This window comes from Amycolatopsis sp. NPDC006131 (assembly GCF_040614175.1).
Lineage (GTDB): Bacteria > Actinomycetota > Actinomycetes > Mycobacteriales > Pseudonocardiaceae > Amycolatopsis_E > Amycolatopsis_E tucumanensis.
In genome coordinates, this window is sequence record NZ_JBEXTX010000068.1 from 1 (window position 1) to 45,606 (window position 45,606).

Here is a 45,606-nt window from a genome sequence, read left to right on the forward strand (position 1 = left end):
TCCGCGGCTGCCGGTCACCGCGCGGAACAAAGACCCGCGGGCCGGCTTCCCCAAGCCGGCCCGCCGTCGGAGACCGCCTGCCCTGTGGCCCCGACCGGCCGGGCATCGACCTCCCGCGGGCGCCATCCCCCGACGGAACCCGCTTTCCCCGCCGTGCGGTGCCCCGAGCACCCGCACGTGCTCCTCCAGTATGCGCCCGGGAAGACCGTTCCTGGCAAGGCGGAAGTCCTCAAAGTGAGGACTTTGTGCCCATTGCCGTCCACAGTGGATCTTCCCGGTTAGGCTCGGGGCCATGCGCGCGTTCGTGGTCACCGCTCCCGGCGAGGGCGGCGTGGTCGAGGTCGAGCCGCCGTCCGCCGCGCCGGGCGAGGTGGTCGTCGCCGTGGCGCGGGCCGGGATCTGCGGCACCGACGCGGAGTTCTTCGACGGCAGCATGCCCTACCTGCACGACGGGCACGCCCGGTATCCCATGCGGCTGGGGCACGAGTGGTGCGGCACGGTCGTGGAATCCGGCGACGGCGTCGACCCGGCCTGGATCGGCAGGCGGGTCACCGGGGACACGATGCTCGGATGCCGCGCCTGCCGCCGGTGCCGCGGCGGCCGCCAGCACCTGTGCGAGACCCGCACCGAGATCGGGATCCGCGGCGGGCGGCCGGGCGCGCTGGCCGAACGCCTCGCCGTGCCGGTGACCGCGCTGCACCCGCTGCCGGACGCGGTCGGGGCGGCCGCGGGGGCGATGGTCGAGCCGGGCGGCAACGCGCTGCGTGCGGTGCGTGGCGCGAATCCGCGCCCCGGGGACCGGGTGCTCGTCCTCGGCCCGGGCACGATCGGCCTGCTGTGCGCGATGTTCGCCCGCGCGGCCGGCGCGGAGGTGCACCTGCTGGGCGCCGCCGCCGCCTCATTGGAGTTCGCCCGCTCGCTTGGTTTCCGCGACGCCTGGTCCCCGGACCGCTTGCCGGGGCTGCCGTTCGACGCGGTGATCGACGCGTCCGGGGCGCCGGAGCTGCCTGCCAGGGCGGTGGAACTGGTCGAGCCGGGCGGCCGGGTCGTCTACATCGGCTTGGCCGGGCGGCCGAGCCTGCTCGACACGCGCCTGCTGGTGTTGAAGGACGTCACCGCGGTCGGCGTGCTCTCGGCCTCCCCCGGCCTGGCCGGGACGATCGAGCACTACGCCAGCGGCGCGGTCGACCCGGTGCCGCTGGTCGCCGCGACCGTCGGGCTCGGCGAAGTGGCCGCGGTGCTCGCCGGCGACCGGCCCGCGGGCGGCGCGCCGAAGATCCACGTCGATCCGCGCCGCTGACCTCAGGCGTGCGCGCCGACGGTGACCGGCCCGATGGTCAGCCGCGGCTCACGGCCGAGGACCTCCCCCAGCCGGGTCACCTGTTCGTCCAGCTCGCGCCGGTGCGCGGCGCTCAGCGGCGCGAACGGTTCGACGGTGAGGTGGACCGCGCGGCCGGAGCGGCGCTGGTGCCACACCCCGCCTGCCACGCCGTCGACGAGCAGCACCGGGAAGTTGCCCGCCTGCCCGCGGGCGAGGCACCGGTGCGCGGCCACGCCGGGGAAGAGCAGTTCCCGCGGGAAGCTGCCGACGACGTGGGCGTCGAAGAGTGGCAGCAGCCGCAGCGCGGGCGCCGTCCGCCTACCCGGCAGGGTGTCGTCGGCGTTCAACCACATGCGCTCGCCGTCGAGGTCGACCGGGCGCAGGCCGGCGCGGGCGAACAACGCCGACGCCCACTCCACCGGAGCGGACAGCCAGCGCGCGAAGTGCTGGGGCGTGGCCGGCCCGTAGGCGTGCAGGTAGCGGGCGAGCACGCCGGTCAGCGCGGGTTCCCTCTCTTCCGGCCGGAACCTGGGCAGCCACCGGCGCGGGCTGGTGTAGGTGACCTGCCGCCCGCGGTCGCGGCCGAAGCACAGCGCGCCCCGGTGCGCGGCCGTCGCCAGTGCCTGGCGCCAGCGCGGCCAGAACCCCTGGAACGCCGGCATGACGAGGTCACCCGCCCACGGGCCGACACGGTCGACGACCGCGCCGGTGAGTTCGTCGGCGGTCAGTTCGGCGTCGGCGAGCACGTCCGCGACGGCCCCGACGATGCGATCGGTCTGGTCGTCGGTGAGCCGCACCGCGGACGGCATGGTCGAACGCTGCGGGACCGCGGGCAGCGCACCGGTCCACCGGGCCAGATCCCGCGCCGGCAGCAAGTGCACAGTGCCGCGCGGGCCGAACGTGCGGATCAGCGTGTGGTCGGCGACCGCATCGCGAACGTCGTCCGCGGTGCCGCCGGTGCGCAGGGCGGCCGACACCTCCGCGGCGGTGCGGACCTGGGCGTGCGCGCCGCACATCGCGGCGACGGCGTCCGCCGGGCTCGCCGCGGGGCGGGACAGGAAGTGCCGGTCGAGGCGGCGGGCTTGGACGGCGGTCCACGAAACGCGGTCGGTCATGACGGGAACGCTAGGCGGCAAAGCGGTCAGAAACCGTCCTCGATGGCGTCGACCAGGCCCCAGTCCAGCGCCGTCACCGCGCTCAGCGGCCGCCCGGACAGCGCCGGCCACAGCGTGCGCCACCGGCCGATCCGGCGCGGCACGCTCACCGTGCCGCCCGTGCCGGGGATCAGGCCCATCGCGACCTCCGGCAGCCGGAACACGGTGTTCGCGTGCGCCACCACGCGGCCGGCGAACGCCGCCAGCTCGATGCCCGCGCCGACGCACGCGCCGTGCACGCGCACCTCCGCGCGCCCGGCGATCGCGTGCAGTGCCCGCGCGGCTCCGGCCCTGGTGCGGAGGAAGTGCGCGGTGACCAGGTCCGGGGTGGTGCCGAACTCGTCGAGATCGCCGCCCGAGCAGAACGCGGGACCGGCTCCGTCCAGCACGACCCGGCAGTCCTCCACCGCAGCGGCCCGCAAGGCGTCGACGAGCGCGTCCCGCAGCTCGCGGCCGTAGGCGTTGCGGCGGTCGGGCCGGTTGAGCGTCACGCGCAGCAGGTCGCCGTCGCGAGCCAGGAGCACCGGCGGTTCGGCGGCGGGCGGCGGCAGTGGCCGGTTTCCGCGCCCGCTCAGCCAGCGCGCGAACTCCGGCCCGCCGAGCAGCGTCGAGTAGGCGAACGACTCGACGTCCAGCGCGGCGGCGACGTCCAGGCGTCCGCTGGCCCGCAGCACCTGGCTCAGCACCAGCGCCGCCTGCGGGTTCGCCTCGGCCGCCTGCCGCAGCACCTCCGCGTCGCCCGCCGGGTCGTCGCTCGCCGCGAACTGGGGGCCGCTACCGCAGCCGTCGGCCGCGAACGTCAGGTCGAGGGCGTCGGCCAGCGCCCAGCGCTCGTCGTCGACCGGGCGGCAGGCGGCACCGACCAGGATCCGTTCGCACGTCCGCGCCGTCCGTGCGGCGGCTTCGACGACGTCGGCGGGCACGGGCTCGTCGAGGTCGACCACGACCAGCGGCCGCCGCACCTGACCGGCGTCGTCCAGGAGCGGGTCGTGCGCGGCGCCGTCGGCGAGAGCGGCGATCCCCACGGTCATGCCGAGCGGGCCCTCCGCCGCGGCCGTGCCGCGGGCCGCTTGTGCACGCCGACGGTCATCAGCGCGATGTCGACGTAGCGCTCGGCCAGCTCGTCCGGCGACAGCGGGCCGCCGTCCGGGTGGTACCAGCGGCCGATCGACTGGAGCATGCCCAGCAGCGCCCGCGCGGTCTCCGCGGGCCGCTTCGCGACGAACAGCCCCTCGGCCACCCCGTCGGAGACGATCCGCGTGACCAGGACCTCGATCTCCTTGCGCCGCGCGGCGTACCGCTTGCGGTTGGCCGGGGACAGGTGCCGCAGCTCGAAGTCCAGCGCGGCGAGCCGGGTGCGGTGCGCCATGTGCAGCACGATCGCCTCGACGGCGTTGACCAGCTGCAGGTCCGGCCGCTCGCCGGCCTCCTCGACGGCCTGCCGCACCCGCCAGTCGAGGTCGCTCGTGGCCTCCTCGACGAGCGCGGTGAACACGCCTTCCTTGTTCTCGTGGTGGTAGTACAGCGCGGGCACCGTCTGGCCGACCCGCCGCGCGATGTCCCGCACGGGGGTGCCGTGGAAGCCCTGCTCGTAGAAGGCTTCCAGGGCGGCCGCCAGGATCGGGGTCAGTTCGAGCGGTCCGTACTCCCGCCACGCGCCCGCGGGTCGCGTCATGTCCAGCCCATCGAAGAGGTCACCGGAAAACGATAACGGGACGCGGCGGCGGGCCGGGGCGCCGCCGCCGCGTGCCGGGTCAGCGCGGGGCCATGCGGATGGCGCCGTCGAGGCGGATCGTCTCGCCGTTGAGCATCGGGTTCTCCACGATGTGCCGGGCCAGCGCCGCGAACTCGGCAGGGTCGCCCAGCCGCGAGGGGTGCGGCACCTGAGCGCCCAGCGACGCGATCGCCTCCTCCGGCAGGGTCGCGAACAGCGGCGTGTGGAACAGCCCCGGCGCGATCGTCACGACGCGGATCTTCAGGCTCGCCAGGTCCCGCGCGATCGGCAGGGTCATCCCGACGATGCCGCCCTTGGACGCCGAGTAGGCGGCCTGCCCGATTTGCCCGTCGAACGCCGCCACGGAGGCGGTGTTGACGATGACGCCGCGTTCCTCGCCCACCGGCTCGGTCTTGGCGATCCGCTCCGCGGCCAGCCGGATCACGTTGAACGTGCCGACCAGGTTGACGTTGAGGACCTTGACGAACGCGTCCAGCGGGAAGGCGCCCTGCTTGCCCACGGTCTTGTGCGCGTTGCCGATGCCCGCGCAGTTGACCGCGATCCGCAGCGTGCCCAGCGCCTCCGCCGCGTCCAGCGCGGCGGAAACCTGGGCCTCGTCGGTCACGTCGGCCGCGGCGAACACCACCCCGTCGCCCAGTTCCTTGGCCACCGCCTCGCCCTGCGACGAGGGCAGGTCCACGATGACGACCTTCGCGCCCTTGCCGTGCAGCTCCTTGACCGTCGCCAGCCCGAGCCCCGACGCGCCACCGGTCACCAGCGCGACCGCGTTGCCGACCTCCATGTCGCAACACCCCTTCCGTTCGCCCGTCCCGGCCGCCGCCGGAACCTTGCTTAGCGCACGTTAAGGGAGATCGACCGCGCGGGGAAGGCCCGCGGGGCGGATGTCTTCAGCCGCGGGACTCCACGGCGAGCGCGATCAGGTCCGGCATCCAGTCCGCGCTCGCGCCGAGCAGCGCCTGCACCTCGGCGACCGCGGCGAGGCGGACCTCCACCACCTGCTCGCCGTCATCGGGATTGCCCGGCTCGCCGACGATCTCCACCTCGGCCGCGCACCACAGCCACGCCTTCTCCGGGTGCGGCTGGTGCGGCCGGTAGGGCTCGGGCCGGTCGCTGACGCAGTGGTGGGCGCCGATCCACCGCAGCTCGCCGGTCAGGCGGGCGCCGGCCTCCTCGGCCAGTTCGCGGGCGACGCACTCGCCGATGCTCTCCCCCGCCTCCCGCGTGCCGCCGGGCAGGAACCAGCCGTACCGCTCGTCGCGGCACACGACGATCCGGTCGCCGACGAAACCGGCGACGTGGATGTTGGTGACCAGCTCGTCGGCGGGCGCCGCGGTGGAGAACACCGCGTCCAGACCGCCCCACTCCCAGCGTTGCGGCGCGAACAGCAGCGGGCGGTCGATCTTCATGGACCGGATCGTACTGGCCCGCCGCGGACGGTCAGGCCAGGTTCTGCCGCTCGCCGCCGCCGAGGGGGTGTCCAGTGCGATCCGCGCGACGGGGGTGGCCAGGCCGGTGAGCTTCGCCGCCGAGCAGGGATCGACCGACTTCTGCCCGGGCTCGGAGGAGATCGTGGGCCGCGCCATCGCCGCGGGCCGCCGCGACGACCTCGTGCTCGCCATCAAGGCGGGCCCGCTGGAGCAGGTGGTAGCCCTCGCGCGGGGCGGCAGGCGCGACGACCCCCGCGGATGGTGAGGCCGTTGTTTATGGCCGCGCGGATCGTCCTGGCCCGCCGCGGCCGGTCAGGCCAGGTTCTGCCCGGCCCACTGGCTGCGGATGCGCCGCCAGGCCAGCGCGTAGGGCTCGGCCGGATCACCCGGCCGGACGATGCCGTTCGCGACGTCGGAGCGCGAGCGCGCGAGCTCCCGCTCGGCGAGCGAACGCGGTACGTGGAGCACTTCGACGATCTGCCAGAAGAGCTCGCCCGGCCCGGCTTCGGTCCCGTCCGCCATGCTCGCAGAATGGCGGCTCCCGCCTGCCTCCGCCACCGCAACGCCGGATTCCACGCGATCGGAACCCGGCCGGGTCACGAGACGGCCTCCTCCACGACCCCCTCGGCGGCCGACGTCACCTCGTCGGCCTGCAGTTCGGACCAGTCGAGCCCGATCGCGGCGACCACGTCGTCGAAAATGGGTGTCCGGTCGCTCATCGGGCGCCCGGAACAGGCTTGGCACACATACGTTCCCCTCCAGCGTCGTGCACAGCCACGGCGAGTCGGAAATTAACACGCGGCCAGCAGTGGCCGCCACGCGGAATCCCATGAACGGGGGACACCTTTCCGGGGGTGGGGACGGAGTTTGCCGTTGGCCCGCAGGGGGAATCCCCGCCGCGTGGATCATGCGCAGGCGCCGGTGATCGAAGCCATCCAGCGGTACCGCGAGCGCGGTCACCTGGGGTTCATCCCGCCCGGGCACAAACAGGGGCGCGGCATCGACCCGCGGCTGGCCGAGGTCGTGGGCCGGGACGTGTTCGCCTCGGACATCATCCTCATGAACGGCCTCGACGACCGCCGCATGTCCCAGGGCGTGCTGGCCAAAGCCGAGGAGCTGATGGCCGACGCGGTGGACGCCGAGGAAGCCTACTTCTCCACCTGCGGCAGCTCGCTGTCGGTGAAGAGCGCGATGCTCGCCGTCGCCGGGCCGGGCGACGAGCTGCTGGTGTCCCGCAACGCGCACAAGTCCGTGGTGGCCGGGCTGATCATCAGCGGCGTGCGCCCGGTGTGGGTGCACCCGCGGTGGGACGGGCGGTTCCATCTCGCGCACCCGCCGGGGCCGGAGGACGTGCGGGACGCCTTCGCCGCGCACCCGGGCGCCAAGGGGATGTTGCTGATCACGCCCACCGACTACGGCGGGTGCGCCGCGATCCGGGAAACCGCGCGGGTGTGCCACGACCACGACGTGCCGCTCATCGTGGACGAGGCGTGGGGCGCGCACTTCCCGTTCCACCCGGACCTGCCGTCGTGGGCGATGGACGCCGACGCCGACATGTGCGTCACCAGCGTGCACAAGATGGGCTGCGGCCTGGAGCAGGGCTCGGTGTTCCACCTGCGGGGCGAGCGGATCGACCCGCAGGCGCTGGCGTCACGGGCGGACCTGCTCGGCACGACGAGCCCCAGCGCGCTGATCTTCGCCGGGCTCGACGGCTGGCGGCGGCAGATGGTGCAGCACGGCGAGGAGCTGCTGGGGCGCGCGCTCGAACTGGCCGCGTCGGTGCGGGCGGAACTGGCCGCGATCCCCGGGATCCGCGTGATGGAGCGGGACGACCTGGTCGGGCCGCGGCTGGCCGACGACCACGACCCGCTCAAGATCGTGCTGGACCTCGTGGAGCTGGACCGGTCCGGCTACGACGCGAGCGAATGGCTGCGCGAGCAGCACCGGCTCGACATGGGACTGTCCGACCACCGGCGGATGGCCGCGCAGATCACGATCGCCGACGACGAGGAGACCACCGGACGGCTGCTCACCGCGATCCGCGACCTGGCGGAGCGCGCCGGCGAAATCCGACCCGCCAAACCGGTCGACCTGCCCGAGCCGGGCGAACTGGAGCTGGAGCAGGCGATGCTGCCGCGCGACGCGTTCTTCGGCCCCACCGAGGACGTGCCGCCGGAGGAGGCGATCGGGCGGGTGTGCGCGGAGGTGATCAGCCCGTACCCGCCGGGAGTGCCCGCGGTGGCGCCGGGCGAGGTCATCACCCGGCCCGTCGTGGACTACCTGCTGAGCGGCCTCGACGCCGGCATGTACCTGCCCGACCCCGCGGACCCGCAGCTGAAGACGTTCCGGGTCGTCCAACGCTGAGGCGCCTCAACAGAAACCGGCGTCGTGCGCCATGAGCGCGATCTGGGTCCGGTTGCCCGCGTCCAATTTGGACAGCACCCGGGTGATGTGTGCTTTGACGGTCGCCACGCTGAGGAACAGCTCGGCGGCGATCTCGGCGTTCGTCAGTCCACGACCGACGCCGAGGGCGACCTCGTGCTCGCGTGGGCTGAGCGCGGCGAAGGCGGCGCGGGCGCGTTCGTAGGACCCGGCTTCGACCGCGGCCCGGTCCATGAGCCGTCGCGTGATGCGCGGGGACAGGATCGGATCTCCCGCGGCCACGCGGCGCACGGCGTCGGCGATCTCCGCGGGCGGCGCGTCCTTGAGCAGGAACCCGCTCGCCCCGGCGCGGAGGGCGCGCAGCACGTTCTCGTCGGTGTCGAACGTGGTCAGCACGACGACTTCGGGCGGGTTCGGCCGCGCGCGCGTCCGGTGCGTGGCGAGGATCCCGTTCAGGCGCGGCATCCGGATGTCCATCAGCACGACGTCGGCGGGGTGCGCGTCAAGCGCGGCGGGCACTTCGTCGCCGTCACCGGCCTGCCCGACCACGGCGATGCCCGGCGCGCCGTCGAGCATCATCGTCAGGCCGGACCGCACCAGGGCGTCATCGTCGACGATCAGCACGCGGGTCACGCCGGCCACGGCAACTCCGCCGCCAGCCGGAACTCCCCCGCCACCGCACCGTGGTCCAGCCGCCCGCCGGCCAGCCGCACCCGCTCGGTCAGCCCCACCAGCCCGATCCCGCCACCCGGCCCGGGCGCGGCGCCGGACACCGGGTTGGACACCACGATCCGCAGCCGCGCGCCGGGCGCGCCACCGAGCTCGACGCGGACCGGGCTGCCGGGGGCGTGCTTGCGCGCGTTGGTCAGCGCCTCCTGCAGCACGCGGTAGGCCGTGCGGCCGGTCGTGCCGGGCACCGCGGCCGCGTCGAGCGTGTCCCGCACCTCGACCGGCGTGCCGACCGCGCGTGACTCCTCGACCAGCTCGGACAGCCCGGCCAGCGTCGGCAGCGGGCCGTCCGGGTCCTCGTCGGTGTCCCGCAGCAGCGCGATCACGTCCCGCAGCTCGTTCAGCGCCTGGTGCACCGTGGCCCGGATGACGCCGGCCGCCTGCGCGATCCGTTCCGGCGAGCTGTCCGGCCGGTACTCCAGCGCCCCGGCGTAGGTCGCCAGCAGCGACAGCCGGTGCGCGAGCACGTCGTGCATCTCGCGGGCGATGCGGGTGCGCTCGGCCGCGCGGGCCTCGGCGATGCGGCGGCCCTGCTCGGCCTCGGCGCGGCGGGCGCGTTCGGTGAGCGACAGGATGAGCTGGCGGCGGGCTTCGGCGAGCGCGCCGCCGCCGACGAGCGCGGCGTGCCCGAGGACCACGAGCACGACCCACCACTCGTAGGGCAGGCCGGGCGTCGGCCGCCACAGTCCGCGCACGAGGTGGCCGGCGACACCGGCCGTGGCGACCCCCACCGCCACGGCCAGCGGACCGCGCCGCGCGATCTGCACGACGCCGATGCTCGCCGGCGGCGTCGCGGTCGGGACGAACGCGGTCAGCACCATGAGCACCACCGCGGAGGGCACCGGCCACCGGAACAGCAGCGGCACCAGCACGCAGCCGAGGACGCCGACGACGAGATCCGCGACGAGCGGCGCGCCCCGGACACCCGAGACGATCTCCCCCGCCGCCGTCGCCGCGAATCCCGCCGCGGCGGCGACGGTCAGCGCCGTCCTCCCCCGCTCGCAGAGCAACTCGCCGTGCACGTGGAGGAGCGTACGGGTGCGGGAGCCGGGACGACCAGCGACCAAAGTCGACATCGGTCGACACCGTCGGCCGACGCGCGGCTGGTGGATCTCCGCCAGACTGGCGGCCATGACGGCTTCCAGCACGATCGAGATCCCCGCCGCGGGCGCCTACCGCATCGACGCCACCGGCTCACGACTGTCCTTCACCACGCGGCACTTCTTCGGCCTCGGCCCGGTGCGCGGGACGTTCCGGCTGCGCGAGGGGCGGGTGACGGTCGCCGATCCGGTGACCGAGTCCGGGGTGGTGGCCACCATCGACGCGGCGAGCATCGACACCGGCAACGCCACCCGCGACCGCACGGTGCGGTCCGGGCAGTACCTGGAGACCGACCGGCACCCCGACATCGTGTTCGCGTCGACGGCGGTCGAGCGGGACGGCCTGGGCTGGGTCCTGCGCGGCACGCTGACGGTGCGTGGCACGAGCGGCCCACTGGACGTGCACGTCGACTCGGCGGTCACCGAGGGCCCGCGGCTGCGGGTGCGGGCGCACAGCCGGGTGGATCGCTACGCGTTCGGCGTGACGGCGATGAAGGGCATGACCGGGCGCCACCTCGACCTGGAGCTGGAACTGGTCGCCGAGCGGGCTTGATCCGCACCCGAGCGTCAACCACCTGGCGCCGCGCTGGCCGAGCCGAGCGATTTCTCCGACAGCGGCAGCCATTCCGGCATCCGCAGCGGCGCGGGCTGCTCCGTGCACACCATCACCGGCCCGCGCCGCGACTCCACCTCCAGCGTTCCGTCCGACCGCAGCCGCACCGTCACCACCGCCGCCTCCGGCTCGCCGGGGCCGCCCGTGTGCCGCGAGTGGTCCTTGGTCCGCAGGTAGAACGCGCCCAGCCCGAACGCGGCGAACACGAGCAGCCACAGCGGCCCGAGCATCAGGTACCCGAACGACGCCGAGGCGGTGAACGTGGCCGCGACCCCGCTCTGCATCGGCCCGTACGTGGGCAGGAACCGCAGCACCGCCTGGTCCTTGCCCGGGTTGATCACCGGGTTCTGCACCATCACGTCGACCAGGCTGACCATGATGATCACGAACATCCCGGCCAGCTCGGTCGGCACCGCCACCCCGAGCGCCACCCCGAGCCCGCCGTAGGTGAGCCCCGCCGACAGCAGGCTCAGGAACAGCATCCCGCCGGATCGCGGATCGCAGTAGAACCCCATCACGATGCTCGCGTAACCGGACACCACGGTCGCGACCAGCACCAGCCCCGCCAGTTTCGCCAGCAGCAGCACCGGCCGCGGGAACCCGGCCAGCACCAGCCGCTGGTCGAACTCCCGCGCCCGCCGCACCGACGCGAACAACATGAACCCGATGATCAGCGTGAGCGCGTTCAGCGCGCCGGAGATCAGGGCGAGCTCGCTCGCGTCGACAGTGATCGGCGCGGGCGCGATCCGCGACTGGTACTCGATCGGCCGCGACGGGATCACCGTGCGCACGATCGCCAGCCAGCACGGGATGAAGAACACCACCAGCAGCAGCGCCAGCCGGTTCCGCGCGTGCTGCGCGACCTCGAACGCGATCGCCTTGAGCAGCGCGGCGTGCCAGGTCGTCGAGTCCGCGATCCCGGCCTGCCAGCGCCGTGCCCGGTCCACCAGCTCACCGACGGTCATGACGCGGCCTCGAGTTCGGCGCCGGCCATCGCGTCGGTGGGCTCGACCTGGCCGCGGGTCAGCCGCAGCAGCCGGTCGAACCGTTCGGTGTCGTGCGCCAGGTGCGAAATGACGAGCACCGACCGGCCCTGCGCGCGCAGCTGGTCGGTCAGCGTCCAGAACGTCAGGTAGTTCTCCCAGTCGAACCCCTGGTAGGGCTCGTCCATCAGCACCACGTCCGGGTCGTGCATCAGCGCCAGCGTCAGGTTGAGCTTCTGCCGCGTGCCACCGGAGAGCACCCCGGCGCGGACGTGCCGGAACGGGGTGAGCCCGAGCCGTTCGGCGACCGACTCGGCCACCGTCAGGTCCTCCAGGTGGTAGGCGCTCTGGAAGTACCGCAGGTGCTGGCCCACGGTCAGCTCGTCGTTCACGACGATCCGCTGCGGGCAGTAGCCGAGCCTGCCGCGGTGCACCACTTCGCCGCGGTCGGCGCGCAACACTCCGGCGAGGATGCGCAGCAGGGTGGACTTGCCCGCCCCGTTTTCGCCGAGGACGCCGAGCAGCTCGCCGGGCCGCAGCCCGAACTCGACGCCCCGCAGCACGTGGCGCGCCCCGAAAGACTTGTGCAGGTTCACCGCCTGCAACACGTAGTCCGATTTGGACACCGGATCTCCCTTCCCGGTCAGCGGGTGCGGCGGGTGGCCTGGCGCACGAGCTCCGCGCAGGCGCGGCGGGCCGTCGCGGGCAGGTCCGCCGCCTCCAGCGCCGCGAGCGCCTCGCGCGCCCTGGCCTCGATCAGCTCGCCGACCGCGTCCTCGGCACCGGTGTCGGAGATGACGGCCCGCAGCCGCGCCGCGCCGTCGGCGTCCAGTTCCGGATCGCCGTGCAGCCGCCGGATCACCTCGCGCTGCCCCGGCCGGGCGCGCCGCCAGGTCAGCGCCATCAGCACGGTCTGCTTGCCCTCGCGCAGGTCGTCGAGCACGGACTTGCCGGTGGTGCCGGGTTCGCCGAACACGCCGAGCAGGTCGTCGCGCAGCTGGAACGCCTCGCCGAGCGGGCGGCCGTAGGCGGTGCACCAGCGCAGCAGATCGGGGCCGCCCCCGGCGAGCGCGGCCCCGATCTGCAACGGCCGTTCCACGGTGTATCCGGCGGTTTTCAGGCGCAGCGCGCGCCAGGCGCGGTCGAGCACGTCCTCGGTCCACTCGCCACCGAGGTCGAGGTACTGGCCGACCATGACCTCGCTGCGCATCGCGTGCAGCACCGGCGCGGCCCGCCGCAGGTCGTCCTCGTCCAGGCCCGCGGTCAGCAGCATTTCGTCGGCCCAGGCCAGGCACAGATCGCCGAGCAGGATCGCGGCGTTCACCCCGAAGCGCGCGGCCGCATCGGGGTCGTCGCCGTGGTACCGCGCGGCGAGCCGGCGGTGCATCGAGGGGCGGCCGCGGCGCAGGTCGGAGCCGTCCATGACGTCGTCGTGGATGAGCGCGAAGGAGTGGAACAGCTCCAGCGCCGCGCCGACCCGCGCGACCGCTGCGCCGGCCGGGTCACCGCCCGCGGCGAGCCATCCGCAGTGGCAGAACAGGGGGCGCAGCCGCTTGCCGTCGCGGACGAACTCGCGCAGCAGGTCGACCAGCGGCGGCAGGCAGCGGTCGGCCGGATCGCGGGACTGCGCGTCGAGGAACTCGCCGAGGACGGCGTCGACCTCCTCCCGAGCCCGGCCGAAGTCCGGTTCCGCCGGGGCGCGCGGTCGCGGGGGTGCGGTCACATCGGCGAGCCGAGTCGACATGAATTCTCCTCGATTGCTGGGGAAAGACGCGGTCGGAGAAGTAGCACCGGAGCGGACGGGTGAAACGGCGAATTCGCCGCACCACACTTCCGGGAGCCGGGGCCGACCTTGTGAGCGAGCATTCGGGTTTCCTCATCGCGGACGGTGAACAACCCAGCGGCGCAGCGAACCCGTTGCGGCGCAACGGAAACAAAAACTCGTTCGAATGAAGCTGCGCCGCGGGCTTGAAACCGGACCCGCGCTTCGGGCACCGTTGAGTTGTCCGGCGATCACCGGAAACCCGAAATCCTTTGTCTGCCAGCATTTTCCGCTGCGCTCGCACCGCCGCCCGAAATGGGCGGAACAGGAGGAACCGCATGACCGTCCCCATCCGCACCGGGAAAGTGGTGCCGCTGTTCGCCGCGCCCGGCGCCGATGTGCTGGTGCCACACGAGATCCGCTGGCGTGACGGCACCGAACCGTGCCCGGCCGCTCCCCTGCTCGCCGGGGGACTGCGGCGCCGCGGGCTGCGGGTCGCCGACGGGGTCGTCCTCGCCGGATCGGGCCCGCCACCGGGGATCCCGCCCGGCGGCCGAGCGGCCTTGGCCCCGGACTGGGCAGGCGCGCCTGCCGGTCCGCCGGGGCCTGCCCTCGGAGTGGGACACCTCAACACCGGGAACCTCCGCCCGGGACACGGCGAGGCCATCCGTGCGGAGCTGGCCGCGGCGGCCCAGGCGATGCGGCCGCGCGTGGTGCTGCTGGCCGCGCCGCGCTCGTTCTGCGCGGGTGTCGAACGGGCGATCCGCACCGTGGAGCGGGCGCTGGCCGAGCACGGCCCGCCGGTCTACGTGCGCAAGCAGATCGTGCACAACACCCACGTGATCGACGATCTGGCCGCGCGCGGCGCGGTGTTCGTCGACGAACTGGACGAGGTGCCACGCGGGCAGCTGGTGATCTTCTCCGCGCACGGGGTGCCGCCGTCGGTGCGCGCGCACGCCCGGGAGCGAGCGCTGCGGGTCGTCGACGCGACCTGCCCGCTGGTGTCGAAGGTGCACGCCGAGGCGCGGCGCTTCGCGGGGCGCGGTGACACGGTGGTGCTGATCGGGCGCCACGACCACGAGGAGATCGTCGGCACCGCGGGCGAGGCGCGGGAGTCGACGGTGGTCGTGGAGACCGCGGGCGACGTGGCGGGGCTGCGGGTGCCGGATCCGTCGCGGGTGTCCTACCTGACGCAGACGACGCTGGCGGTCGACGAGACGGCCGAGGTGGTCGACACGCTGCGGGAGCGGTTCCCGGCGCTGCGCGGGCCGCGGTCGGACGACATCTGCTACGCCGCGACCAACCGTCAGGCCGCGGTGCGAGCGGTGCTGGACGAGGCGGACCTGCTGCTGGTCGCGGGCTCGGCGAACTCGGCCAACTCGCGGCACCTGGTGGAGCTGGCCCACCGCCAGGGGAAGCCGGCGCACCTGGTCGACCGGTGCGAGGACATCCGGTTCGCCTGGCTGCGCACCGCCGCCACGGTCGCCGTGACGGCGGGCGCCTCGGCGCCGCCCGAGCTGGTGGACCGGCTGGTCGCGGCGCTGGGCGGCCTCGGCCCGGTGACGGTCGAGGAGCGGGTCACGGCGGTGGAGACCGTGCGGTTCGGCGAACCGGCGGTACCGTCGTGACCACCGTCGAGCTGCGGCCGTTCTTCTGCCCGGTCGAGTCGCGGATCCACCCCGACGTCGAGCTGATCGAGGAACGCGCCATCGCCTGGCTGGACCGGGTCCGCTTCTACCGCGACGAGACCGAGCGGATGCGCGTGGTGGGCACGAACAGCGCCGAGTTCTACGCCCGCTTCGCCCCGGACGGGATCACGGAGAACGTGGAGGCCGCGGCGCGCTGGGTGTACTGGGGTTTCGCGTTCGACGACGCCCGGTGCGACTCGGGTGAGTACGCGCACTCGCCGCACGAGTTCCTGGTGATGGCCGGGCAGGTGCAGCGCGCGCTGGAGACCCCGTGGCACGCGCCACCGGACGGCGATCCGCTGGTCCTGGCACTGCAGGACATCGGGCGCACGTTCGCGGCGTGCGCGACGCCTGTGCAGGTGCGCCGTTTCGCCGACGCCCACCGCGCCTGGCTGTTCGGGGTGGCGTGGCAGATCGCCTGCCAGGGCCGCGGGCGCATGCCGGACCTGGCCGAGTACACCGCGATCCGGCTGAACAGCGCGGGCGGGCCGCCGACGCTGGCGATGCTCGAAATCGCCGCGGGGCAGGAGGTTCCGGCCGCGGAAATGGATTCACCTGCGGTGCGGGCGCTCACCGAGATGACGATCCTCGTCGCCTCGTGGGACAACGACCTGCACTCCTACCGGAAGGAGGAAGAGGAGGACCAGACCGGCATCAACCTGATCAACGTGCTGCGCGCGCGGCACGGGCTCGGCGCGGAGGAAGCCGTGGCGCGGGCCTACGCGCTGCGGGACCGCGTGATGAGCCGGTTCCAGCTGCTGCGGTCGGAGGTCGCGGCCCGGCCGGTCAGTGGTGCGCTGCGGACCTACCTGGACGGGCTGGGCCACGCGATCCGCGGCAACACCGACTGGGCGCTGCGGGTGCCGCGCTACCACGGTTACACCGGCCCGGGCGAGGACCCGCGCTGGGCCGACGCGCCGTCGGACCCGTGCGCAGACCCCGTGCCCATCCCCGCCATCGCCTGGTGGTGGGACTCGCTGTGAACACACTCGTGGAGGAGTCATGAAGCGAAACGTCATCCGGAGCCTGATCGCCGTCGCCACCCTCGGCTCGGCGCTGGCGCTCACGCAGGCGCCCGCGTCCGCCCAGGAGACCGACTCGGCGCCAGCGCTCACGCAGGCGCCCGCATCCGCCCAGGAGACCGACTCGGCGCCGGTGCCCACGCAGGCGCCCGCATCCGCCCAGGAGACCGGCTGGGCGCCGGTGCAGGACCTGGGCAGCGCCTACTTCTGCCAGGCCGCGGGCATCGCCGGGCAGACCTTCGGCCGCTGGCAACCCGGCGACTGGCGATGCGTCGGCCCGGTCCTGTGGGTCCGCAACGACCCCCTCCTCGCCGGCGGCGCCCCAGCGTGAGCCTCGGCGCGGCGGGGCCGGTGAGGCGGGCTCGGTCGGCGGCCGGACCTGATCGCGCGAGGCCGGGCCTGATCAGGGTCACGCCCCATGCCAAGCCACGCCACGCCACGCCACGCCAAGCCAAGCCAAGCCAAGCCAAGCCAAGCCAAGCCAAGCCAAGGAGGATCCCACACCGACCAATCCGGACAAACCCCTTGCGGCCCGCCGCCCTCGGCGGCTCCGCCGCACGACGGGACACCACCTCGGCGGATCCGCCCCACGACCGCCAACCACCTCGGCGGGTCCACCACGACGGGCCACCACTTCGGCGGGTCCACCCGCTGTGGGGGCCACCCCCGGCGGCTCCGCCCTACGACGGGCCTCCGCCTTCGACGGGTCCACCCCACCACGGGCCTCCGCCTTCGACGGGGTCTGCGCCACGACCGGCCGCCACCCGCGGTAGGTCCCGCGGTGGAGGCCACCCTCTGTGAGTCCGCGCCACGACGGGCGGCCACCCGCGGTGGGTCCGCCCCATGACGGTCCGGTTCCGGGCCGCGACAAGGCCGGTGGGCGCCGTGTCCCCATCTGCGGCGTCCACCGGCCGCCGGTGTCAGCGCGGCTCGACCGCGAAGATCTCCAGGTCCCGGGGCGTGCCCTTCGCGCGGAACCAGCGTTTGCGGCGCACCTCGAAGCGCTCCGGGTCGAGCGCCTCCCGCACCGGGGCCGAGATCAGGACCTGCCCGCCGCCCGCGGCGTCCGCCACCCGCGCGGCCACGTTGACGTCCACGCCCAGGTAGTCGTGCCCCACCTTGCGCGGCGTCCCGGCGTGCAGGCCCGCCCGCAGGCTCGGCCGGTGCCCGGAGATCTCCAGCTCGGCGACCCGCGCGCACGCCCCGACCGCCGCCTCGACCCCGGCTTCCGGCTCGGCGAAGACCGCCATCAGGCCGTCGCCGAGGCGTTTCACCACACGGCCACCGCGGCGGGTGATCTCGGGCTCGCTCACGCGCCCGACCTCGCGCAGCAGGCGGAGCGCGGCGTCGTCCCCGGCTTCGAGCGCCCACGTCGAGAAGCCCACAAGGTCGGTGAACAGGATCGTGATATCCGCGGTCTCGGTGGCGCGCCGGGAGTCGGTGAACGCCTGCCACACCTGGACCGCGGTCAGGCCCAGCTCGCGGAGCACGCTCGGCTCCGGGTTGTCGGCCAGGGCGCGCGCCAGCCGGTGCGATGGGAGCCGACCGGCGGTGGACAGCGGGTCGCCCATCTCGCTGTCGCCGGGCGCGAGCCGCCGCACGAACCGCGCGGTGCGGAGCAGGCTCTCCCGCCGATCGACCTCGCGCAACGCCTGGCCCAGCCTGCTGCGGCGGCCACCGGGGGCCTCGTCGGTCACCGGCCCAGAATAGAGCCCGACGATCATCCCCCGCGACGCGTCAGCCATCACCCCCGCTGCCTGCCGTGGCGGCCACCAGGCCCCGGCCACCCGGCGGCCAGGACAGCGGCCCGCGATCACCCCCGCGACACGTCACCGATCACCGCCACCACCTGCCGTGGCGGCCACCAGGGCCCGCCGGCCGGCCATCATCCCCCGCAACACGTCAGCCATCACCCCCACCACCTGCTACGGCCAGCCACCACGGCCTCGCCCGTGACCAGGCGACCAGGACAGCGACCCGCGATCCCACCACTCACCCAGCGGCCCACGATCACCCCCGCGACGCGTCAGCGGTCACCCTCCCCACCTGCTACGGCGAACCACCACGGCCTCGCCCGTGACCAGGCGACCAGGACAGCGACCCGCGATCCCACCACTCACCCAGCGGCCCACGATCACCCCCGCGACGCGTCAGCGGTCACCCTCCCCACCTGCTACGGCGAACCACCACGGCCTCGCCCGTGACCAGGCGGCCAGGACAGCGACCCGCGATCCCACCACTCACCCAGCGGTCCACGATCACCCCGTGACGCGTCAGCGGTCACCCTCGCCGCGGGCGGCGAGCGCCTCTCCCAGCTCGTCGGCGTGCCGCAGCGTCCGGACCAGGAACGGGACGGTCAACGCGACCACCGAGCGGTCCGCGCCGCGCGCCTTGGCCGCCTCCCGGACCTCGCCGGCGATGCCGGTCAGCGTCGCCACGGCCTGCAGCGTCAACCCGACCAGCAGCCCGAGCCGGTCCGGCCGCACCCCGAACCGCCGCAGCGGGCCCAGCCCGCGCTCGATCGCGGTCACCAGGTCGTCGACGCGGGTCGTGACCGTCACCAGGTTCGCGGCGGCCAGCGCGGCGACGATCCGCAGGCACACCACGACCGCCGGCTCCAGCCCGAGCAGCCACCACTGCAACGCGAACACCACCGCGACGAGCAGCCCCAGCGACCGCAACAACCCCCAGCACCGCCGCCAGGACACCCGCGCCACGGCGTAACCGGCCACCGCGACCGCGCACAGCACCCCGAGCCACACGGGCGACCGCAACACGAAGATCACCACGGCGAGCGCCAGCAGCACCAGGAACTTCACCCCCGCCGGGGTGCGGTGCAGGACGCTCGTCCCCGGCTCGTACCAGGCGTTCACGCGGTCAGCTTCCGGTACCAGGCCAGCGCCGGCCCGGGCGCGTCGTCCGCCACGACCCGGCCCGCGTCCAGCACCACGACCCGGTCGAAACCACCGAGCAGCTCCAGGTCGTGCGTCACCAGGACCACCTGCTGCGGCAGCCCGGCCAGGGTCTCGGCGAACCGGCGCTTGTTGCGCAGGTCCAGCAGCGTCGTCGGCTCGTCGCAGACCAGGATGTCCGGCTCGAGCACCAGCATCGCGCACAGCGCCAGCAACTGCTTCTGCCCGCCGGACAGCTGGTGCGCCGGGTGGTCCACGTAGTCGCCGAGACCGTAGCGCGCCAGGACCTCCGCGGCCCGCGCCGCGCGCTCCGGTTTGGACAGCCCACTGCGGCGCAGCGAGAACGCGACGTCCTCACCGGCGGTGGGCATCACGATCTGGCTGTCCGGGTTGGTGAACAAGAACCCGACCCGCTTGCGCACCGCCCGGCCCTCGCGCACCGGGTCCAGCCCGTCGACCAGCACGCGGCCTTCCGTGGGGGCCACCAGTCCGTTGATCGTGCGCGCCAGCGTGGACTTGCCGGAACCGTTGGCGCCCACGAAAGCCACCCGCCGCTCCGGGATGCGCAAGTCCACATCGGACAGCACGACCCGCGAGCCGTACGCGTGCCCGACGCCCTCGAACTCGATCATCCCGTCTCCCACCTCGTCGCCACACCCACACCGCCGCCGGCGGACAGCGCGGCCAGCCCGCACGTCCCGGCCCGCCGCCGCACCAGTGTGCCGAACAGCCGCACGACCAGCACGGCGCCCGACGCTCCCCACGGGTGACCCAGCGCGATGGCCCCGCCGTCCGGGCTCACGACCTCCTCGTCGATCCCCGCCGCGTTCAGGCACGCCAGTGCCTGCCCGGCGAACGCCTCGTTGAACTCGACCACGTCCGGCCGCCGGTCCAGCACGCGCCGCATGGCGGGCACCGCGCCGAGGCCGAGCCGGTTCGGGTCCACCGCCGAGGTCGCAGACGCGGCCAGCCGCAGCCCCGGCACCCCCAGCCGCCGCTGCACCCGCTCGCTCACGATCAGCACCGCCGCCGCGCCGTCGTTGATCCCGCACGAGTTCGCCGCCGTCGCGGTGCCGTCCGGGGTGAACGCGGGCCGGAACCGGGCCAGCCGAGCCTCGGTGAAGCCGTCGCGCGGCCGCTCGTCACGCACGACCCCGGCCACCGGCACGATCTCGGCGTCGAACCGGCCCGTCCGCTGCGCCGCGACCGCGCGGGCGTGGCTGCGCGCGGCGAAGGCGTCCTGCCGCTGCCGCGAGATTCCGGCCTCCGCGGCGACCAGGTCGGCCGCCGGACCCATGTCCGGATCGCCGATCTCCGCCGGCGCGAACGGCGCCCGCGTGTAGAACTCGCCCGGCTCGCTGCTCCCGTCCACCCGCCAGGCGCGGAACGGCGCGGTCGACGCGCTCTCCACCCCGCCCGCGAGGAACACTTCCCCCTCGCCGGCGCGGATCATCGCCGCCGCGAGGGTGATGGCGGCCAGACCGCTCGCGCACTGCCGGTCGACGGTCACCCCGGGCACCGCGAGGCCCGCCCGCAACGCGGCGACCCGCGCGGGGTTCCCGCCCGGCCCGAACACGTTCCCCAGCACCACGTCATCCACAGTGGACAGACCGGCGTCGTCGAGGGCGGCGCGCAGCACGGGCGCGGCGAGCTGGTCCACCGGCACCCCGCGCAGGGCGCCGAAGGCGTTGCCGATGGCAGTCCGCCGCGCGGCGATCACGACGGGGGTGGTCACGGCAGCTCCCCGGACAGAGTCCCAAGCTGCGCGGCGGCAAGCGCGCCAGCACGGCACGCGGCGATCACGACAGACAGGGTCATACCAGTGGCTCCGCGGCAAGGCCCCGCTCGCGACCCGCGGCGAGGGGCACGCCGGCGTGGCGCGCGGCAATTGGGCCGGGGGTGGTCCGGCAGCTGACCGTGAGCACGGCCCCGCCAACGACCCGCGCGGCAACGAGCACACCAGCACGGCACGCGGCCATCAGAACAGTCACCTCAACGGCTCCACGGGCAGCGTCCCATCCGCCAGCCGCGCGGCGACCGACGCTCGGGCCGGCTTGCCGGACGGCGTGCGGGGCAGCGATTCGACCATCAGCCACCGCCGCGGGCGGTTCGCGGGTGACAGCCGGTTCCGGGCGACCGCTCGCAGCTCGCGCAGCCGGGGCGAGCCCTCCACCACCGCGGTCACCAGTTCGCCCAGGCGGGGGTGCGGGGTGCCGGTGACCAGCACGTCCACCACCCCGGGCGCGGTCCGCAGCACGGCCTCGACCTCCTCGGCCGGCACGAGCCGTCCGCCGCTGGACACCGTGGCTCCCGATCGGCCCCGCACGATCAGCGCGCCGGACGCGTCGAACTCGACCAGGTCGCCCACCGTCGTCCAGTCGCCCGCCGCACGCAGGTCGCCGTCGCGGAGCTGGCCGGCGCAGGCCAGCCGCGACCGCACCCACAGCACCCCGTCGCGCACGTCCAGCTCCACCCCGGGCACCGGCCGCAGTCCCCCGCCGCCGCGCCGGATCGCGATCAGCGAGTGCTCCGCCGAGCCGTAGTACTCGATCAGCTCGGCCTCCGGCAGCACCCGCGCGAAGCGGTCGCGCAGTTCATCGCCGACGTGCGCCCCGCCGCACACCACCGTCCGCAACGCGCACCGCCCGCCGCGCCGCTCCAGCACCGCGAGCAGCGCGGACAGCATCGCCGGCACCAGGTGCACGGTGGCGGCCTCCGTCCGGGCCGCGGCCTCGGCGTCCCAGCGCGGCAGGGTGACCACCGGCCGCCCGCACCACCGCGCGTGCAGCGCGCCGAACAGGAACAACGACGAGCTCAGCGGCCCCGGGATCAGCACCGGCCCGGGCAGCGGGCCGAGCGCGGCGAAGCTGCGCAGCCACGAATCACGGGTGCGCACCAGTACCTTCGGGCTGCCGCTGCTGCCCGAGGTCGTCGGCAGGTAGAAGAACGTCTCCCCATCACCCGCCTGCTCGACCGGTTCGGCAGGCGGCGGAGCCGGTGCGGTGACCACCAGGTCCGGGCGGGCGTCGGCGAGCACGGCGGCCCGCTCGTCCGGGGTCCAGGCCGGCTCGATCACCAGGGACGCGGCACCCAGCAGGTCCGCGCCGAGGAACCACGGGAGCACGTCGGGCACGTCGAGGGCGACCCGCGAGCCTTCGCCGATCCCACGCCCGGCGAGCCACCGGGCCGCGCCGTACGCCCGGCCGTCCGGGTCCATCACTCGCTCCGCGACGCCGATCCCACGAGCTTGCCGGGCAGCGCGCGGTGCACGACGGCGCCGATCAGGGCGACCGCGACGACCTTGGCCGCGTCGCCGGGCAGGAACACCAGCGACTGCACGGCGGCGGCGCCCAGGTCGCCGGTGTAGATGCCGAGGTAGGTGATGCCGAAGACGTAGTCGATGACCACACCGGCCGCGGCGGCGAGCAGCAGCACCGGCACGTTGGGGCGCTTCAGCCGCGCCACGATCAGGCCCACCACCAGCGCCGAGAAGATCCAGCCGATCAGGAACCCGCCGCTGGGCCCGATGAACGGCGCGATCCCGCCGCGGCCGCCGGACAGCAGCGGCAGGCCGATCGCGGTGAGCGCCAGGAACAACACGACCGACGCGGTGCCGCGGCGCGCCCCCAGCACGCAGCCGGCCAGCAGCGGGCCGGCGTTCTGGAGCACGATCGGCACGCCGGAGCCGCCGACGTAGAGGCCGGGGAAGAGCCCGAGCACGGCGATGAACGCGGCGAAGACGACGGTGCGGGCGAGGTCACCTGCGGGAAGGGCGGGGCGGGACACGCGGGAACGGTAACCCGTGCCCCGCCGCGGCGGGAAAGACGCAGGTCACATTCAGCTGTGATCCATGCGGTGGAACACGATCTCCCGCACGAACAACAGCACCGCGGCGGCCACCGGGATGGCGACCAGCGCGCCGACGATGCCGAGCAGCACCCCGCCCAGCACCACCGCGACGACCGTGACCAGCGCGGGCACGTCGACGAACCGGCCGATGATCTTCGGGGTCAGCAGGTAGTCCTCGACGAACCGGTAGACGATGAAGAACCCGACCGTGGCCAGGCACACCGGCCAGGACACGGTCAGCGCGGCCAGGCTCACCACGACCCCGGCGATGATCGCGCCGATCACCGGGATCAGGTCGAGCACCGCGAGCAGCAGCGCCAGCAGCACCGGGTACGGGATGCCGAAGATCGTGAACCAGATGAACCCCAGCACGCCGGCGATGATCGAGATGACCACGTTGCCCAGCACGTAGGAGCCGACCTTGGCGAAGATCTCGTCGCCGATGAGGATCGCGCGCGGACGCCGGGTGTGCGGGACGAAGCGGTAGATCGTGGCGCGCAGCCGCGGGAAGTCGGCGAGGAAGTAGATCGTCAGGACCAGCACGATCAGCGTGTCGGTGAGCGTGCCCAGCACCGCGCGGCCGCTGCCGAGCAGCCCGTTGACCAGGGCCGGGTTCGGGTCGCTGAACGTGCTCTGCAGTCGTTGTTGCAGGTCGAACCGCGCGCTGACCTGGCCGAGCCACGAGCTGCGGTCGCCGAGCCGCGCCAGGTACTCCGGCGCCTGGTCGATGAACCGGACGGCCTGGTCGACCAGCGGCGGGATGAGCGCGGCGAAGAACCCGGCGGCCAGGCCCAGCCCGCCGACCACGATCACCGTGACCGCGAGCGCCCGTGGCAGGCCGCGCCGGACGAGCCAGGACGCGAGCGGTTCCAGGCCGATCGCGGCGAACAGGGCCACGCCGATGAGCACGAGCGTGCCGCTGGCGATGAACAGGAACCAGACGGCGCCCGCCGTGACGGCCGCTCCGGCGGCCGCGGCCATGCCCATGAAGAACGGCGAGCGCTTGTTCATCGGTTTGCCGGGCGGGCCCAGCGGGCGGTCCTCGCTGCTGATGCGCTCGGCCACGGCTTCGGCGTCGGCGACCGGGCCGGTGATGGCGTCACGAGGCTGGCCGACCAGTTCGTCTGGCCCCTCCGCATCCGCAGGTGACGCCGCCACGCTGGGCGAGTAACCCGGGACGGGGGTGGTGAAACAGGGCTGGCTTCGACGGGCATTGACATCTAACATGTCAGTTGTGGAACGAGTGCGGCGGACGTTGCTGCGGGAAACCGCGCACCAGGTCATCCGGAACGCGATCGTGCGTGGCGATCTCGCGCCGGGCAGCGTGGTGCGCGACGCCGACCTGGCCGAGGAGCTGGGCCTGTCCCGGGCGCCGGTGCGTGACGCGCTGGCCCGGCTGGCCGACGAGGGCCTGATCGAGACCAAGCCGCAGAGCCACACGCGGGTCACGCCCCTGCTGTCGCGGGACGTCCGCGACGCGGCGGCGGTGGTGCGGGCGATGCACGAGCTGGCCGCGCGCACGGCGGTCCCGCGGCTGAGCGACGCGGACTGCGACGCGATGGCGGCGGCCAACGACCGCTTCGCCGCCGCGGCCCGCGCCGGGGACGTCGACGGGGCCCTGCGCGCGGACGACGAACTGCACGACGTGCTGGTGCGCGCCTGCGGCAACCGGGCCGTCGCCGCGACGATCGACCGCTACACGCCGCTGATCCGCCGCCTGGAGCGAATCCGGTTCGGCGAGGGCGCCGGGCACCAGTCCGCGGAGCTGCACGAGCGGCTCATCGAGGCCTGCCGGGCCCGCGACGCCGCCACGGTCACCGCGGTGACCACCGAGATCTGGCGGGAACTGGAGGACCTCGCCGACTGACCACCCGGCCGACGGCGCGAGCGCCGAGCATCCCCGAACCCGGCACGAACCGCACTCCCCCGCCGCCCGGAGCCATCCGCGAGCCCGCTCGGCACCGCCGACGCCAACCCTGATTGGAGCCCCCATGTCCCTGGACGACTTCGAGCGCTATCCGCTGCTCTTCGGCCCCTCGCCGGTGCACCGGCTGGACCGGCTGACCGCCCACCTCGGCGGGGCCGAGGTGTGGGCGAAGCGCGAGGACTGCAACTCCGGCATCGCGTTCGGCGGGAACAAGACCCGCAAGCTGGAGTACCTCGTCGCGGACGCGATCGCCCAGGGGTGCGACACCCTGGTGTCCATCGGCGGCGTCCAGTCCAACCACACCCGCCAGGTCGCGGCCGTCGCGGCGCGGGCCGGGCTCAAGTGCGTGCTGGTGCAGGAGAGCTGGGTCGACTGGCCGGACGCCGTCTACGACAAGGTCGGCAACATCCTGATCAGCCGACTGGCCGGCGCCGAGGTGCGGCTGGTCAAGGCGGGCTTCGGCATCGGGTTCAAGGAGAGCTGGGAGCAGGCCCTCGACGAGATCCGCGAGCGCGGCGGCAAGCCGTACGCGATCCCGGCCGGCGCGTCCGACCACCGCCTGGGCGGGCTCGGCTTCGCCCGGTGGGCCGCCGAGGTCGCCGAGCAGGAGCGCGAGCTGGGCGTGCACTTCGACACGATCATCGTGTGCTCGGTCACCGGCTCCACACAGGCCGGGATGATCGCCGGGTTCGCCGCGCTGGACGAGGACCGGCCGCGCCGCGTCCTCGGCATCGACGGCTCCGCCAAGCCGAAGGAGACCCGCGACCAGATCGCGCGCATCGCCCGGAACACCGCGTCGCTGCTCGGCGTCGAGCGGGAGCTGGACGTCGAGCTGGACGAGCGCTACCACGCCGGCATCTACGGCATCCCCGACGAGCGGACCCTGGACGCGATGAAGGTCGCCGCCCGCACCGAGGGCATGGTCACCGACCCGGTGTACGAGGGCAAGTCGATGGCCGGGCTGATCGACCTGGTGTCGCGCAAGGAGATCCCAGCCGGCTCGACCGTGCTGTACGCGCACCTCGGCGGCCAGCCCGCGCTCAACGGCTACAGCGCGCTGTTCAGCTGACGGCGAGGGCGCCCGGCCACGCGGCCGGGCGCCCTCCCCTCACTTCTCGCTGCTGAAGGCGGCGTCGAAGGCCGCCGACGGCTTGTCCCACAGCAGGTTGCGGATGAAGCCGACCGCTTCCTCCGCCCCGCGCAGGCGGTCCATGCCGGCGTCCTCCCACTCCACCGAGATCGGCCCGCGGTAGCCGATCGCGTTGAGCGCGCGGAAGCACTCCTCCCACGGCACGTCGCCGTGGCCGGTGGACACGAAGTCCCAGCCGCGGCGCGCGTCCGCCCACGCCAGGTGCGAACCGAGCCGCCCGTTGCGGCCGTCGAACCGCTTCTTCGTGTCCTTGCAGTCGACGTGGTAGATCCGGTCGGCGAAGTCCAGGATGAACCCGACCGGGTCCAGGTCCTGCCACACGAAGTGCGACGGGTCCCAGTTCAGCCCGAACGCCGCCCGGTTGCCCACGGCCTCCAGGGCGCGGCGAGTGGTCCAGTAGTCGTAGGCGATCTCCGACGGGTGCACCTCGTGCGCGAACCGCACCCCGACCTCGTCGAACACGTCGAGGATCGGGTTCCAGCGCGCGGCGAAGTCGGCGTACCCGTCGTCGATGACCTCCTGCGACACCGGCGGGAACATCGCCACGTACTTCCAGATCTTCGACCCGGTGAAGCCGATGACGGTGTCCACGCCGAGCTTCGCCGCCGCGCGGGCGGTGTCGGCCATCTCCGCGGCGGCGCGCTGCCGCACGCCTTCGGGCTCGCCGTCGCCCCAGACGCGGGCGGGCAGGATGTTGCGGTGCCGCTCGTCGATCGGGTCGTCGCACACCGCCTGCCCGACCAGGTGGTTCGAGATCGCCCACACCTTGAGGCCGTAGGACTCCAGGATCTTGTGCCGACCCGCCACGTAGTCGTCCTCCGCGAGCGCGCGGTCGACCTCGAAGTGGTCGCCGCTGCACGCGATCTCCAGCCCGTCGTAGCCCCACTGCGACGCGAGCCGGCACACCTCCTCGAACGGCAGATCGGCCCACTGGCCGGTGAACAACGTGACCGGACGGCTCATCGCCGGCTCCCTTCGCTCGCCTTCAGTCCTTGCACACTCAGCAGCAGGTCCCGGACGTCGGTGGCGGCCAGCCGCTCCCGCTCCGGCACACCCGCGTCCCCGCACAGCAGCACCGGCCCGTCGTCCGGCGAGTCCGGCAGCCGCCCGTGCGAGCCGCGCACCGGCGCCGGGTCCAGCGGCGTGGTCTTCATCGCGTACCGCAGGCCGGCCTTCTTGCGCACCAGGTTCAGCCCGGCCTTGGCCTTGGCCAGCGGGTCGGCCGGGTCGAAGAACAGCTCGGCCGGGTCGTACCCGGGCTTGCGGTGGATCTCCACGCCGCGTGCGAAGTCCGGCGCGCGGTCGTCGTCGAGCCAGTAGTAGTAGGTGAACCACGCGTCCGGCTCCGCGGTCACCACGAACTCGCCCGCCCGCGGGTGGTCGATGCCGTAGCGCGCCTGGGCCTGCCGGTCCAGCACTTCGTCCACACCGGACAGTCGCGTGAGCAGGTCCCGCACCCGCGGCAGGTCCGCCTCGTCGGCCACGTAGACGTGCGCGACCTGGTGGTCGGCGACGGCGAAGGCCCGCGAGGTCCACGGGTCGAGGTACTCCATGCCGTCCTGCGTGTAGACCTCCAGCAGGCCCTCGCGGCGCAGCAGCCGGTTGACGTCGACCGGCCGGTGCGCGTTGGTGATGCCGTACTCGCTCAGCGCCACGACCCCGACGCCGTCCGCCCTGGCCTGGTCGAGCAGCGGCGCGACGGACGCGTCCACCGCGCGGGCGGCCGCGATGGCCTGCGGCGAGTCGGGGCCGAACCGCTGCAGGTCGTAGTCCAGGTGCGGCAGGTACGCCAGCGTCAGGTCGGGCCGGTCCTCGCGCAGGATCGCCGAGGTGGCGCCGACGATCCAGTCGGTGGACGCGATCGACGCGGTCGGGCCCCAGTACTGGAACAGCGGGAACTCGCCCAGCCGCGAGGTGAGCCGGTCGTGCAGCTGCGGCGGGCGGGTGTAGCAGTCCGGGGCCTTCTTGCCGTCGGCGTAGTAGATCGGCCGGGGCGTGACGGTGAAGTCGGTGGTCGCGCCCATCGCGTACCACCAGCACACGTTGGCCGCGCGGTACCCGGGGTGCTCGGCCCGCGCGGTCTCCCACAGCTTCTCACCCTCGACCAGCTTGTTGTGCTGGCGCCACAGGAAGACCTCGCCGAGCTCGCGGAAGTACCAGCCGTTGCCGACGATGCCGTGTTCGCTGGGCATCCGCCCGGTCAGGAACGTGGACTGGACGCTGCAGGTCACCGCGGGCAGCACGGTGTCCAGCTGCGCCTGCCAGCCCTGCTGCCCCAGCTTCGTCACGTTCGGCATGTGCTTGAGCAGCCGCGGGGTCATCCCCACGACGTCGAGCACCAGGAGCGGTTTCACTTCGATGCCACCAATCCCGCGGCGAAGGACAGTTCCGCCGCGATCCCGCCGATGAGGTCCTGGCGGTGCGCCTCGGGCAGCACCGTCCAGGTGTAGGTTTCCACTTCCAGGTGCGCCGGCTTCGGCGGCAGCGCGGCGAGGGCCTGCGACAGCACCTCGGTGGTCGAGGACAGCGGCGCCGCCGGGGTCGCGTGCAGCGGCACGTGGAAGTGGACGCGCCACGGCCCCTCCCCCGGCAGGTCCGCGAACGCCTCGCCCAGGTCGTCGGCCTTGCGGACGTCGCCGCCGGACGATTCCCGGGTCTGGTGCAGGTACCGCGGCTCGTCGAACGCGGCCAGCGCCTCCCGGGCCGCCGGGTCGCGCGGGTCCGGCACGTGCAGGGCCGCCGACATCTGGACCTTGACAACGTCGAGCCCGGCCGCGGTGATCTCGGCGACCGCGCCGGCCGGATCGGCGAAGGACACCGCCAGGTGGCAGGTGTCCAGGCACAGCCCGACGTGCGCGGGGTCGACGCGCCCGGCGAGCCAGGACACGGCGTCGTGCACGGTGTCCAGGATGCAGCCGGGTTCCGGCTCGACGGCGAGCCGGATCGTGCGGTCCTGGGCGCGCAGCCCGGCGGTCACCTCGTCGAGCAACCGCTGGGCCGCCGCGTCGTCCTCCGGCGTCCACGGCTCGCGCCAGCCCAGCGGCAGCGTGGAGATGCTGCCGAACGCGGCGTCGTCGGGCAGCAGCCCGGACAGCACGGTCGCGCAGTTCAGCGTGTACTCCGCGCGTGCCCGGTCGGTCCACCGTGGACGGTAGACCTTCTGCTTGACCACCGGATCGTGGAACCCGCCGTACGGGAACGCGTTGAACGTCACCACTTCCAGCCCGCGGGCGTCCAGTTCGGCACGCAACCGCTTGCGCTCGCCCGGATCGGCGGCCAGCGCCGACGCCACGTCGGCGGCCAGCCACAGCCCGAGCCCGAGCCGGTCGGCGCCGAGCCGCTCCCGCACCGGCAGGGCGTAGGAGTCGAGCTGGCCGAGGACCCCCGCGAGGTCCTCGGCCGGATGGACGTTGGTGCAGTAGGACAGGGGCGTCACGCGACCGCCTCGTCCCGCCCGCCGCGCAGCACGGAGTTGCCCTCGAAGGTCTCCTTGGCCGCGCTGAAACCGGGCAGCTCGTCGAGGACCAGCCGCCCGCTCTGGCCGTAGAAGGCGACCGGGTTGTCCCACAGCACGGTGTCCACATCGGACTCGGTGAACCCGCCGCCGAGCATCGCCAGGCCGGTCTTGTGGACCTTCAGCGGGTCCGACCGGCCCCAGTCGGCGGCGGAGTTGACCAGCATCTTCTCCGTGCCGTGCTCGCGCAGGATCGCGACCATGCGCTGCTCGTCCATCTTGGTGTCCGGGTAGATGGAAAAGCCCATCCAGGCGCCGGACTCCTTGACCAGGCCGACGGTGACCTCGTTGAGGTGGTCGACGACGACCCGCTCCGGCGCGATGCCGGACTCGGCCACCACGGCGAGGGTGCGCTTGGTGCCTTCCAGCTTGTCCCGGTGCGGGGTGTGCACGAGCACCGGCAGGTCGTGCTCCTTCGCCATCTCCAGCTGGCGGGCGAAGGCGTCGTCCTCGGCCGGGGTCATCGAGTCGTAGCCGACCTCGCCGACCGCGACCACCCCGTCCTTGGCGAGGTAGCGGGGCAGCACGTCGAGCACCGGCGTGCAGCGCGGGTCGTTGGCCTCCTTGGGGTTCAGCGCGATGGTGCAGTGGTGGCGGATGCCGAACTGCGCGGCGCGGAAGCGTTCCCAGCCGATCAGCCCGTCGAAGTAGTCGGTGAACGACGACACGCCGGTGCGCGGCTGGCCCAGCCAGAACGCGGGCTCGACCAGTGCCCGCACGCCGGCGGCGTACATGGCCTCGTAGTCGTCGGTGGTGCGGGAGGTCATGTGGATGTGCGGATCGAACAGGCGCATCAGGGTGTCTCTTCCAGGAAGCGGAGGGCGTCGGCGGGGACGGCGCGGCCGGCGGCCCTGCGCTCCCCCGCGTAGTCGGTGATCATGCGGCGCAGCTCGTCGTCGGCCCGCCGGTCCAGCTCGGCGACCGCGGCGAGCGGGATGCCGGTGAACAGGCACTTCAGCACGCCGTGGCGCCAGCCGTGCTGGTCGAGGTGGCGGGCGGCGAACGGGCCGAGCGCGGCGGCGATCAGGCCGGTGTCGTTGCTGCGCAGGGCGTCGCGGACCAGTTCGAGACCGGTGGCGACGGCCTTATCGCCGACCGCGGACAGCGCCCGCAGCACGCCCCGCCGCTCGGCGCCGTCGCCGTAGCGGTAGAGGTCGGCCAGCTCGGTCGCGAACTCCCCGGCGGGCAGCGCTGCGGCGAGCGTGGTCAGCAGCCGGGTCCGGGCCAGGTCGTCGGCGGTGCCGTGGACCAGGCCGTCCGGATCGGAGCCCGGGTGCAGCGGCCCCCGCCCGACGTGCCGTCCGGCCGCCGGGAACAGGGTCCGCACTGCCGTCGGTTCGCCGGTGATGCGCCGTTGCGCCTCGCCCAGCCAGGACTGGTCGAGCCGCGCGGCCCGCAACGCGGTCAGCGCGGCGCGGGCGACCTGCGGCGCGGCGTGGCTGTGCCGGGGCAGCTCGACCGCGGCCACCCCGGTGTAGCCGATCTCGTCCAGCGCGGCGAGCGTGGCGGGCAGGTCCAGCTGCCCGTCGCCGAACTCGAGGTGCTCGTGCACCCCCGGCCGCATGTCGTCCAGCTGCACGTTGACCAGCAGCCCCTTGGCCTGCCGGATGCAGGCGGCCGCGTCCTGCGGCTCCACGGCGACGCAGTGCCCGACGTCGAGGGTGATCCCGAGCCCATCCGGATCACCCAGTTCGGCGCGCAGCCGCAGCGCGTCGGACAGCGTTTCCACGAGCATCCCGGGTTCCGGTTCGAGGCCGAGGCGGACACCGCGCCGGTCCGCCTCGGCCAGCACCGCGGGCATCCGCGACCGCAGCCGCTCCCACGCGATCTCGTCGTCCACAGTGGACACCCCGGACCAGAACGACACGCAGTCGGCGCCCAGTCCCTCCGCGACCCGGATCGCCCGCGCCAGGAAGTCCAGCCGCTTGTCCGCGTTCTCGCTGACCAGGGTCGGTTCGTGCTTGTGCCACGGGTCGAGCAGGAACCGCGCGCCGGTCTCCACGACGCAGCGCAGGCCCAGCTCGCCCAGCCGGGTCGCGACCCGGTCCACGCGCGCGGCCAGGTCGTCGGCGTACGGGTCGAGGTGCTGGTGGTCCAGCGTCAGCGCGACCGAGGTGTAGCCCAGGTCGGCGATGATCGCCAGCGCGTCGCCGAGCCGGTGGTTGGCGAATCCGTTGGTGCCGTAGCCGAGGTGGTAACCGCTCATGTCGGGCTCACCTTCCGGCCGAGCCGCTTGGCCAGCGGCAGCGCCAGCGCGACCAGGCCCGCGCCGAGCACCCCGCCGCGCCGGGCCGCGAGCGCGGCCTGCAACGGGACCATGCCGTGGATGCCCGCGGCCGTCGCCGTGCGGACCACGGCCGCGGTCGGCTTGCGCACCGCCGCGTACTGCTTCGACCCGACGCTCACGCCGTACCCGGCGGCCGCGGCCAGCGCCGCCACCCGGTGCCCGGCCGCGCCACCGCGCCCGGAGACCGCCGCGGCGGCCGACGCCGAGGTCAGCGCGAGCGCACTCGCCGCCCGTGCGGGCGACGCGCCGTGCACCTCGCCTGCCGACAACGCGGTGACCCCGAGCGTGTGCCCGCCGAGCACCGCGGCCGGAACCAGCGCCTTCGCCGCGCCGGAGCGGCCCGCGCCGAGCAGCACGTCCAGCGAGCGGCACAGCGCCATCGCGGCCGGCGCGAGCGGGGTCTTCTTGAGCACGGTGTCGTAGGCCCACACCGCCGCCGCCAGCGGCGCGGCGACCTTGAGCGCGTCGCGGCCACCGGCGACCGCGGCCAGCCCGAGGCCCGCGCCGGTCAGCCCGGCCGCGACTCCGAGCGCCCGGTTCGGGCTGATCCGGCCGGACGGGATCGGCCGCTCCGGGCGCTCGGCCGCGTCCAGTTCGCGGTCGGCCCAGTCGTTGAGCGCCATGCCGGACCAGTAGATCGCCACCGAGGCCAGCGGCAGCGCGAGCCGCCGACCCCGCAACGGACGACCGGCCGCGGCGGCGCCCGCGACGGTGTCGCCGAGGACGCTCAGCGCGGCCGGTGCCCGCACGAGCTGCACGTACGGGTTCACTTCTGCCGTCCCAGCGACGCCGCCCACTCGGCCAGGACCCGCGCCTGCTCGGCGAAGCGGTGCTCGCCGGTGCCGACCGGGTCCTTGAAGAAGAACGCCAGCTGCCCCAGCGGCCCGGTCTCGCCCGCCCGGTACGCGGCCGCGGTCAGCCGCGCCAGGTCCAGCACCAGCGGCGCGGCCAGTGCCGAGTCGTAGCCGGTCCAGGTGAACTGCAGGGTCATCCGCGCGCCCAGGAAGCCCTCGAAGGACACGTGGTCCCACGCCGTCTTCTGCTCGCCCAGGTCCGGCACGTGGTCGATGTGCAGCGGCGCCACCACGTCGTCGCCGAGCAGGGCCGCCAGCCCGCGGGCCTTGGACTCCAGCTTGCCCGCCGCCTTCACCGGGTCGGCCAGGGTGGCGCCGTCGCCGCCGCCGAGCAGGTTGGTGCCCGACCACGACCGCACCTTCAGCGCCCGCGCCGCGAACATCGGCGCCAGCACCGACCGGAGCAGCGTCTCACCGGTCTTGCCGTCCGATCCGGCGTAGGGCAGCCCCTGCCGCCGGGCGAATTCGGTGAGCGCGGGCAACCGGATGCCCGTCGACGGCGTGAAGTCCACGAAGGGGCACCCCGCCGACACCGCCGCGAACGCCGCCAGCGAGCTGCCGGGCAGCACCTCCCGGCCGGGCTCGTCCATCGCCGCCACGAGCGCGTCGAGGTCGTGGTGCTCCGGCGCGTCCGCGGTTGGGGGTTCCGTGGACGAGACGTTGATCACCACGACGGCCGACAGGCCGTGCCGGGTGCGGAACTCGCGCAGGTCGTCGGCCATCCGCGCGGCGGTCTCGGCCTGCGTGCGCCCGGCGGGCACCGGGCGCAGGTCGGCCTCGACGGCACGCAGGCCGTCGCGGATCGCCGGCAGCAGGCCGGCGGGGAGCAGCCCGCCCGCGGTGAGCTGCTCCGCCTTCTTCTCCAATGGCGTGTCCACCAGGTCGTGCCCGCCGACGACGAGCTCGTCCCAGCCCGGCAGCACGCCGGGCGCCACGTCGAGCCGCTCGGTCACACAGCCGTCCGGCCCGGTCAGGCCGGACCGCATCGCGAGCAGCCCGCTGATCGCCGTCGTGGCCACCGAGCCACGCGCGCCGACCAGCCACAATCCAGTTCTCTCAGGCATCGATCACCCTTTCGGTCGACATTGATACGCCGACCCAGGACGTTCCGTTGCCCGCGCTCTCCTCCACCGCGTGCAGCACCCGCTGGACCTGCAGGCCGTCGGCGAACCCCGGTTCGGGGTCGCGCTGCTCGCCGATGGCGGTGAGGAAGTCGGCGATCTCGTGGGTGAAGGTGTGCTCGTACCCCAGCAGGTGCCCCGGCGGCCACCACGCCCCGACGTAGGGGTGGTCCGGCTCGGTCACCAGGATCCGCCGGAAGCCCGCCTCGGCCGGGTCGTCGTCGCCGTCGTAGAAGGACAGCTCGTTCATCGACTCGAAGTCGAAGGCCAGGCTGCCCCGCGACCCGTTGATCTCCAGCCGCAGCGCGTTCTTGCGGCCGAGCGCGAACCGGGTGGCCTCGAAGGTGGCGACCGCGCCGCCGGTGAACCGCGCCAGGAATACCGCGCAGTCGTCCACGTCGACCTCGCCCAGCGCGCTGCCCGGCTCCCCGGACAGCGGCCGCTCCCGCACGAACGTCTCGGTCATCGCCGAGACGCCGCTGATCCGGTCGCCGAGGACGAACTGGGCGGTGTCCACCGCGTGCGCGGCGATGTCGCCCAGCGCGCCGGACCCGGCCTTGTCCCGCCGCAGCCGCCAGGTCATCGGCGTGGCCGGGTCGGCCAGCCAGTCCTGCAGGTAGGCGGCCCGCACCTGGCGGATCGTGCCCAGCCTGCCCTCGGCGACCATCTTGCGGGCCAGCGCGATCGCGGGCACCCGCCGGTAGTTGAACCCGACCATGGCCCGCTGCCCGTTGGCCGCCGCGCGCTCGGCGGCCGCCGCCATCTCCTCGGCCTCGGCGACCGAGTTGGCCAGCGGTTTCTCGCACAGCACGTGCTTGCCCGCGGCGAGGGCGGCCAGCGCGATCTCGGCGTGCGAGTCGCCCGGCGTGCAGATGTCGACGATGCCGACGTCGTCACGCGCGACCAGGGTGGCCCAGTCGGTCTCGACGTCCGGCCAGCCCTGCTTGGCGGCGGCGGCCTTCGTGCGCTCCGGGTCGCGGCCGCCGAGGACGGCCAGCCGCGGCACCAGTGGCACGTCGAAGAACCGGTGGACCGAGCGCCAGGCGTGGGCGTGGACGGCGCCCATGAAGGCGTGCCCGACCATGCCCACCCCGATGGAGGCGCCCACGGGATCAGGAGTCGAAGGCGACATCGGCATAGGAATCGACGTTCTCCTTGGTCACCACGGCCGAGTAGGTCGTGACGTTCGCGGGGATCTCGTGCTCGGCGAGATCGCCGATGCCCTTGGCCTGGCCGAGCAGCCGGGCCAGGGCGATCGCCGACGACGCCATCGACGGGCTGTAGAGCACGGTCGCCTTGATGACGCTGCTGTCGGCCTTGATCAGGTCCATCATGTTGCGCGAGCCCGCGCCGCCGACCATGAAGAACTCGTTGCGGCGCGCGTTGTCGATCGCCGCCAGCACGCCGATGCCCTGGTCGTCGTCGTGGTTCCACAGCGCGTCGAGCTTGCTCGCCGACTGCAGCAGGTTCGACGTCATCTGCTCACCGCTCTCCGGCGTGAACTGCGCGGACACCCGGGGGCCGACGGCGAAGCCGTGCTTGGCCAGCGCGTCCCGGAAGCCCTGGCTGCGCTCCTGGGTCAGGGGCAGCGAGTCGATGCCGGCGACCTCGCCGATCACCGGGCTGGCCACGCCCTTCTTCTTCAGCTCGCCCGCGATGTAGTTGCCCGCGTTGACACCCATCCGGTAGTTGTCGCCGCCGATCCAGGTGCGGTAGGCCAGCGGCGTGTCGAACACGCGGTCCACGTTGACCACCGGGATGCCGGCGTCCATGGCCTGCTGACCGACCTGGGTCAGCGCCTTGCCGTCGAAGGGCAGGATCACCAGGACGCCGACCTTCTGGTTGATCAGCGTCTCGACCTGGGCGATCTGCTGGTTGACGTCGTTGGTGCCCTCGGTGGCGGTGAAGGTGACGTCGGAGAACTGGCCGGCCTGCGCGCGGGCGTTCTTGGTCATCGCCGCCATCCAGCCGTGGTCGGCGGCGGGCGCGGAGAAGCCGATGGTGACCTGCTTGCCGGGCTGGGAGTTCTGGCCCGCGTTGCCCGCGACGGCCTGCGGGGCCGACTGCGGCGACTCGTTGGAGGTGCAGGCGGCCAGCAGGGCGCCGGCGCCGACGGCCGCGCCACCGGTGAGGAAGCGGCGGCGGGCGAGGGAGGATGGTCCGGACATGGCGAGCTCCAGTGATCGTCGTCGGGGTGTTCGGGGTTCGTCTTTCCTAAGTGGACTTGCGGGCGCGGTTGGTGCGGAACTGCAGCAGGACGGCCAGGACGATGATCGCGCCCTTGGCGATGTTCTGGATGTCGGTGTCGAGGTTGTTGAGCGTGAAGATGTTGCCCAGCACCGTGAAGATCAGGACGCCGATGAGCGTGCCGATGAGGGTGCCGCGGCCGCCGGTGAGCAGGGTGCCGCCGATGACGACCGCGGCGATCGCGTCCAGCTCGTAGTAGAGGCCGTTGGTGGAGGCGCCCGAGGTGGTGCGCGCCACCACCATGAGCGCCGCGATGCCGCAGCACAGCCCGGCCACGCCGTAGACGAGCGCGGTGTGCCGCTTGACGTTGATGCCTGCCAGGCGCGCGGCCTCGGTGTTGCCGCCGACGGCGAACGTGCGGCGGCCGAACGTGGTGCGGTTGAGCAGGACCCACCCGACCACGAACACCAGGGCGAACATCCAGATCAGCACCGGGATGCCGAGGAAGTCGCCGCGGAAGAAGCTCAGGAAACCGGTCTCCCGCACGACCTGGGTCTGGCGGCCGCTGATCCGCTCGGCGAGCCCGCGCGCCGAGGCGTACATCGCCAGCGTCGCGATGAACGGCACCACTCTGCCGTAGGACACCAGCACACCGTTGATCAGCCCGCAGCCGAGCCCGACCGCGAGCGCGCAGATCACCATCACCACCGGGCCGTAGGCCTGCGTCGCCAGCGTCGTCGCCCACACGCTGGACAGCGCCACGATCGAGCCGACGGACAGGTCGATGCCGCCGCTGATGATCACGAACGTCATGCCGACGCTGACCACGCCGATCGCGGCCGCGAGCCGCAGGATGGTGGACAGGTTGCCCTCGGTGAAGAACGCGTCCGGCCTGGTCAGCCAGCCCACCAGGCACAGCAGGACGAACACCCCGAACAGCCCGGCCAGCCGGACGTCCACCGGGAACCGGCCGCGCGCGGCCTTCGGGGCCGGCGGCGCGGCCCGGGGTGGCGGGGCCTGCGTGGCCTCGGGCAACACCGACGAGGAGTCCTTCGTCATGCCGCACTTCCCTCCATCACCAGATTCAGCACGTCTGCTTCGGTCAGCTCGCTCGCGGGCGCCTCGCGGACCACGTGGCCCTCCCGCATCACGAGCACGCGGTCGGCGAGCCCGAGCACCTCGGGCATCTCGCTGGAGACCAGCACGAGCCCGACCCCGGCCGCGGCCAGCTCGCGGATCAGCCGGTAGAGCTCGGCCCGCGCGCCCACGTCGACGCCGCGGGTGGGCTCGTCGAGCAGCAGGATCGAGCAGCCGCGCACGAGCCAGCGCGCCACGACCGCCTTCTGCTGGTTGCCGCCGGAGAGCGTGCCCACCGGGCGGCGCGGGTCGGCCGGGCGCAGGTCCAGCTGCCGCAGGCGCTCGGCCGAGTCGCCGATCTCGCGGGCGCGGTCGGTGAAGCCGAAGCGGCTGTAGGCGGGCAGGCTGGCCAGGGTCACGTTGTGCGCGACCGACATCTCCAGCAGCAGCGCCTGGCTCTTGCGTTCCTCCGGCGCGAGGCCGATCCCGGCCTTGACCGCGCTGGGCACGTCGCCGGGCTTGAGGCGCTTGCCCTCGACGAACACCTTGCCCGCGTCCGGTTTGCGGCCGCCGAAGATGGTCTCCAGCAGTTCGCTGCGGCCGGCGCCGACGAGGCCGGCCACACCGAGGATCTCCCCGCGCCGCAACGTGAAGCTGACGTTCTCGAATTCGCCGCGGCGGGTCAGGTTCTCCACGCGCAGCAACTCGGTCGAGGTGTCCACTGTGGATTCCAGGCGTTCCGGGTAGACGGTTTCGACGCGGCGGCCGGACATCAGCGACACCAGGTGGTCGGTGGTGACGTCGGCGACCTCCAGCCCGGCGGCGACGGTGGCGCCGTCCTTGAGGACGGTGACGCGGTTGCCGATGCGGCGGATCTCCTCCAGCCGGTGCGAGATGTAGACGACGGCGACCCCGTCGGCGGTCAGCTCGGCGACGATCCGGAACAGGTTGTCCACCTCGTCGGAGGCGAGCGCGGCGGTCGGCTCGTCCATCACGATCAGGCGGGCGTCGTGGGCCAGCGCGCGGGCCATCGACACCAGCTGCTGGCCTGCCGCGGACAGGTCGCCGACCTCGCGGTCGGGGTGGATCTCCGGGTGGCCGAGCCGCGCGAGCAGCTCGGCGGCCCGCACGCGGGCCTGCCGGTCGCGGGTGAAGCCGGCCTGCGCCGGCTCGTGGCCGAGGAAGATGTTGTCCGACACCGACAGCGCGGGGATGAGGTCGAGCTCCTGGTACATGGTCGCGATGCCGCGGCGCAGCGCGGCGACCGGCGAGGACAGCGTGACCGGCTCGCCCTGCCAGCGGATCTCGCCCGCGTCCGGCTGGTGGGCACCGGCGAGGACCTTGATCAGGGTCGATTTGCCGGCGCCGTTCTGGCCGAGCAGGCAGTGCACCTCCCCCGCCCGCACCGACAGCTCGACACCGTCCAGCGCCCGGACACCCGGGAACGTCTTGACGATGCCGCGCATGGACAGCAGGTCTTCGGTCATCACGCCTCCACGCTCACCGGGGCGCCGGCCGGGGCCAGCGTCGGATCGTCCAGCAGGGGCCGGATCGCGGCCTGCGCCGCGCCGGTGCCGACCGCGGTGAACCCGAGCCGGGACGCCACGATGCGGGGGCCGCCGGTCTCGGCGGTGACCGAGCGGGCGGCGAGTTCGGCGCGGACCGGCTCGGCGAGCCACCCGCGCAGCGGCGCGAAGTAGCCGCCGAGCACGACGATCCGCGGGTCGAGCAGGTCGGCCAGGACCGCGATGCCGTGGCCGAGGGCGGCGCCCAGCTGCACGAGCGCGTCGAGGACGCGGCGGTCGCCGTCCTGGGCGCGCCGCCGCACGATCGCGGTGCGCTGGGCCAGGTCGAGCGACGGGTCGTGGACCAGGTCGCCGGGGCCGGCCAGCGAGTGCAGGAACGGGTCGATGCCGACGGCGGTCTGCCAGCAGCCGCGGCGGCCGCAGACGCAGGGCCGTCCGGTGGGTTCCAGCGACAGGTGCCCGACCTCGCCCGCGGCGCCGCCGATCAGGCCGCCGCCGGTGATCAGCCCGGCGCCGACGCCCATGCCGCCGAGCAGGAACACGACGTCGGAGCAGCCGCGGGCGGCGCCGTCGTCGGCTTCGGCGAGGGCCGCGAGGTTGGCGTCGTTGCCGACGACGATGCGGTCGAGGGGGAACCCGGTGCGGGCGGCGAGCCCGTCGGCGAGGGCGAGGCCGCGCCATCGGAGGCCGGGCGCGACGCGGACGACGCCGGTCGCGGTGTCGACCAGACCGGGCACCGCCACCGCGATGCCGGCGACGTCGTCCACTTCGGACCGCGCGGCGAGCACGAGCGCGGCCAGTTCGTCGAGGGTGCGTTCCGCCCCGAGGGCCCGCACGTCACAGGCGGCGCGGCGGCGGGTGGTGGCGGTGCCGGCGAGGTCGAGGACCGTCGCGCCGACGTGGTTCTCGTCCACCTCGAGCCCGATGCCCCAGTGGCCGCGCGGCCGGAGTTCGACGAGCTGGCCGGGCCTGCCCTGGCCGCCCTCGTGACGGCCGCCCGCCTGGACGAGCTCGCGGATCTCCAGCTCGGCGACGAGGCCGGAGACGGTGGCCTTGCTGAGGCCGCTGAGGGTCGCCAGTTGCGCGCGGGAGAGCCCCCCGTGGCGGCGCAGGAGCCGGACGAGCAGGGCGAGGTTGGCCCTGCGGACACCGGCGCGGTCCGTCGGCCGGTCGGAAAGTTGGGGCACCGCGGACGCTCCACTTCGTTGGGAAACTGGCCGGTCTCAGTGCTGCGGTCTCAGTGCTCTGGCGTACGCCGCCTACTCTGACTGGCGGGGTACTTCTGCCACAATCCGGCAAAAGGAGTAACAGTCAGATCGTTACTTTTGAACCAGACTGCCGAAAGTGTGCACGGTTGATGACAGGCTTCCGTTCAGTGGAAGTCGCGAGCGCCACCCGCACCACTTCGCGCTCCCCGAAGCCACCCACAGCCTCGCGCGGCCAGCGCCGGCATTCGCCCCGCATCAACCCGCGCCATCGCACCACCCGGCGCACCCGCGGCCCCGCCACCCGCACCACTGCGCCGACGCCGAGCCACCCGCAGCGGTCTCAAGCCACCCGCACCGCCCGCGCCAAGGTCACGCAGGCACGCTGAACGCGTGGTCGGACGCCAGCCACGCGGCCCCGATCACGCCGGCCTGATCACCCAGCTCCGAGAGCACTATCGGCAGGTTCCCGGTCGCCAGTGGCAGCGACCGCCGGTAGACCGACGACCGCACCTCGGCCAGCAGCGTGTGCCCCAGCCGGGACACCCCGCCGCCGATCACGACCATCCCGGGGTTCAGGAAGCTCACCAGCGACGCGATCACCTGCCCCAGCCGCCGCCCGCCCTCGCGGACCAGCGTCACCGCCGCGAAGTCACCGGCCTGGGCCGCCTCCGCCACGTCCCGCGCGGTCAACGCCGGCCGGTCCGCCAGCAGCTCGGCCAGGTACGGCGACCGGCCGCTGCGCGCCAGCGTCAGCGCGTCCCGCGCCAGGGCCGCCCCGCCGAAGTACGCCTCCAGGCACCCGGCCTCCCCGCAGGCGCACGCCGGGCCGTAGTCGTCGAGCTTGATGTGCCCGATGTCGCCCGCCGTGCCGGCCACCCCGCGGTACACGCGCCCGCCGACGACGATCCCGCCGCCGATACCGGTCCCCACCTTCACGAAGATCAGGTCGTCCAGCGACCGCGCCACCCCCGCGTGCCGCTCCCCCAGCGCCATCACGTTCACGTCGTTGTCCACCGTCACCGCGCAGCCCCAGTGGCCGGCCAGCCGGTCGCGCACCGGGAAGCGGTCCCAGCCCGGCATGATCGGCGGCGCCACCGGCATCCCGTCGCGGAAACTCACCGGCCCGGGCAGCCCGATCCCGGCGCCCGCGAGCCGCCCTGGGGCGTCCTGCAGCACCTTCGCCGCCAGCTGCTCGACCCGGTCCAGCACCGGCACCGGCCCGCGGCGCACGTCGCAGTCCTCCACCGCGTGCGCCAGCACCTCGCACCGCCCGTCGGTCACCGCCACGCCGACCGAGGTCGCCCCGATGTCGACGCCGAGGAACCGCAAGTCGTCGGCCAGGCGCACGAGCGTCGACCGGCGCCCGCCGCGGCTCGCCGCCGGACCGCCGGATTCCACGAGCCCGCCTTCGGCCAGCCGGGTGATCTCGGCGGCCAGCCGGGCCCGTGGCACGCCGAGCCGTTCACCCAGTTCGACCCTTGCCATCGGGCCCTCGTCCCGCAACAGGGCGAGCAGCCCGGCCTGCTCACGGGTCTCGGCCGACGGGGGAAAACCGCTGGTGGTCATGGGGCACCAGCCTCCTCGCTGCTCGCGCGTGCACCGACTGTAGACCCGCCGCCGCCCCTTTTGAGCAGACACGGCCGAACTTTGTTCCGCGAAGTCCGAAACTCTGGACACTTCCGGCGGAAGTTGCCTACGTTGACCGGCGCACGTGGCAAGGGGGTCGGTTCACACTCGGCTGAAGGAGAAATCCGTGTCCCACTCGTCGTTCAACCGCCGCGGTTTCCTGCGCTCCGCGGCGGGGGCGACCGTCGCGGTCAGCGCCGCGGCGCTCGCCGGATCGCTGCCCGCCGCCGCCAGTCAGGGCGGCGGCCGCCTCGTCCCGCAGAACCAGATCGGCGTCCAGCTCTACAGCGTCCGCGACAAGGTCTCGCAGCTCGGGTTCCGGGCCGTGTTCGAGGAGCTGTCCCGCATCGGCTACCGCGAGATCGAGTTCGCGGGCTACACGCAGAGCACCTCGATCCTCGGACGGCAGATCACCGTGCCGGAGATCGCCCAGCTGCTGAAGGACTTCGGGCTCAAGGCGGTCGGCAGCCACGTCGGCCTCAACAACTTCCGCACCAACCTGCAGGGCGAACTCGACAACGCGGAAATCCTCGGGCTCAAGCACATCGGCACCGCCAACGCCCCGACCAACGTGAACACAGTGGACGGTTACCGGGCGGCGGCCGAGGAGTTCAACACCTTCGGCGCCGCGGCACGCGACCGCGGCCTGAAGTTCTACCAGCACAACCACGCCGGCGAGTTCGCCTTCGCCACCGACCAGCCGAAGGTGCGCCTCTACGACGTCTTCCTCGAGCACACCGACCCGCGCCTGGTCTACCTGGAGATGGACGTGTACTGGGCCTACGTCGGCCAGTACCGATTCCCCGGCTTCGACCCCGCCGACTACATCACCCGCGCCCCGCACCGCTACCCGTTGCTGCACCTCAAGGACGGCGACGAGAACCCCGCCAACCCCAACGGCTACGACATCGTCGAGTTCGGCGCGGGCGACCTGCCCTACCGCCGCTTCCTCAAGCGGGTCAACGGCCGCGGCCGCTACCACGGCATCTGGGAGCAGGACACCGCCCCGAACACGCAGCCCAACCCGCCCGGCTCGTTCGCCGCGGCACTGCGCAGCTACCAGGCGCTGACGGACCTGCGCGGCTGACCCCTTCCCCTCCCCGTCGAAATCCCACCGGAGTGATCTCGCGATGCATCCTGCCCTGAGACGGTTGATCACCGCCGCCGCGGTGACGGCCCTGCCGTTGCTCGGCCTCGCCGTGCCGGCCGCGGCCCACGAGGAAGACGCCGCCCTGCACTGGGAGAACTACGAGAAGATCACGCTCACCAAGAACGTGGGCGAGCCCATCGACCTGGCCGTGCTGCCGGACAACCGCGTCCTGCACACCGCGCGCAGCGGTGAGGTGCGGCTGACCGACCCGAAGACCGGTGTCACGAAGGTCGTCAGCACGATTCCCGTCTACCAGAACTCGGAAATGGGTCTGCAGACGGTGACCCTGGACCCCGGCTTCGCCGAGAACAACTGGGTCTACCTCTACTACTCGCCCAAGCTGAACACCCCCGCCGGCTCGGCGCCGAACACGCTGCCCGCGGGCACGGACGACTCGTACTGGAAGCAGTGGGAGGGCTACGACGTCCTGTCCCGGTTCAAGTGGACCGGCGAGTCGCTGGACCTGAGCACCGAGCAGGAGATCATCCGCATCCCCACCAACCGCGGCCAGTGCTGCCACGTCGCCGGTGACGTCGACTTCGACGCCCAGGGCAACCTGTACCTGTCGACCGGCGGCAACACCCCCGCCTCGGGCCCGAACGTCAACGGCTACACCCCGATCAACGACGCGCCCGGCTACAACCCCGGCCTCGACGAGCGCCGCGGCGCGGGCAACACCAACGACCTGCGCGGCAAGATCCTGCGCATCCACGTCAACGAGGACGGCTCCTACACGATCCCCGAGGGCAACCTGTTCGCCCCCGGCACGCCGCTGACGCGGCCGGAGATCTTCGTGATGGGCCTGCGCAACCCGTTCCGGATGACCGTCGACAAGGCGACCGGCGCGGTGATGTGGGGCGACTACGGCCCCGACGCCGGCACCGCCGACCCGAACCGCGGCCCGATGGGCTACGTCGAGTGGCAGATCACGACGAAGGCGATGAACTCGGGCTGGCCGTTCTGCACGGCCGACAACTCCCAGCCCTACCGGGACTTCGACTTCGCCACGCTCACCCCGGGCCCGGCGTTCGACTGCTCCGCCCCGGTCAACGACTCGCGCTGGAACACCGGCCTGCGCGAGCTGCCGCCGGCCACCCCGGCCACGCTCTGGTACGGCGACAAGGACACCGACCAGCCGTGGCCCGAGCTGACCGCGTTCCGCTCCAGCACCGGCCAGGCGCCGATGGGCGGCCCGGTCTACCACTACGACGCGAACAACCCGTCGCCGACGAAGTTCCCGGAGTACTGGGACGGCAAGGCGTTCTTCGGCGAGTTCTCGCAGGACTACGTCGCCGCGTTCACGCTGTCCGGCCCGGACGGCCCGGTGACGAAGCTGGAGAACTTCCTGCCCAACGCCCAGTTGTCCACGCTGGGCCAGCCGATCTGGGACAACCCGATGGACCTCGAGTTCGGTCCGGACGGCTCGCTCTACGTCCTGGACTACGGCGACGGCTTCTTCCGGCAGAACCCGGACGCCGGCCTGTACCGGATCGACTTCGCGCCGGGCGACAAGGCGCCGACCGCGCGGATGACGGCGACCCCGTCGTCCGGGCAGGCGCCGCTGACCGTGACCTTCGACGGCAGCGCCTCCAGCGACCCCGAGGGCGGCGCGCTGACCTACGAGTGGGACTTCGACGGTGACGGCACGTTCGACGCCACCGGACCGCAGGCCACCCACACCTACACCGAGAACGGCCAGGTCGAGGCGCGGCTGCGCGTCACCGACCCGGCGGGCAAGCACGGCCTGACGTCGGAGCAGGTCACCACCGGCAACACCGCGCCCACCGTCGGGCTGACCGCGCCGGCGCACGGCGGGTTCTTCGACTGGGGCGACGCGATCCCCTACGCGGTGACCGTCAGCGACCCGGAGGACGGCACGACCCCGGTGTGCAGCCGGGTGGCGTGGGCCTTCGGCCTGGGCCACAACCAGCACGGGCACCCGGTCAACAGCGGCACCGGCTGCACCGGCGCCGTGGCCACGCCGACCGACGCCGGGCACGGCGAGACCGAGAACGTCTTCGGCGTGCTCAACGTGACCTACACCGACAACGGCGCGGGCGGCGTGCCGCCGGCGACCGGTGAGGCGCAGGCCGTGCTGAACCCGAAGCTCATGCAGGGCGAGCACGCCGACGAGACCAGCGGCGTGACGATCACCGACGACGCGACCGCGTCCGGGCTGCGCTCGGTCACCGGTTTCGACGCCGGGGACTGGCTGGCCTACGACCCGGTCAACTTCAGCGGCATCACCGGCGTGCAGACCAAGGCCCACGGCGCCGGCCAGCTGCAGCTGCGGTGGAACGCCGCCGACGCGGCCCCGTTCGCCACGGTCGACGTCCCGGCCGGGGACGGCTGGCAGACGGTGACCACACCGCTGTCCGGTCTGCCCTCCGGCGCGGGCAAGCTGTTCGTCACCTCCAGCGGCGGGGTCGACGTCGACGCCTTCACCTTCCAGGGCGCCGGGGTCGCGGACAAGACGCCGCCCGCGGTGTCGGCCGCGCTGACGCCGTCGGCGCCGACCGGGGCGAACGGCTGGTACACGGGCAACGTCACGCTGGCCGTGACCGCGACCGACAACGGCACGGTGTCCAGCAGGCAGTACTCCGTGGACAACGGCGTGACCTGGGCGAACGCGGCCAACCCGGTCACGTTGTCGGCCGAGGGCACCACGACCGTGCTGTACCGGGCGACGGACAACGGCGGCAACGTCTCCGCGCCAGGCACGCTCACGGTGAAGATCGACAAGACCGCGCCCGCGGTGACGGTCGCCGGGGTGACCGAGGGGCAGGCCTTCGGGGACTCCGCGGCACTGACGCCGGTGGTCACCGCCACCGACACCGCGTCCGGGGTCGCCAAGGTCCAGGCCACGGTGGACGGTCAGCCGGTCACGCCGGGCAAGCCGCTGGAGCTGTGGCGGCTGCCGCTCGGGGCGCACCAGCTGTCGGTGACCGTGACCGACGAGGCCGGGCTCACCACGACCAAGGCCGTGAACTTCACGACCGGGACGTCGTTCGGTGACGTGCGCGCCCTGATCGACCGGTTCCGCGACGCCGGCTGGGTGACCAAGGCGGGTGCGGTGCAGCTGCGCGGCACCCTGGACCTCGCCGAGTCGCACGCGAAGGCGGGCCGGATCCGGCCCGCGCAGGAGGCGCTGCGGCTGTTCGGCGTCCTCGCCGGCCAGCGGTGGAACGTGCCGGACCGGGTCGCGTCGGAGACTCTCCGTCGCGACGCCACCGCCCTGTCGGGGTCGCTGAAGGCCTGACCGGGTGATCTTGGGGCCACTCTCGGTGCGGAGCCGCACCGAG

Annotated in this window: 43 protein-coding genes; 11 read left to right on the forward strand and 32 right to left on the reverse strand. The window is 73.5% G+C overall.

Annotated features, from left to right (window positions below; all coding sequences use genetic code 11):
* Nucleotides 1-292: 292 nt before the first annotated feature.
* Nucleotides 293-1,300 carry an alcohol dehydrogenase catalytic domain-containing protein gene (locus tag ABZ215_RS28685; RefSeq protein ID WP_354952993.1) on the forward strand — a complete coding sequence of 336 codons (1,008 nt, stop codon included), beginning with the start codon at nt 293-295 and terminating at the stop codon, nt 1,298-1,300.
* 2 nt (nt 1,301-1,302) lie between these two features.
* Here the strand turns inward: ABZ215_RS28685 and ABZ215_RS28690 are convergent, their stop codons facing one another.
* The 5 genes from ABZ215_RS28690 to ABZ215_RS28710 all read right to left on the reverse strand — a co-directional run bounded on the left by ABZ215_RS28690 (nt 1,303) and on the right by ABZ215_RS28710 (nt 5,616).
* Nucleotides 1,303-2,436: a winged helix DNA-binding domain-containing protein gene (locus ABZ215_RS28690; protein ID WP_354952995.1), complete on the reverse strand. Its 1,134-nt coding sequence runs from the start codon at nt 2,434-2,436 to the stop codon at nt 1,303-1,305.
* Nucleotides 2,437-2,462: 26 nt separating this feature from the next.
* Nucleotides 2,463-3,506, reverse strand: a complete 1,044-nt coding sequence (locus ABZ215_RS28695; RefSeq protein WP_354952997.1) for an enoyl-CoA hydratase/isomerase family protein — start codon at nt 3,504-3,506, stop codon at nt 2,463-2,465.
* Nucleotides 3,503-4,150: a TetR/AcrR family transcriptional regulator gene (locus ABZ215_RS28700; RefSeq protein WP_354952999.1), complete on the reverse strand. Its 648-nt coding sequence runs from the start codon at nt 4,148-4,150 to the stop codon at nt 3,503-3,505. The genes ABZ215_RS28695 and ABZ215_RS28700 overlap by 4 nt, the downstream gene beginning before the upstream one ends.
* 79 nt (nt 4,151-4,229) lie before the next feature.
* Nucleotides 4,230-4,991, reverse strand: coding sequence for a 3-hydroxyacyl-CoA dehydrogenase (locus tag ABZ215_RS28705; protein ID WP_237337825.1), 762 nt, complete (start codon nt 4,989-4,991; stop codon nt 4,230-4,232).
* A 106-nt stretch (nt 4,992-5,097) separates the two neighbouring features.
* Complete coding sequence (locus ABZ215_RS28710; protein ID WP_354953001.1) at nt 5,098-5,616, reverse strand: NUDIX domain-containing protein; 519 nt, start codon at nt 5,614-5,616, stop codon at nt 5,098-5,100.
* Between ABZ215_RS28710 and ABZ215_RS28715 the strand changes: the two genes are divergently transcribed.
* Nucleotides 5,615-5,902 carry a hypothetical protein gene (locus tag ABZ215_RS28715; RefSeq protein WP_354953003.1) on the forward strand — a complete coding sequence of 96 codons (288 nt, stop codon included), beginning with the start codon at nt 5,615-5,617 and terminating at the stop codon, nt 5,900-5,902. The two genes, ABZ215_RS28710 and ABZ215_RS28715, sit on opposite strands and share 2 nt — an antisense overlap.
* 47 nt (nt 5,903-5,949) lie before the next feature.
* On the opposite strand, the gene ABZ215_RS28720 is transcribed toward ABZ215_RS28715, so the two are convergent.
* Together ABZ215_RS28720 and ABZ215_RS28725 are read right to left on the reverse strand one after the other, a co-directional pair.
* Nucleotides 5,950-6,159, reverse strand: coding sequence for a hypothetical protein (locus ABZ215_RS28720; RefSeq protein WP_020420535.1), 210 nt, complete (start codon nt 6,157-6,159; stop codon nt 5,950-5,952).
* A gap of 74 nt (nt 6,160-6,233) precedes the next feature.
* Complete coding sequence (locus ABZ215_RS28725) at nt 6,234-6,356, reverse strand: hypothetical protein (protein ID WP_272883148.1); 123 nt, start codon at nt 6,354-6,356, stop codon at nt 6,234-6,236.
* A 181-nt stretch (nt 6,357-6,537) separates the two neighbouring features.
* Between ABZ215_RS28725 and ABZ215_RS28730 the strand changes: the two genes are divergently transcribed.
* Nucleotides 6,538-8,001: an ornithine decarboxylase gene (locus tag ABZ215_RS28730; RefSeq protein WP_354953005.1), complete on the forward strand. Its 1,464-nt coding sequence runs from the start codon at nt 6,538-6,540 to the stop codon at nt 7,999-8,001.
* A 6-nt stretch (nt 8,002-8,007) separates the two neighbouring features.
* Here the strand turns inward: ABZ215_RS28730 and ABZ215_RS28735 are convergent, their stop codons facing one another.
* Together ABZ215_RS28735 and ABZ215_RS28740 are read right to left on the reverse strand one after the other, a co-directional pair.
* The gene (locus ABZ215_RS28735; protein ID WP_354953007.1) at nt 8,008-8,661 is read right to left on the reverse strand and encodes a response regulator transcription factor; all 654 of its coding nucleotides are present in this window, start codon (nt 8,659-8,661) and stop codon (nt 8,008-8,010) included.
* Entirely contained in the window at nt 8,649-9,770 is a 1,122-nt protein-coding gene (locus ABZ215_RS28740) for a histidine kinase (RefSeq protein WP_354953009.1), read from the reverse strand. Before ABZ215_RS28740 ends, ABZ215_RS28735 begins: the two co-directional genes overlap by 13 nt.
* A 109-nt stretch (nt 9,771-9,879) precedes the next feature.
* On the opposite strand from ABZ215_RS28740, the gene ABZ215_RS28745 reads away from it, so the two are divergent.
* Nucleotides 9,880-10,401, forward strand: a complete 522-nt coding sequence (locus ABZ215_RS28745; protein ID WP_354953011.1) for a YceI family protein — start codon at nt 9,880-9,882, stop codon at nt 10,399-10,401.
* A gap of 14 nt (nt 10,402-10,415) precedes the next feature.
* Here the strand turns inward: ABZ215_RS28745 and ABZ215_RS28750 are convergent, their stop codons facing one another.
* Genes ABZ215_RS28750 through ABZ215_RS28760 form a run of 3 tightly spaced genes read right to left on the reverse strand, consistent with a single transcriptional unit; the run spans nt 10,416 to nt 13,188 of the window.
* Nucleotides 10,416-11,426, reverse strand: coding sequence for an ABC transporter permease (locus ABZ215_RS28750; protein ID WP_354953013.1), 1,011 nt, complete (start codon nt 11,424-11,426; stop codon nt 10,416-10,418).
* Nucleotides 11,423-12,070 carry an ABC transporter ATP-binding protein gene (locus tag ABZ215_RS28755; protein WP_020420542.1) on the reverse strand — a complete coding sequence of 216 codons (648 nt, stop codon included), beginning with the start codon at nt 12,068-12,070 and terminating at the stop codon, nt 11,423-11,425. Before ABZ215_RS28755 ends, ABZ215_RS28750 begins: the two co-directional genes overlap by 4 nt.
* Nucleotides 12,071-12,087: 17 nt before the next feature.
* Nucleotides 12,088-13,188, reverse strand: coding sequence for a polyprenyl synthetase family protein (locus tag ABZ215_RS28760; RefSeq protein WP_020420543.1), 1,101 nt, complete (start codon nt 13,186-13,188; stop codon nt 12,088-12,090).
* A gap of 356 nt (nt 13,189-13,544) precedes the next feature.
* Here ABZ215_RS28760 and ispH point away from each other — a divergent pair, with 356 nt between their 5' ends.
* The 3 genes from ispH to ABZ215_RS28775 are packed head-to-tail and all read left to right on the forward strand — an operon-like array spanning nt 13,545 to nt 16,247.
* Nucleotides 13,545-14,834, forward strand: coding sequence for a 4-hydroxy-3-methylbut-2-enyl diphosphate reductase (gene ispH, locus ABZ215_RS28765; RefSeq protein WP_354953015.1), 1,290 nt, complete (start codon nt 13,545-13,547; stop codon nt 14,832-14,834).
* On the forward strand, nt 14,831-15,877 hold the full coding sequence (locus ABZ215_RS28770) for a hypothetical protein (protein WP_354953017.1): 1,047 nt from the start codon (nt 14,831-14,833) through the stop codon (nt 15,875-15,877). Before ispH ends, ABZ215_RS28770 begins: the two co-directional genes overlap by 4 nt.
* Before the next feature lie 19 nt (nt 15,878-15,896).
* Complete coding sequence (locus ABZ215_RS28775; protein ID WP_354953019.1) at nt 15,897-16,247, forward strand: hypothetical protein; 351 nt, start codon at nt 15,897-15,899, stop codon at nt 16,245-16,247.
* 589 nt (nt 16,248-16,836) lie between these two features.
* On the opposite strand, the gene ABZ215_RS28780 is transcribed toward ABZ215_RS28775, so the two are convergent.
* From ABZ215_RS28780 to ABZ215_RS28810, 7 genes are all read right to left on the reverse strand, one after another.
* Entirely contained in the window at nt 16,837-17,613 is a 777-nt protein-coding gene (locus ABZ215_RS28780; RefSeq protein WP_354953020.1) for an adenylate/guanylate cyclase domain-containing protein, read from the reverse strand.
* Nucleotides 17,614-18,189: 576 nt separating this feature from the next.
* Nucleotides 18,190-18,789 carry an energy-coupling factor transporter transmembrane component T gene (locus ABZ215_RS28785; RefSeq protein WP_020420547.1) on the reverse strand — a complete coding sequence of 200 codons (600 nt, stop codon included), beginning with the start codon at nt 18,787-18,789 and terminating at the stop codon, nt 18,190-18,192.
* Nucleotides 18,786-19,460, reverse strand: coding sequence for an ABC transporter ATP-binding protein (locus tag ABZ215_RS28790; RefSeq protein ID WP_354953023.1), 675 nt, complete (start codon nt 19,458-19,460; stop codon nt 18,786-18,788). Before ABZ215_RS28790 ends, ABZ215_RS28785 begins: the two co-directional genes overlap by 4 nt.
* Nucleotides 19,457-20,563 carry a thiolase family protein gene (locus ABZ215_RS28795; RefSeq protein WP_354953025.1) on the reverse strand — a complete coding sequence of 369 codons (1,107 nt, stop codon included), beginning with the start codon at nt 20,561-20,563 and terminating at the stop codon, nt 19,457-19,459. Before ABZ215_RS28795 ends, ABZ215_RS28790 begins: the two co-directional genes overlap by 4 nt.
* A gap of 252 nt (nt 20,564-20,815) precedes the next feature.
* Entirely contained in the window at nt 20,816-22,045 is a 1,230-nt protein-coding gene (locus ABZ215_RS28800; protein ID WP_354953027.1) for an AMP-binding protein, read from the reverse strand.
* Nucleotides 22,045-22,614: a biotin transporter BioY gene (locus ABZ215_RS28805; protein WP_237337839.1), complete on the reverse strand. Its 570-nt coding sequence runs from the start codon at nt 22,612-22,614 to the stop codon at nt 22,045-22,047. The genes ABZ215_RS28800 and ABZ215_RS28805 overlap by 1 nt, the downstream gene beginning before the upstream one ends.
* A 51-nt stretch (nt 22,615-22,665) precedes the next feature.
* The gene (locus ABZ215_RS28810; RefSeq protein ID WP_020420552.1) at nt 22,666-23,835 is read right to left on the reverse strand and encodes an AI-2E family transporter; all 1,170 of its coding nucleotides are present in this window, start codon (nt 23,833-23,835) and stop codon (nt 22,666-22,668) included.
* A 67-nt stretch (nt 23,836-23,902) separates the two neighbouring features.
* Between ABZ215_RS28810 and ABZ215_RS28815 the strand changes: the two genes are divergently transcribed.
* Together ABZ215_RS28815 and ABZ215_RS28820 are read left to right on the forward strand one after the other, a co-directional pair.
* On the forward strand, nt 23,903-24,544 hold the full coding sequence (locus ABZ215_RS28815) for a GntR family transcriptional regulator (protein ID WP_354953029.1): 642 nt from the start codon (nt 23,903-23,905) through the stop codon (nt 24,542-24,544).
* 124 nt (nt 24,545-24,668) lie between these two features.
* On the forward strand, nt 24,669-25,673 hold the full coding sequence (locus ABZ215_RS28820; RefSeq protein ID WP_354953031.1) for a 1-aminocyclopropane-1-carboxylate deaminase: 1,005 nt from the start codon (nt 24,669-24,671) through the stop codon (nt 25,671-25,673).
* Nucleotides 25,674-25,712: 39 nt separating this feature from the next.
* Here ABZ215_RS28820 and ABZ215_RS28825 read toward each other — a convergent pair whose 3' ends face one another.
* The 13 genes from ABZ215_RS28825 to ABZ215_RS28885 all read right to left on the reverse strand — a co-directional run bounded on the left by ABZ215_RS28825 (nt 25,713) and on the right by ABZ215_RS28885 (nt 41,094).
* On the reverse strand, nt 25,713-26,717 hold the full coding sequence (locus tag ABZ215_RS28825; protein ID WP_020420555.1) for a sugar phosphate isomerase/epimerase family protein: 1,005 nt from the start codon (nt 26,715-26,717) through the stop codon (nt 25,713-25,715).
* Complete coding sequence (locus ABZ215_RS28830) at nt 26,714-28,108, reverse strand: nucleotide pyrophosphatase/phosphodiesterase family protein (protein ID WP_354953033.1); 1,395 nt, start codon at nt 28,106-28,108, stop codon at nt 26,714-26,716. The genes ABZ215_RS28825 and ABZ215_RS28830 overlap by 4 nt, the downstream gene beginning before the upstream one ends.
* Nucleotides 28,105-29,190 (reverse strand): metabolite traffic protein EboE, encoded by a 1,086-nt coding sequence (eboE, locus tag ABZ215_RS28835; protein ID WP_354953035.1) that lies wholly within the window; start codon nt 29,188-29,190, stop codon nt 28,105-28,107. Before eboE ends, ABZ215_RS28830 begins: the two co-directional genes overlap by 4 nt.
* Complete coding sequence (locus ABZ215_RS28840; RefSeq protein ID WP_237337845.1) at nt 29,187-30,062, reverse strand: TatD family hydrolase; 876 nt, start codon at nt 30,060-30,062, stop codon at nt 29,187-29,189. Before ABZ215_RS28840 ends, eboE begins: the two co-directional genes overlap by 4 nt.
* On the reverse strand, nt 30,062-31,474 hold the full coding sequence (locus tag ABZ215_RS28845) for an EboA domain-containing protein (RefSeq protein WP_354953037.1): 1,413 nt from the start codon (nt 31,472-31,474) through the stop codon (nt 30,062-30,064). The genes ABZ215_RS28840 and ABZ215_RS28845 overlap by 1 nt, the downstream gene beginning before the upstream one ends.
* Nucleotides 31,471-32,325 (reverse strand): SCO3242 family prenyltransferase, encoded by an 855-nt coding sequence (locus ABZ215_RS28850; RefSeq protein WP_354953039.1) that lies wholly within the window; start codon nt 32,323-32,325, stop codon nt 31,471-31,473. The genes ABZ215_RS28845 and ABZ215_RS28850 overlap by 4 nt, the downstream gene beginning before the upstream one ends.
* Nucleotides 32,322-33,473 (reverse strand): inositol-3-phosphate synthase, encoded by a 1,152-nt coding sequence (locus ABZ215_RS28855; RefSeq protein ID WP_237337847.1) that lies wholly within the window; start codon nt 33,471-33,473, stop codon nt 32,322-32,324. Before ABZ215_RS28855 ends, ABZ215_RS28850 begins: the two co-directional genes overlap by 4 nt.
* Nucleotides 33,466-34,614, reverse strand: coding sequence for a Gfo/Idh/MocA family oxidoreductase (locus ABZ215_RS28860; RefSeq protein ID WP_354953051.1), 1,149 nt, complete (start codon nt 34,612-34,614; stop codon nt 33,466-33,468). Before ABZ215_RS28860 ends, ABZ215_RS28855 begins: the two co-directional genes overlap by 8 nt.
* Before the next feature lie 28 nt (nt 34,615-34,642).
* Complete coding sequence (locus ABZ215_RS28865; RefSeq protein WP_020420563.1) at nt 34,643-35,698, reverse strand: substrate-binding domain-containing protein; 1,056 nt, start codon at nt 35,696-35,698, stop codon at nt 34,643-34,645.
* A gap of 46 nt (nt 35,699-35,744) precedes the next feature.
* Nucleotides 35,745-36,776 (reverse strand): ABC transporter permease, encoded by a 1,032-nt coding sequence (locus ABZ215_RS28870; RefSeq protein WP_354953041.1) that lies wholly within the window; start codon nt 36,774-36,776, stop codon nt 35,745-35,747.
* Nucleotides 36,773-38,281: a sugar ABC transporter ATP-binding protein gene (locus tag ABZ215_RS28875; RefSeq protein ID WP_354953043.1), complete on the reverse strand. Its 1,509-nt coding sequence runs from the start codon at nt 38,279-38,281 to the stop codon at nt 36,773-36,775. Before ABZ215_RS28875 ends, ABZ215_RS28870 begins: the two co-directional genes overlap by 4 nt.
* Entirely contained in the window at nt 38,281-39,507 is a 1,227-nt protein-coding gene (locus ABZ215_RS28880) for an ROK family protein (protein ID WP_354953045.1), read from the reverse strand. The genes ABZ215_RS28875 and ABZ215_RS28880 overlap by 1 nt, the downstream gene beginning before the upstream one ends.
* A gap of 390 nt (nt 39,508-39,897) precedes the next feature.
* Nucleotides 39,898-41,094, reverse strand: coding sequence for an ROK family transcriptional regulator (locus ABZ215_RS28885; RefSeq protein WP_020420567.1), 1,197 nt, complete (start codon nt 41,092-41,094; stop codon nt 39,898-39,900).
* 187 nt (nt 41,095-41,281) lie between these two features.
* On the opposite strand from ABZ215_RS28885, the gene ABZ215_RS28890 reads away from it, so the two are divergent.
* The gene (locus ABZ215_RS28890) at nt 41,282-42,241 is read left to right on the forward strand and encodes a sugar phosphate isomerase/epimerase (RefSeq protein WP_354953047.1); all 960 of its coding nucleotides are present in this window, start codon (nt 41,282-41,284) and stop codon (nt 42,239-42,241) included.
* 64 nt (nt 42,242-42,305) lie between these two features.
* Nucleotides 42,306-45,563, forward strand: coding sequence for a PQQ-dependent sugar dehydrogenase (locus tag ABZ215_RS28895; RefSeq protein WP_354953049.1), 3,258 nt, complete (start codon nt 42,306-42,308; stop codon nt 45,561-45,563).
* Nucleotides 45,564-45,606 lie beyond the last annotated feature (43 nt).

What these genes read in the sequence shown, in the direction of transcription:
- ABZ215_RS28685 (WP_354952993.1), top strand. Translation starts at nt 293, where the DNA reads ATGCGCGCGTTCGTGGTCACCGCTCCCGGCGAGGGCGGCGTGGTCGAG.
- ABZ215_RS28690 (WP_354952995.1), bottom strand. Translation starts at nt 2,436, where the DNA reads ATGACCGACCGCGTTTCGTGGACCGCCGTCCAAGCCCGCCGCCTCGAC.
- ABZ215_RS28695 (WP_354952997.1), bottom strand. Translation starts at nt 3,506, where the DNA reads ATGACCGTGGGGATCGCCGCTCTCGCCGACGGCGCCGCGCACGACCCG.
- ABZ215_RS28700 (WP_354952999.1), bottom strand. Translation starts at nt 4,150, where the DNA reads ATGACGCGACCCGCGGGCGCGTGGCGGGAGTACGGACCGCTCGAACTG.
- ABZ215_RS28705 (WP_237337825.1), bottom strand. Translation starts at nt 4,991, where the DNA reads ATGGAGGTCGGCAACGCGGTCGCGCTGGTGACCGGTGGCGCGTCGGGG.
- ABZ215_RS28715 (WP_354953003.1), top strand. Translation starts at nt 5,615, where the DNA reads ATGGACCGGATCGTACTGGCCCGCCGCGGACGGTCAGGCCAGGTTCTG.
- ABZ215_RS28710 (WP_354953001.1), bottom strand. Translation starts at nt 5,616, where the DNA reads ATGAAGATCGACCGCCCGCTGCTGTTCGCGCCGCAACGCTGGGAGTGG.
- ABZ215_RS28720 (WP_020420535.1), bottom strand. Translation starts at nt 6,159, where the DNA reads ATGGCGGACGGGACCGAAGCCGGGCCGGGCGAGCTCTTCTGGCAGATC.
- ABZ215_RS28725 (WP_272883148.1), bottom strand. Translation starts at nt 6,356, where the DNA reads ATGAGCGACCGGACACCCATTTTCGACGACGTGGTCGCCGCGATCGGG.
- ABZ215_RS28745 (WP_354953011.1), top strand. Translation starts at nt 9,880, where the DNA reads ATGACGGCTTCCAGCACGATCGAGATCCCCGCCGCGGGCGCCTACCGC.
- ABZ215_RS28750 (WP_354953013.1), bottom strand. Translation starts at nt 11,426, where the DNA reads ATGACCGTCGGTGAGCTGGTGGACCGGGCACGGCGCTGGCAGGCCGGG.
- ABZ215_RS28760 (WP_020420543.1), bottom strand. Translation starts at nt 13,188, where the DNA reads ATGTCGACTCGGCTCGCCGATGTGACCGCACCCCCGCGACCGCGCGCC.
- ispH (WP_354953015.1), top strand. Translation starts at nt 13,545, where the DNA reads ATGACCGTCCCCATCCGCACCGGGAAAGTGGTGCCGCTGTTCGCCGCG.
- ABZ215_RS28775 (WP_354953019.1), top strand. Translation starts at nt 15,897, where the DNA reads ATGAAGCGAAACGTCATCCGGAGCCTGATCGCCGTCGCCACCCTCGGC.
- ABZ215_RS28790 (WP_354953023.1), bottom strand. Translation starts at nt 19,460, where the DNA reads ATGATCGAGTTCGAGGGCGTCGGGCACGCGTACGGCTCGCGGGTCGTG.
- ABZ215_RS28800 (WP_354953027.1), bottom strand. Translation starts at nt 22,045, where the DNA reads ATGGACCCGGACGGCCGGGCGTACGGCGCGGCCCGGTGGCTCGCCGGG.
- ABZ215_RS28815 (WP_354953029.1), top strand. Translation starts at nt 23,903, where the DNA reads ATGTCAGTTGTGGAACGAGTGCGGCGGACGTTGCTGCGGGAAACCGCG.
- ABZ215_RS28820 (WP_354953031.1), top strand. Translation starts at nt 24,669, where the DNA reads ATGTCCCTGGACGACTTCGAGCGCTATCCGCTGCTCTTCGGCCCCTCG.
- ABZ215_RS28825 (WP_020420555.1), bottom strand. Translation starts at nt 26,717, where the DNA reads ATGAGCCGTCCGGTCACGTTGTTCACCGGCCAGTGGGCCGATCTGCCG.
- ABZ215_RS28840 (WP_237337845.1), bottom strand. Translation starts at nt 30,062, where the DNA reads ATGCGCCTGTTCGATCCGCACATCCACATGACCTCCCGCACCACCGAC.
- ABZ215_RS28845 (WP_354953037.1), bottom strand. Translation starts at nt 31,474, where the DNA reads ATGAGCGGTTACCACCTCGGCTACGGCACCAACGGATTCGCCAACCAC.
- ABZ215_RS28855 (WP_237337847.1), bottom strand. Translation starts at nt 33,473, where the DNA reads ATGCCTGAGAGAACTGGATTGTGGCTGGTCGGCGCGCGTGGCTCGGTG.
- ABZ215_RS28860 (WP_354953051.1), bottom strand. Translation starts at nt 34,614, where the DNA reads ATGGTCGGGCACGCCTTCATGGGCGCCGTCCACGCCCACGCCTGGCGC.
- ABZ215_RS28865 (WP_020420563.1), bottom strand. Translation starts at nt 35,698, where the DNA reads ATGTCCGGACCATCCTCCCTCGCCCGCCGCCGCTTCCTCACCGGTGGC.
- ABZ215_RS28870 (WP_354953041.1), bottom strand. Translation starts at nt 36,776, where the DNA reads ATGACGAAGGACTCCTCGTCGGTGTTGCCCGAGGCCACGCAGGCCCCG.
- ABZ215_RS28875 (WP_354953043.1), bottom strand. Translation starts at nt 38,281, where the DNA reads ATGACCGAAGACCTGCTGTCCATGCGCGGCATCGTCAAGACGTTCCCG.
- ABZ215_RS28885 (WP_020420567.1), bottom strand. Translation starts at nt 41,094, where the DNA reads ATGACCACCAGCGGTTTTCCCCCGTCGGCCGAGACCCGTGAGCAGGCC.